Here is a 48,948-nt window from a genome sequence, read left to right as displayed (position 1 = left end):
TCGGTTCAATGCCAAACACAATGGTTGTCTTGGCATGAACCCGTTGCAATTCCTTCATCCACGCTACTAACTTGTCAATCCTTGGCGATGGTTTTGAAAGACACATTCTTTACCAAGTTCAATCCCTCTGAAATCGACTGCGCGAGCGACGTGTGTTTGCTTCGCGATGTCGGCCCCGACAACCAGAGTCGATTCGGTAATTTTTTGAATCCGTTGATTTTGCTTCTGTTTGTGCTTATACTTCATCTTGAGCGTCCTCCTTAATAAGGGCAGTGAATGTGATGCATTCGAGACCCAGCATACAGGAGGCGCTCTTTTTATTCAAACCTCAAATTAATTCATTACAGGAATGGCTCCCTTTATTTGAAGAAGCCATATTCGACTTCTCTTTTAATTTCCCTTTAATGACTTTTCCGCCAGGATTTCGGGGAAGTTCCGAAATAAATTCTATGGAAGCCGGTACCTTGTAATCTGCCAATCTTTCCCGAACAAATTGCTGCACCTCTTCTTCCGTGATCACCGCATCTTCTTTCGGAATTACAAAGGCTTTAACTGCTTCGCCAAATACGCCATCCGGAATACCGACAACGGCAGCTTCCAAAATTTTCGGATGGTTGTATAAAACGTTTTCTACCTCCACGGAATAGATTTTTTCTCCGCCGCGGTTAATCATGTCTTTCATACGATCCATGATATATACATAACCTTCTTCATCGATTTTCGCTAAATCCCCTGAACACCAGTAACCGTCGACAAAGGACTTCCTGTTCGCTTCCTCGTTGTTCCAATACCCTTCAATGACCATCGGTCCTTTTATCAGAAGCTGTCCGACTTCCCCCGATCTGCATGGGTTCCCTCCCTCATCAACCACTTTCACCTCGGCGACCGGAACCGCCCTTCCCACCGATTGGATTTTGCTTTCCGGACAATCCTGGGGCAAGATCGTCGTCGGTGAGGATGTTTCCGTAGCACCATAGGCATTATGCAGAGATGTTCCCGGAAACGCCTTTTGCAAGCAAGAAATCGTTTCTTCCGACATTGAAGAGCCGCCGTATACAATACAATTGACAGAATGGTAACTATGTTTAGTAAAATCCGGGTGAGACATCATCATGACATAAATGGTCGGGACATTAAACAGAAATGTAATGTTTTCCTCAGAAATTAGGCGGATGTAGTCACCCGTTTTGAATCTCCCCATAATCACTGATGTGCCGCCGACTCTCACCATATGAAGAAGCTGGCCAATCATGCCGGTGACGTGAAACAAGGGAACGGCAATAACTGTCCTGGTGCGACTGTTGGTCTTCAAAACGTGTTCATAATTCATTACGCTGTGAATCACACCCAAGTGGCAACCAATAGCACCTTTGGGTTTTCCTGTGGTACCCGAAGTATACATAATGAATAACGGATCATCTTCATCGACGTTGATATTCGGAGGGACCGTTTTTTGCAATAGAAGTTCAAACGGCAGATAATCTTTGCGGCCTGATTCCGCACGTCCGATCACGAAGAAATGTTGAATCTCGCCGAGAGAGCCTTGGTGTCTCATTTTTTCTACCTTGTCTATGAACTCGTGGTCTACGATCAACACCTTCGCCCCTGAATGGTTCAGCATGTAAGAAAGCTCCATTTCTTGCAGGCGCGTGTTCAAGGTAACGGCAATAGCTCCAATCCTTGCGCAGGCAAATACAAGAAGGGCAAATTCAATCTTATTTCCTACCAGAATCGCAACCCGGTCCCCCTTTTGGATTTCGTAGGAATAATGCAGATTTCCTGCCGTGAATTCGGCATTATCCCAGAGCTGCCGATAAGTCAGACGTTCGCTCGAGGCAACCAATGCTTCTTTTTCAGAAAAATCGTTTACCGTCTGCCTAAGCATTTCCGTAAGATTTTTCGGCCTGTCTTCGTATACCTTTACTGTCCGGTTAAAATGTTTTTCAGTGACAATCTTCATTCATTCCCACCCGACCTCTGTTGTTATCGCCCGGTCCAGCCGCCGTCAACGTATAGCACTTGTCCCGTAATATAAGCAGAAGAATCTGAAGCTAAGAAAACGATGGGACCCGCCAAATCGGACAACTCACCGACCCTTTTTTGCATGATGGAATTCACAATATTCCTGTATCGTTCCGGATCGCTCAGCCAGCCTTCCGTCATCGGAGTTTTGATATAACCGGGTGCGATCGCATTAACCGTAATGTTGTAAGGGGCTAGTTCCCCCGCCCAAACTTTGGTTAATTGATTAATGCCTCCTTTACTGGCTGCATAGGAAGTTTGAAATGGCATGCCAACGGAACCTAAAATGGATGAAATATTGATAATCCTGCCTCGTCCTTGCCGCATCATTTGGCGGGCAACGGCCTGACCGACAAGAAAAATTCCTTTGAGGTTTACATTTAGCACCTTATCCCAATCGCTTTCTTCCACTTCAACCAGCCGTTTTCGAATATTCATCCCGGCATTGTTCACCAGAATGTCAATGGATCCAAAATATTCGACAACCTTAGCTACCAATTCTTTCACTTCTGCTTTTTTCGTGACATCCGTGGGAATATAGCAAGCTTGAAAGCCGGCTGCTCTTAACCGTTCCTCGGCTAAACGTCCTTCTTCTGTTCCCCGGCTGGTGATCACCACCGTTGCCCCGTAATTAGCGAGCGCATTAGCCATACCAAAACCTATTCCCTTGCTGCCGCCGGTTACAAGGGCTATTTTGCCTGTTAAATCAAAGCTTGGAATCTTCATATCCAACATGCCTAACCGCTTCCTTCCCTTTCGAAGAACCAGGCGGATGTTTAAAACCAACATCCGCCGAAGTCCGTGAAGTCGAATTATTTGCCTGCTTTGTACTTAATGACATCGGATGCTGGAGCCATCTTGCCGTTTTGGTCTTTAATCATGACAACGGAAGTGGTTCCATAATGATTGTCCGGTCCATAGGAGACGTTGAAGGCGAGACCTTCGTTCCAATCTTTAAACGTTTCCAACTGCTTATTAAGGTTTTCCCAAGTCAAGTCGTTTCCGCAGCGGCGTATGGCCTCAACCAGCACCTCGGCTTCCGCCCATCCCCACTGTGCAGGCCCGCTTGGGTTCAAGTCCTTGCCATACTTCTTCAAAGCCTCTACATACTTGTTCACTTTCGGATCGCCGGAACCGACCATCGCTACCCAACTGGAGCTGTACACATTTTTCCAGGAATCTCCCGCCAAGTTGAACATGTTGTTGTCAGCGCCTGCTACACTCGTCACGATAAACGGTACATTGACACCTACCTTGCTTAATTCCTTCTTATATGCTGCGGTTGGTTTGGTAATGGAGAAGGAAAGAATGACATCGGGATTTGCTTCCTTCATTTTCAAAGCAGGCGAACTGAAATCGACGTCCGTCGAATTATAGGAAACTTCCGCAACCGGTTGCATTCCTTTTTTCTTTAATTCATCCACAGCAGCTTCATATCCGCTTTTTCCAAAGTCATCATTTTGATAGAAAATACCAATTCTTTTACCTTTTAATTCATCGACCGCATAATTCACGAAAATCCGGGCTTCGATGCCATAGTTGGTTAAAAGGCCGTAGATATTGGGAATTACCGGATTAACGAAAATGTCTGAACCGCTTGAAACCCCTACAACCGGAATGCCGGATTTCTTAAACTGAGGCAAGGCAGCCTTATTGCAGGATGTACAGTCATTTCCTACAATGGCAAATACCTTGTCCTCTTCAATTAATTTTTTCGCAATGGCGACGGCTCTGGACGGTTGGTATTCTTCGTCGTAAGTAACCAGCTTCAGCTTCCTGCCATTGACGCCCCCTTGATCGTTGACATATTGAAAGTAAGCGTCAATTCCCTTCGCAATCGCCCCGTATAAGGCGGCCGATCCCGACTGAGTGGCCCAGTTTCCGATTAAGATTTCCTTGTCGGTAACTCCCTGTGCCTGCTTGCCGGCTTTTTGTTGCGATGCCGGTGAGCTTGAATTTCCCCCTCCGCAACCGGAGAGGATTAGACTTGCGCTTAGAACGAGGCTCCCCATGAACAATAAGCCTTTTTTGTTCAACTTCAGCATACTTGTTACCCCCAAGTTTTTGATTTTTTATGTTCAGGATTTGACTCCTAAATACAACTCTCTGACACGTTCATCTTTCTTCAGGTCACTGGCCTTTCCGGACAAGGCTATCCGGCCGTTCTCAAGCACATACGCATGGTCCGCGATGGACAAAGCCAAATTGGCGTTTTGTTCGACCAGTAAAATCGAAGTCCCGATTTGATTGACATTTTTAATAATTTCAAAAATTTCTCTCACAATAATTGGCGCTAACCCCAACGAAGGCTCATCCAGGAGCAAAACTTTGGGTGATCCCATCAGCGCTCTGCCGATCGCCAGCATTTGCTGTTCTCCCCCACTTAAGGTCCCGGCGTATTGAGAGAGTCTTTCCTTCAGCCGGGGAAACAGCGCGAGCACTTGTTCCAGGTCCGTTTTCACTTGATTCCGATCCTTTCGCGCATACGAACCGATGCGCAAGTTCTCCAATACCGTCAATTGCGGGAACACCTGCCGATTCTCCGGACATTGAATGATCCGTCTTCTGACGATTTGGTCGGGAGTTTGTCCCGTTACATCCTCTCCTTTGTAATGAATGTTTCCGTTTGCCGGTTTGACGACTCCTGAAATGACTTTTAATACTGTAGATTTTCCGGCCCCATTCGATCCCAACAGAGTGACAATCGAGCCATCAGGGATTTGTAGATCAATATTCCGCAAAGCTTCGATGCTCCCATAGCGCGCGGAGATATTTGTCAATTTAAGCACTTTCATCCCTCTCTCCCAGGTACGCTTCGATGACTGCCGGATGCGTCTGAATTTCAGTAGGCAGCCCCTCCGCAATCTTCATGCCAAAATCCAATACCGCAATGCGGTCGGAAATTTCCATCACTAACGACATATCGTGTTCAATCATAAATACCGTAACGCCCCATTCATCACGAAGTTTGCGGAAAAATTCCCCCAACCGTTCCGTTTCTGCCGGATTCATTCCTGCGACCGGTTCATCCAACAGGAGCAGCTTGGGCTTTACCATAAGAGCTCTCGCGATATCCACCATTTTCTGCAGGCCAAAAGGAAGGTTTTTCACCACTTCCTGTGCAATATCCCTAATTTCAAGAACTTCCAGTATCTCCTCCGCTTTTTTTAAGACCTCCTTCTCTTCTTTCACAAAACCGGGCAGGCGTAAACTGCTGCTGAATACCCCGCTTTTAAGCAAGGGATGAAGCCCCGTCCGAAGATTATCCAGAACCGTCATATTCGCAAACAGTTCCACATTCTGAAAACTTCGGGCAATCCCTGCTCGTATTACCTGATGCGGCTTTAAAGCCAAGATGTTTTTTCCCTCGAAGACAATCTGTCCCCGTATCGGTTGATAAAAGCGGGAAATTGTATTTAAGACGGTGGTTTTACCGGCTCCGTTGGGTCCGATCAAGCTGAAAATCTGCTTATCCTCCACGGAAAGATCGAGATTATTGACGGCAGTCAATCCGCCAAACTGAACTGTAACCGCTTTCATTTCGAAAAACATCTTTTCACCCCCTACTTTTCTGAGCCTACTGCCTTCTTTTGGACAGTTCCATGAAAGTTTGAGTCAAGGCGCTCGTCCGAATAACCCCCTTTCTTCTCACGCCATTTGGAATGAATTGTTACTAAACCGTTCGGCAGGAAGAGGATGACAGCCACTAACGCCACCCCTGTTAAAACTAACGATAAACCCGGAATATGTTCAGTGAGCTGAGGAATCATTGTCAGCAAAATAGCGCCGATGTAAGACCCGGGGATGGAAGCGAATCCTCCCACTACAACCATGGCTAAGGCAATGAAAGAAATACTGATGTTAAAATCATGAGGGCTTATAAAACTCACAAAGTGAGCGTAAAGGCTCCCGGCTAATCCTGTGTAGAAGGCACTGAGGCTGAACATAAGCGCTTTGTACAGAGGGACATTGATTCCCATGGCTGTCGCTGCAATTTCGCTTTCCCTGATAGCGACGAAAGCGCGTCCGATTCTGCTGTGAATCAAATTCTTCATCAGCCAAGTGATGAGCAATACGGCCACCAACAGAAGGAAATACATCTTCATGTCCGTATCAAAGGCATACCCTAAAATCACCGGCTTCTCCGGGAACAGTCCGGAAAATCCCCCTGTGACGGAATCCCACTTCAACAGCAGTTCCGGAATGGCTACTCCAAATCCCAAAGTGGCAACAGCCAGAAAGTGGCCGCTTAATTTAACCGCGGGCAATCCAACGATAAATCCAACCAAAGCTGTGAACAATCCCGATAAAGGCAAAGCGAGTACAAAAGGCAATCCGAATGATAAGGTCAAAATCGCCGAGCTATAGGCGCCTATGGCGAGAAACGAAGCGTGGCCAATGGAAATTTGCCCGCCGTATCCGAGCAGAAGATTTAAGCTCATGGCGATAATGATGTAGATCAGGATTAAACTCCCTGAATACAGGAAGTAGTTCACCCCGCCCACGAAAAGAGGGTACAAAAACATTAGCAAAATAAAGAAATAACTTAATTTCAAGCGTTTGAGCAATCCCATGTGCCTTTACACCTTCTTTACTTGTTTGATACCGAGCAGTCCCGTTGGCTTGACATACAAGATGAAGATAATCAGGAAGAAAACAAAGGCTGTTTTCAATTCTGCAGAGACATATCCCGCCACCAGATTTTCAAACAGTCCAATAGACAAACCGCCGATGACTGCGCCCGGCAAACTGGCAAATCCGCCGAGAACTGCCGCCGCGAATGCCTTGATTGCAACCTCTCCCATCATGTTCGGATCAAGAAAGGTGGTGGGAGCGATTAAGATCCCTGCAATCCCCCCCAACACGGCGCTGATTGCCCAGGTCAGCGAAAAAATGGCCCCGACACGAATCCCCATCAGTTCGGCTGTACGCAGATTTTGAGCTGCTGCCCTCATGGCCAAGCCGGTCAAAGTAAACCTGAAAAGACAGAAAAACAGGAACATGAGTACCAAAGTCAAAGCAAAGATGAAAATTTGGTTGGGTGTAACCACTATGCTGCCAACCTCAATGGGTTCTCCTTCTACCGCCACCGGATAACTGGTCGGTTCATATCCCCAAATCATGCCGGCAATCCCACGAAACGCCATATAGAGTCCTAAAGTTAGAATGATTTGGCTAAGTACCGGCGCCTTTTGCACAGGCCGCATAAATATATTTTCCACCAGCATGCCAAACAGAGCGGCGAATACCAAAGCGGCAAGGAAAGAGATCCAGTATCCAAACCCCAAGGAATGCATAACAGTAAATCCAAAAAATGTGGAAATCATGGCCATCTCGCCTTGGGCAAAATTGACGAGATCCGACGTTTTATAAATCAGTACTAACCCTAATGCTGCCAAGGCGTACAAGCTTCCTGCCGCCAATCCGCTTACAATTTGTTGGGTCAGCATAAATTCACCCCTTTCACCTATCAATGTTTTTGTCACACACAACAATGCAATTCACGTGCCAACTGAAAATTCAAACAAAAACAAGAGAGGGATTACCAAACAGAGAACTTTCTTCTCCTTTGGTAACCCCTCAATCGATTCTTTTCGGAATCAACGATGAAGAATGGAATCGCTTTCATTTGATGCCTAATCTCTGCATCTTTTTCACTAAAGCCGACTGGCTGATTCCCAACACCCTTGCAGTTTTCCGGGTCGTTCTATGCTCAGCGAGCTTTTGTTCGATCGTTTTCCGCTCCACTTCTTCTATCAATTCCTTCAATGAACTTTCAGTCATCTGCGGGCCTTGACTTGTAAGGCTCAAGGGCAAGTCATGGATTTGAATCTCGTCTTGATCGACGGTAACGACAAGCCTTTCAATCAAATTTTCCATTTCTCTTATATTCCCAGGCCACTCATAATGCTCCATAAAGGAAATGACTTCCGGATGAAACTTTTTATTGAACCCGTATCTCTCATTGGTCTTATTTAAGAAGAAATAAGCCAAAGGTGCAATGTCCGCCTTTCGTTCACGAAGCGGAGGAATTTTGATCGGAACGATATTTAGGCGATAATAAAGGTCGTGCCGGAACTCACCTTTCTCAACCAGTTTGTCGAGTTGCTTGTGCGTAGCGGAAATAACCCGGACATCCACTTTAATGCTTTCTCTTCCGCCGACTCTTGTAATCTCAAACTCCTGCAGCACTCTCAACAATTTGACCTGTAAATCCAACGGCATATCCCCGATTTCATCCAAGAAAATCGTTCCTCCATTCCCCCGTTCAAACAATCCGGGCTTGCCGCGGCTATCCGCGCCCGTAAAAGCCCCCTTTTCATAACCAAAAAGCTCGGATTCCAGCAAAGGATGGGGAATCGCCGCACAATTTACTTTAATTAGAGGAAAGTTCCCACGGTCACTTGCCTTATGAATCATTTTGACGATTACTTCTTTACCTACTCCTGATTCTCCTAAAATCAACACCGAAGAATCTACTTTTGCAACTTTTTGAACCAGATGGAGAACATTAATGATTTCCTTACTGTGAGCGACAACCCCGTCCATCAGCAACTGCATGCTTTCTTTCAGTTTAAAATCCTGAATTTCATTCAAATATTTGCGTGTCAACGCTTTCGACTGCTGCAGTTCGAGCTTGAGCCGATTGAGTTCGGAAATATCCCGGACATTGGTTACCACGTATGTAATTTCTCCGTGCTCATCATAGATCGGGTTTCCTGTAACTAATACTTCCTTTTCCCGGACTTTTTGAACAATGGTTATCGGTCTTTTTTTCTCCAATACTTTAAAAGTGACGGATTCATTTATAATTCCTTCCTTAACGATGTCACGCAAATTTTTCCCTATGAGTTCTTCTGCCGTCACTCCGGTGATCCGTGTATAAGCTTCATTTACCATAATTCCGTTTGCTTGTGCATCAGCGACATATATCCCATCGTAACTGGATTGAAAGATCGATTGTAAGAGCAGATTCAATTGAAGGAGTTCTTGATAATCGGTCAATACTGCCACCGCCTTTTATAGTCACATAAGTATACTTTCTATTCTGTATATAATAATAATTCAAAATCGATAACTTTTTCAATCAAATGATTCCGTTTGGAATCACCGAGTATCTTTGATCCATATAGTACTGCTCTGCTCCGTTGGCATAAATCTTGCTCTAGTAAAGAGTTTTTGAATATGGTTTCTAAGAGGAGTGATATGGATGTTCGATTTTAGCCCGACACCGGAGCAGCAAGAAATGATAGAAAAGGCAACAGCTTTCATGGAAGAATATGTGTATCCCAACGAGAAGCATATGGTGCCCCACCGGGGATTGCCGGAAAAAATTCTCAAGCCTCTGCAGCATCGGGTCAAAGACTCAGGATTATGGGCCGGCCATATGCCAAAAGAAGTCGGCGGGATGGGAATGGGATTCGTTTCGCTCGGTTTGCTTTCCGAAATTATCGGCAGAAGCCCGATTGGCCCGTATATTTTTGGTTCGATGGCTCCCGACGCGGGAAATTCGGAAATTCTATGGCATGCCGGAACAGATGAACAAAAGAAGAAATATTTGCTCCCCTTAGTGAACGCAGATGTACGTTCCTGCTTTGCCATGACGGAACCGGAAGTCTCCGGCTCAGATCCTACCATGCTCCATGCGGGGGCAGAGTTAGACGGAGACGAATGGGTGATTAACGCTCATAAATGGTTTACAACAAGTGCAATCGGGGCCTCCTTTTCCATTGTCATGGCAATGACCGATCCGGAAGCTCCTCCCCACGAAAGGTTCAGCTTGTTCATTGTCGATGCGGACAATCCCGGATTTGAAATTGTCAGGGAAATTCCGGTTATGGGGGACCACTATGCCGGAGGACATTGCGAAGTTCGGTACACCAACTGCCGGATCCCCAAGGGGAACATATTGGGCAATCGCGGGGAAGGTTTTAAGCTGGCTCAACTGAGGTTGGGACCCGGACGGATTACGCATGCCATGCGGTGGATCGGTGTTGCAAAGCGCAGCTTTGATCTCATGGTAGACTACTCTACCGAACGGGTAACCCGCGGCAAACCATTGTCCGAGTTTCAAAGTATTCAAAACTTCATCGCCGATTCAGCTGCGGAGATTGAAGCGGCCCGCCTCTTGACACTTCATGCCGCATGGAAGATGGACCAAGGAGATGAAGCCCGCAAGGAAATCTCCATTATCAAGTTTTTTGGGGCAAGAGTTCTTCATGACGTCATCGACCGGGCCATACAGGTCCATGGAGCGCTGGGAATTACAGCTGATACTCCTTTGGAAGGGTTTTATCGCGAGGCGAGATCCGCACGAATCTATGACGGGGCGGATGAAGTCCACCGGATGGTTGTAGCCAAGCAGGTTCTTAAAGCATTCCACGCGGGGAGGTAATCAGCTTGAATCGCAGCAATCTTCTCCAACAATCCATGGAAATTAAGTGGGATTTAATTGATCTCCATATTCGATCCCGTATTTCTGGTCTCCCCCACGCTCCCATGGAGGTTGAACAGTTTTCCGCCGGATATTCGAATCTCACTTATTTGATCAAAATCGGAGACTGGAATGCCGTCTTCAGACGCCCTCCTTTCGGCCAGATTCCGCCTAAAGCTCATGATATGGAGCGCGAATTCAAGATTCTGCAAAAGATCCATCCGGTCTTTCCATTAGCGCCAAAGCCCTATCTTTATTGTGAAGACCCGTCGATTACAGATAAGCATTTTTATATTATGGAAAAAAAGAACGGCATTGTGTTGGATGATCAACTCCCTCCTGGATATCAAGAAAATGAGAAATATGCCCGTCTCGTGTCGGAGACCGTTGTAGATACATTAGCAACGCTGCACAGCATTGATTACAAGGAAGCAGGTTTAACGGACATCGGGAAACCTGACGGGTATCTGGAAAGACAGGTTGACGGCTGGATCAAGAGATACCATAACGCCCAGACGGATGATATCGCAGTGGTGAAGGAAATAGAGAAATGGTTGATCGATCATATTCCGAATTCCCCTGCCCCAACGATCGTCCATAACGATTTCAAACTCAATAATATGATGATTTCTCCTCATGATCCAAGACAGGCAGTTGCCGTGTTTGATTGGGAAATGTGTACGATCGGCGATCCTCTCACGGATTTGGGCAGCAGCTTGGCCTATTGGACTGAACCGGGTGAATGTGAAACAGGATTGACTTCTATCACCGTGAACCCCGGATTTATCACGCGCCGGGAATTTGCTCATCTTTATGCGGAAAAGAGCGGTCTGGATCTGTCGAATATCGATTACTATTTGACATTTGCCTTTTATAAAATTGGCGTAATTCTCCAGCAAATCTACTATCGTTGGAAAAAGGGAGAAGCCAAGGATGACCGTTTTTCGAAACTTGCTGAAGGAGTCAACAATCTGATGCACCAAGCTCTCCGGGCCCAAAACAAAGAATTGCTCTAGAAGAAAAACCCGAATCCCTTGTTGAGGATCCGGGTTATTTTATGGCCAATGTTCATTTTTCGATTTGCGACAATCGAACCAAAATCTGCCCCAGCACAGCACCAAACCAGATGCTTGCCCCTTTTTTATAAACCTACAACTGTCCATCCGCCATCGACAAAAATCGTTTCTCCGGTCATATAGCTGGACGCATTCGATACCAAGAAGACCGCTGCCCCCACCAGTTCATCCGATTGCCCCATCCGGCCCAGAGGAGTACGGGCAGCTACTTTCTCGCCAAACTCTTCACGGGTATCTTTAATGGCTTTTACTAGCGGCGTCTCGATATAAGCAGGAGCAATCGCGTTGACATGGGCTCCGTATTGGGCCCATTCCACAGCCAACACTTTCGTCAGCATGCTGACTCCTCCCTTGCTGGCACAGTAAGCTAGAGAAGCGGTCACCGCCAATACACCATACATAAAAGGCTTCGACAAAAAGGTTCTGTATCCTACCACCTATTCATTTGAGTCTGATTCCCTTGATCGAAAATAAACAGAAAAAATCCCGCACAATTATTTGCGGGACAACAAAAATAACTTGCTGTTTGATTCCTTACTGTCTCGTAATCTTGAAAATCATTCAAGTCGTTCTCTGCCAATGACTGATTCCTGGTAGGTCGTGTCAGCGGAGGGCCGCCAGGTCTACTCTCGGTACAAGTCCTTCTTGTGCCGCTCGGCTGAGTAAGGCTGTTACCGCCGCATACCCTTCCTCGCCCAAATTCGCAGTGAACTCGTTCACGTAAAGGTCGATGTGTGCTTGAGCCACTTCAGGGTCCAACTCTTGAGCGTGGCGCAGCACGTACTCCCGCGACATCTCCGGGTTTGCCCACGCGTATTCGACCGACGCGCGAATCCAGCCGGCGATAGCTTCCAGATCCAGTGACCGATGGGCGATAATTGCCCCCAACGGAATTGGCAGGTTCGTGTCGGCTTCCCACCAACTGCCTAAGTCAGTCAGGAGACGCAGCCCATACGAGGGGTATGTGAAGCGTGCTTCATGGATCACCAGCCCGGCATCGACCATGCCATCACGCACTGCCGGCATGATTTCGTGAAATGGCATAATAATAATCTCACCCACTCCCCCTGGCACGTTCTGGGCTGCCCACAGCCGAAAGAGCAGGTAGGCGGTTGATCGCTCACTAGGTACCGCGACCCGTCGGCCTGCAAGTGCCGCTGGATCATTGGGCACGACCTCACTGTTTTTCGTTAGTATCAGTGGCCCACAGCCTCTGCCCAATGCTCCTCCGCATGGAAGCAGCGCGTACTCGGACAGCACCCACGGTAGAGCCGCATACGAAATCTTGAGTACTTCCGGCCCATTGGGGCTGGCTGCCAAACTATTGGTGATGTCGATGTCCGCATACGTCACGTCAAGTTTAGGCGTGCCAGGCAGCAGGTCGTGCACCCAGGCATGGAAAACAAAAGTGTCGTTGGGGCATGGAGAGAATCCAATCCTCATAGTAACACCTCCGGAAATATTGAGCTCGCTGCTTCCAGCACGTTTAAAGCCTCTTTAATACGCCATGAGGCGCGGTCACGTGGACCGACCGGATTCGAGATAGCTCGGATTTCCAGAATTGGAACGCCGTGATGACGAGCTGCAGTAGCTACGCCATAACCCTCCATCGCCTCTGCGGTCGCCCCTGGCACTCGTGAGGTCAGTTCTAGTGCGGTGGTTGCGGTACCCGTCACCGTTGATACACTGAGCACCGGTCCAGCAGTTACTGGGAGTCCGGCTGCTTGCAGCCCTCCCGTAACTCGGGTCACCAGACGAGGATCAACTGGAACACGGGTTGAGCCGAACCCCAGCTCGTCCAGGCTACAGAAACCATCCGGCGTCTGGGCTCCCAGGTCGGCGGCGACGATCTCGTTTGCTACCACTAGAGAGCCTACTTCAGCTCGACCCGGAAAACCGCCGCCGATTCCAGCACTCACTACCAATCCGTACTTTGCAGTTGCCAACGCCGTCGCTGTGCTGGCTGCGGCCGCTGCTGGTCCGACCCCAGCCACCAACACCTCAAATCTGCTGGAACCATGAAGCCCACGCAATACTGCATCCCTCTCGGCAGACACAGAGGTCACCACAAGTACTCGCATTCCCGGTTCTTGCTGAGTGGAGTTTGAATCACCAGACGGTTCCGCGTTCAAATCGAAGCTCACTTTAAAAAACCCCTTTATTGTTTATCCATCATAGACTTTTTACACCCTTACTCAAAGTTATCTTGATCTTACCTCCGTGTAAAGAGGGTTGCTTAATGCCCAAGGGAAGGATGCATCCTATTTAGCAGGAACGTACATCTCTTAGATCCCGTGTATCAATGCTGTATAATCATTAAAAAATACAAAGTTAAGGATGAAGTATCGAGATGGCATTTGGAATCACGAGGGAAGAATTAACTCAATGGAAAAATGCGGTCAAAAAAGGAGAGATCGCTTTTTTAACACACTTTTGGTTAGATCCGCGTTTCCCGGGAGTTAATACCGTAACTAAAGTAGGATGCGCGGACATCAAACGCTTGTCAAAATGGTGTGTGGAGAATGGATTAAACCCAAGATACATTCATAACCGATCCCCGTTCCCGCACTATGACCTAATCGGTTCGAAGCAAAAGGAGATCCTGCAAAAGGAACGATTATGGCACCACTTGGAACGATTTCGACTTCTTTAGCTTTAATCTGTACTATTGCTGAATCGACGTACAGAGCTGTTCTTCACTTCGCTTCCATTTGAGAGTTCGCTTACAGAAATAAGTGGTGATGTTGAGTATCCTTGATTTGATCCCAAACTCGAGGAGGAAATCGATCAATGGAACAAACTGCAACCACATTGCCGCTGCTTAACGAACCAGCGCCGGAATTTTCGGCACTTACTACACAGGGTTACATCAAGTTGAGTGACTACCGTGGAAAATATGTTGTACTCTTTTCGCATCCGGCTGACTTTACACCGGTTTGCACAACTGAATTCGGCAGTTTCGCTGAAAACTACGATGAATTTGTAAAGCGGAATGTTCAGCCATCCGGGAGCATCTTCAACAGCCGCTGTACGATCAGTTTTCATTATTGACACAGAAGGTGTGTTACGTGCGATGATTTACTATCCGATGAGTGCAGGACGAAACATATTGGAAATTCTCCGGGTCATTGATTCACTCCAAACAACCGATGTTTCAAAAGATGTCGACTCCAGCGAATTGGCAGCCAGGCGACCCTCTTGTCGTTCCCACTCCTGCTTCTCAGGATTTGATCGAATCAGAGGAAGAAGCGAAAGCAAAAGGATACGAATACAAAACTTGGTATTTACGCTACAAGAAACAATAAATAGCTGAACTAACAAGGCTCGCCAAACGGAAGCCTGCTTTTGTTCCAACAATAAAGCCACTCCCAACTGGAGTGGCTTATCTTCGATTTTTGAATTCGTTATGCTTCCGCAGCGACCTTAGCTACCTTAGACTTAAATTCTATACGACGGCGGTGCAAAATTGGCTCGGTGTAACCGCTTGGTTGCTCATATCCCTTGAAAACGAGTTCACAAGCAGCCTGGAATGCCACAGAGTTATCAAAGTCCTCAGCCATAGGACGGTAGGCTGGGTCTCCAGCGTTTTGCTCATCTACCACTTTGGCCATGCGTTTCATAGTCTCTAGTACCTGTTCCTTTGTACAAATTCCATGGTGCAGCCAGTTTGCCACGTGTTGACTGGAAATACGCAGGGTAGCACGGTCTTCCATAAGTCCTACGTTGTTAATATCTGGAACTTTGGAACAACCGATTCCTTGCTCCACCCAGCGAACCACATAGCCTAGAATACCTTGCGCATTGTTATCCAGTTCCTGCTGAATTTCCTCAGGGGTCCATTGCGGGTTGGCAGCGACCGGAATGGTTAAAATGTCATCTCGTAAGTCACTAATGGATTCTTTTAATTTGTTTTGAACTTCCTTTACATCAATCTGATGATAATGAAGGGCGTGCAATGTAGCCGCAGTTGGTGAAGGCACCCATGCTGTGTTGCCACCTGCTTGTAGATGGGCAACTTTTTGCTTCAACATTTCTCTCATGAGGTCCGGCATTGCCCACATACCTTTACCAATCTGAGCGCGACCTTGCAAACCGCAAACCAGTCCAATGTTTACATTCGACTTTTCATAGCTTTGTAACCATTTTGATGACTTCATGTCATTTTTACGAATCATCGGCCCTGCTTCCATAGACGTATGGATTTCGTCCCCCGTTCGATCCAAGAAACCAGTATTAATGAACACAATTCGATCCTTGACTTGACGAATACAATTTTTTAAGTTCAAGGAAGTACGACGTTCTTCATCCATCACACCGATTTTCAGTGTATGGCGTTCTAGACCGAGCATGTCTTCAACTCGATCAAATAATTCATTGGCAAAAGCCACTTCTTCGGATCCATGCATTTTCGGCTTCACAATATAAATTGATCCCTTAGATGAATTTTGATATTGGCTATTTCTTAAAAGATCATGCTTAGCAATCAGGCTAGTAATGGCCCCATCCATAATCCCTTCCGGTATCTCTTGACCGTCCTTATCTAGAATTGCATTTATCGTCATCAAGTGACCCACGTTACGGACAAACATCAGGGAACGCCCACGTAAGCTGAATTCTTCTCCAGTTGGTGAGTTGTACGTACGATCAGGATTCATGGTCCGAGTTAAGGATTTACTGCCTTTGGCGAAAGTAGCAGACAAATTCCCCTTCATCAGACCTAACCAGTTTCTGTACACCTGGACCTTATCTTCAGCATCGACAGCAGCAACAGAGTCCTCACAATCCATGATGGTCGTTAGCGCTGCTTCCATAAGGATATCTTTCACACCTGCTCCATCCGTTTTGCCGACCGGATGATCGCAATCTATCTGGATTTCAAAGTGTAACCCATTATTTTTGAGTAAGATAGCAGAAGGGTTTTCTGGTTGTCCTTGATATCCCGCAAGCTTGGAACCATCCTGCAAGCCAGTCGTTTCTCCATTGCCAAGGGAAACGGACAATTGACCGTTTATGATCGAATACTGTACAGCTTCTCGGTGGGAGGATTCTGCCAATGGTGCCGCTTGATCCAGAAAGTCTTTCGCAAATGCAATTACTTTGTCACCACGAACCGGATTGTAAGCACCTTTACGCTCAGCTCCTCCTTCCTCACTGATCGCATCTGTTCCGTACAGAGCGTCATAAAGGCTTCCCCAGCGGGCATTAACAGCATTAAGAGCATAACGGGCATTATTGACTGGAACCACTAGCTGGGGTCCCGCTTGCAGTGCAATTTCATCATCTACCCCTTGAGTAGTAATCTGAAAATCTTCTGCTTCCGGTTCGAGATAACCAATCTCTTGCAGGAACGCTTTATACTTTTCAAATTCGAAATTTTCTCTGTTTTCTTCATGCCAATCATTTATTTTCCTTTGAATTTCATCTCGCTTGGCTAATAATGCTTTGTTCTTTGGTGCCAAATCGTGTACCAAGGTATCAAAATCAGACCAGAACTGCTCACTGGTCAATCCGCTTCCAGGAATGACTTCTGAATTTATAAACTGATAAAGAACTGGAGCAACTTGCAGATTACCTACTTTTACATAGTCTTTCATTGTATCTCTCCTCCCTAAATTATACCGACAACCAGGCACAAGTCATGATCGAAACGTGACGAGCAACTTCTTCTATTATAATACATGAATTGATATCGGCAGTCTATTATATATCAATTTTCCGGGTTTCAAGAAATGTTTCATAATACCATTGCTGTTATAATCATTCATAATCGCTCCCCGTTCCCCCACTATGACCTGATCGGTTCGAAGCAGAAGGAGATCCTGCGAAAAGAACGTTTATGGAAGCACATGGAAGAAGTACAAGCGGGCGATGGAATATATCCTGTCAAAGAGCGAGGCGCAGATCAAAGACATCCTTCACAAAACAAGTAAAAAGTATGCGGATTGGTGTGAAGAACAGCAAGTTAAATACGTGCTGGTAGGCAATGTAGAAGGCGTACAACGCAATACTTCAGCCAAAAAGAAAAAGAATCGGAGGAAACTTCCGCGCCAGGCAACGCAAAAATTATCGCAATGGCAGTTTGGAAAGCTGCAGGAGTATTTGACGTACAAGTTGCAGGCAAGAGGAATCCAGGTACAACAAGTGGACGAATCGTACACAACGCAAACATGTCCTGTTTGCAGCAGACGGAAAAAGTGTCTGGAAGAGTGTACAAGTGCAAATGCGGCTATCAACAGCATCGGGATATTCACGGGGCAAGCAATATTCTGGCGAAGTCGTTGTATGGGAACATACAACTAATTGTGGACAAGGTTCAGATGAAGTATCTACGAGTAGTGTAAACGAAAGTAGTAGAAGGTCTGGCACGACCCATGCCGAAAGGCATGTTGCTGATTTTGCGATCCTGTGTACTTATACTCGAAAGAGTAAGACTGTCCTAACGGACGGTCGCTAAGGCACGGTAAAGCGTAGATCAGAAACCCCAGCCTCTAAACGAAGTGAAGGCGGGGGAGTGTTCATACTCAGCAGATGCGGAGTCACAGAGCGAAATCTCCCTCACCGCCAAAGAAAAACTCCGCGTTCTCTATTTGCAGGTGAACCTGTAAATGAACCTGTTATAGCGTATGGACCGTTTGTAATGAATACGCAAGAAGAAATCCGGCAAGCGATTGCGGATTATCAAGCCGGGAAGTTCGATGAGTAGTAATAAAGTGAAATCCAACAAAATGGATTTGACTTTATTACTTGGCATTTTTTTTATGGACCCATTGACCTAGTTGTGCCAAGCTGATTTTTGATAGCAAGGCTCTTTATTGCATTGGCAACTTTCTTTGCAATTTCATCGTATTCCTCCCCGTTAAAATCAATGGGTGCTCCAAAACGCACAGTTACTTTCGAGAACCACCCTCCAGTCACTCCTTGTATGAGTACGGGCACAACCGGTGATTTGCTCTTGGCGACAAGAAATCCAATTCCTTTCTTTGGATCCAGCATTTCTTCAGACTTGGAGCGTGTACCCTCAATGAAGATCGAGAAAATATTTCCTTCGTCAATTAATTTCAGAGAATGTTTTAACGATTTGATGTCCGCACTGTTCCTCTTTACAGGAAATGCCCCCATCTGTCTAATGACCCAGGAGACAATCTTATTATTAAAGAGTTCTTCCTTGGCCATTATGAACATTTTTCTTGGAGTGTGTACGCCGACCAACAAGGAATCGTAATAGCTGCGATGGTTCATCGCAAGTATGCAGCCATCATTCGGTATAAGATTAAGACCTTCTACTTTGATCCTAAAGCGTAAAGATAGCCAAATTTTTACAACAATTCGAATAATACGATATACCACTTCATCTTCTCCTTTTTTGAAGTTATCATTTATTCATCCGCCTGCTAACCTGTTTGGGCTCTGCTCCATAATACCGCATTTTTGAATCAAGTTCACTGCTGCTGCACGAAAAAAAGGACGTACCAATAATAGTCGGTCCATCCCATAACTCGCTCTTCCCCATACCAGAGTCTATATCATCTTTAAGAATGGCCCTTAAATTGTTCCCTCAGGGCACACTTCAGGAACTTGCCCACTGATGTCAGCCCCCATGCACGGAATGCCAAAATAGGCCTCCAAGTGACGGTGATGGTTCCAAGCGAATGTGGCGACCCGATCACCGCGCCGGACCCCTAGCGACTGCAAAGCACTGGACAAACGGCGTGTCCGACGTGCAAAGTCGGAATAGGTATACCGAAAGACACCTGAAACAGTGCATGACACAATCTCCTTCTTTGGGAACAATTTCATATGATTCCTCTCCGTTCCCATTCTTCGACTTGTTCCGGTGAGGCGTTCAAAACTTCCTGAAAGACCTCCCGATTGTGCTGACTCAGAACGGGAGGTGGAGCGGTGTCGACCGACTTCAGTTGCCACACACCAAATCCACCGGCAGAAGTTGCCGTCTGGAACATAGTTCCCCACTCATTACTCTGGATGTTTGACACAAGCTCCTTCTCACAAACATGCGGATGTTGGATCATCTCTCCAGTGTCCAACACGGGAGCCATGCAGCAATCCACCTCCAGCGAAAACTGGGACCACTCGGCAAATGTTCGGGTTTTAAATAATGCTTTTATATCCAAAAAAGTCTGATTGTTTTCTGCAGCAGGACTGAAGTGATCAGCAATCCAATCTTCCCGCCCCACCGCCCGGCAGAAGTTCTCCCAAAACTTTTTCTCTAGTGCCCCCAGACTCACAAATCTGTTGTCTTTCGTTTCATAGATGAAGTAGGAAATGATGCTGCCACCCAATTGAGGGACGCCGCTTCCTTTTCCAGTAACCTGCTGAATCATCACATGACCGGTCATCATACCGATCATCGCGTCAGTAATCGAAATGTCAAGATAAGAACCTTCCCCTGTCATCTGCTTTTTGACAAGAGATGCCAAAATTGCCTCGCAAGCGGCAATTCCTCCAATCAAGTCGGCAAACTGAATCCCAGGCTGAACAGGTCTTCCCTCCTGATCTCTCAATTGGGAAAGAACTCCGCTAAGCGCCATGTAATTCAAATCATGTCCGCCGAGATTACGCAATGGACCTGTTTGTCCATATCCTGTTAAAGAACAGTAAACCAGGTTGGGTCGAATCTGTTTTAAGCTTTTATACCCAATCCCCAATGCATCGGCAACTCCAGGACGAAACCCTTCAATCACCACATCTGCCTTGCTGGCCAGTTGAAAGGCGATCTCCCGACCTGCAGGTTCCTTCAAATTGATGGAAACGCTTTTCTTGTTGCGGTTATTTGCAAGATAGACCAACCCCGTCCCATTCAAATGGTCTCCAACCGAGCGGGCAGGATCACCGGTTTTGGGCGGTTCTACCTTTATGACTTCGGCCCCCATGTCGGCAAGACGCTGAGTCGCATATGGACCGGGAAGATAACGTGAAAAGTCGACTACGCGGATTCCGTTCAGCATCAGGTAAACCATCCCCCATTTGGACATGTACGCTTCCTTTTGCTACAGTCCCATGTTTTTGGCGATAATCACTTTCATGATTTCGTTGCTGCCCGCATAAATGGCCGATACAGGAATATCCCGATAGCGCCTGGCGATTTTATATTCCTCCATATACCCGTATCCGCCATGAAGCTGCAGACACTGTGCGGCAACCCGTTTGGCCATCTCTGTCGTCCACCATTTGGCCATCGAAACCTTGGTTACAATATCTTTGCCCCCGATATGGTCCGCGATCAGCTGATCAAGGAACGCACGACCGACTTCAATTTCGGTTGCCATTTCCACAATTTTGAACTGGGTGTTTTGAAACTTGCTGATCGGCTGCCCAAATGCTTCCCGGCTTTTTACATAATCAATCGTCATGTTCAGCATTTCTTCCGCCGCGACTTGGGCGGCAATTGCTACCACAAGGCGCTCCTGCTGCAGTTTCTCCATCAGATGGAGGAACCCTTTCCCTTCCTGTCCGAGCAGATTGTCGACCGGAACCAGGCAGTCTTCAAATATCAACTCGGCCGTATCCTGACTGTGCAGCCCGATTTTATCCAGCTTGCGGCCACGGGAGAAACCGGGGGTGTCCCGCTCCACCAGAATCAAACTGATCCCTTTGTGAGCAGGAACAGCTTTCGGATCGGTTTTGCACGCCACCAGCACAAGATCGGATTGAATCCCGTTTGTGATGAACGTTTTTTGACCGTTCAACACATAGTGATCCCCGTTACGGATGGCGGTGGTTCTGATATTTGCAAGATCGGATCCCGCACCTGGTTCGGTCATCGCAATTGCGGTAATGATATCACCGCTCGCACAGCCCGGAAGCCACCGCTGCTTTTGCTCCTCTGTTCCGTATGTCGTTATATAGGGAACCACAATGTCGTTGTGCAATCCGATTCCGACCAAACCGGAGCCTACACGCTCCAATTCCTCGTTAATCACTACCGAGTAAGCCCAATCCGCTCCCGCTCCGCCGTACTTTTCCTCAATATCCGGACACAGATAGCCCTGATCCCCCATTTTCCTCCAAAAGGAACGCGGGATCAAACGGTCTTGTTCCCACTGGTCATAATAAGGAACCGCTTCTTTTTCGAGAAATTTGCGTAGTGTGTTGCGGAACATCCGATGCTCGTCACGCAGATATAAATGGCTCACAGTTCTTCCCCCTTCTCCCCTTTATTTGGGCTGCATGCGAATGGCTCCGTCCAGACGAATGGTGTCTCCGTTGAGCATTGGATTTTCGATAATGCTTTGCACGAGCATCGCGTATTCATCAGGCTGTCCCAAACGGGGCGGGAACGGAACCATGGCACCAAGAGCGGTCCTTGCCTCTTCAGGAAGAGAAGCAAACAGCGGTGTTTCAAACAAACCGGGTGCAATCGTCACGTTGCGAATGCCATATCTTGCAAGTTCCCTTGCAATGGGTAGTGTCATCCCGACAATTCCTCCCTTGGAGGCACTGTAAGCCACCTGCCCGATTTGCCCTTCAAATGCCGCAACAGAGGCCGTACTGATAATGACACCCCGTTCACCGTTTTCATTGGGAGCGTTTCCGATCATTTTCTCTGCCGCCAATCGTATGACATTGAATGTTCCAACAAGGTTGACTTGAATGACCTTAGTAAAAGTCGATAAATCATGAGGTTTGTCTTTATTCAATAATTTTTGGGCAATTCCAATACCGGCACAATTGACAGCCGCATGAATCTGTCCAAACCTTCCCAGGGTCTGCTCTAAAGCCCGTTGCACGTCAGACTCACTTGTAACATCCGTTTTGACAAACAGGACATGTTCATTCCCCAATTTCTCTACGAGGGCCAATCCCTTTTCTTCAGACAAATCGAGAATCGCGGCTTTTCCTCCGTTCTCTACAATCCTTGTTACCGTCGCTTCCCCCAGTCCGGAGCTGCCTCCTGTAACAACCGCTGCACAATCTTTTACTCTCATCTTCTTTCCTCCCCGGATGTTAGAGATCTTTTAATCCAAACGTTCAATGATAGTCGCATTCGCCATACCATGACCTTCACAGATCGCTTGCAGCCCGTAACGTCCACCCGTCCGCTCCAATTCATGAAGCAGCGTAACCATGACACGTGCTCCGCTCGCACCAAGCGGATGCCCGAGAGCAATTGCGCCACCGTTGGGGTTGAGTTTGGCGGGATAGGCCCCTGTTTCCGCCAACCACGCAAGCGGTACGGGCGCAAACGCTTCATTCACTTCGTAAAGATCCATATCATGAATTGTCAAGCCGGCTTTTTGCAGCACTTTATGGGTTGCCGCAATAGGACCGGTAAGCATCAATGCGGGATCCGACCCGATCACCGAACGGGCAACCACTCGAAAACGCGGTTTTATTCCCAATTCTTCAGCTTTCTCCCGAGACATTAAAAGAACAGCCGCGGCGCCATCGCTAATTTGGCTGGCATTTCCGGCATGAATTTTGCCATTATCAAGAAACGACGGCTTGAGCGCTGCCAGCTTTTCGATCGTGGTCTCCTTTCTTGGTCCTTCATCCTGTTTCACGATGCTTTTTGTCCCATCTGCCAGCGTCACCGCGACGGGCATAATTTCCCGGTCAAATCTTCCTTCTTCCTGTGCTTTGAGCGCTTTATGATGACTCTCCAATGAAAATTCATCCAATTGGCTCCGGCTCAACCCCCACTTATCCGCCATTCGCTCAGCCGATATACCCTGGTTGAACACCCCGTAACGGGCGGTTAATTTTTCATTCCATTGTGCACCCTGCAAATTCGAGAACATCGGGACACGAGACATACTCTCAACACCGGCGGCTACAACAACGTCCATATCTCCGCTCAGAATCGCCTGGGCCGCAAAATGTACCGCTTGTTGACTGGACCCGCATTGACGGTCAATGGTCACGCCCGGCACTTTAATGGGATAGTCGGCAAGCAAAGCAGCAATTCTTGCAATGTCAGCCGCTTGTTCCCCTACTTGTGATACACACCCCATAATTACGTCTTCAACAATTTCTGGAGTAATACCAGCTCTTGTTACAAGTTCCTTTAATACTTCCGCAGCCAAGTCATCAGGCCGAACTCCGCTTAACGCTCCGCCACGACGCCCGATGGCCGTCCGCACTGCTTCAACAATCACAACTTCCCGCATCATGATCCTCTCCCTTTTCCTTCAATTGACGGTATCCTTATTCCCGGTATGGTCTTTGAAATCTGACCGAAGCTTATATTTCAGTACTTTTCCTGACGCATTGCGCGGCAGTTGATCGACGATCAGGATTACGCGAGGGATCTTATATCCGGCCAGCGACTGGCGGCAGAACGACTGCAGTTGTTCCCGGTCGATCGTTTGCCCCGGTTTAGGGACAATCACCGCCGCCACCATCTCTCCCCACACTTCGTGCGGGATTCCGATCACAGCCGCTTCCAACACTTGCGGATAAGCGTATAAAATCTGCTCCACCTCAACCGAGTAGACGTTCTCTCCCCCGGAAATAATCAGGTCTTTTTTCCGGTCAACCAACGATATCCTTTCATGAGGGTCTCCCCGCGCAGAACCAACTCTCCTACTTTCCCCGGCGGCACGTCTTCGTCCACATCATCAACAACCCTCGCCTCCGTATGGAACATCGTCAAACCGCTCGCTCCCAGCTTCGTCTTATGGTCCTCCGGAGTCAAACAAATCCCGCCCGGACCGGCTTCCGTCAAACCACACAGATTGTAAAACTGATCGGTCCCGAACATCTCCATGCTCTGCTTAACGATCTCCGGTGCCATCGGTGCCGCCCCATATGCGCAGCGGGATACGGTGGACAGATCAAACTGCTCACGGTTGGGCACCTGCAGCAGGTAGGTGTACATGGCGGGTACTCCAAAGAAAAACGTGATCTTATGTTCCTGTATCGCCTTCATCGTCTCAAGCGGATGAAAATCCCGTTGAATTACATGACCGGTTCCCAAAAAGAACCCGGGGAGCAAAAGCAGGTTGAGTTGGGCAGAATGGAACAGCGGCGCCAAATGTAACAAACGGTCGTTTGTTACAAGACCTAAAACGGCCATCATTTTAATGCCGACCTGCATAATGCGGCGATGATCGAACAAAGCCCCCTTGGGACGCCCGGTTGTACCGGATGTATAAAGGATCTCCAAGTCATCATGTTCGTGCACCACTACGTCAGGTTCCTCTTCACTGTCTGATAAAATCCGTTCGTAAGCCAGGTGCCTTTGTACCGTTGGGGTTCCCACAACAATTACCTGTTCGACAGCCGGCAGATCGCTGCGCGCCTCTTCGATTAATTCTCCGTAATCCGCATCACAGACAACCAGACCGGTATCCGAATGATCGAAGGTAAACCGGGCGGAATTGACATGCTTTACCTGTTCCTTATAGTACGCAACTTGGTTTTCCAACACGTCCAACCTTCGCAGCACATCGCGTACCTCGTGCAGCTGCCGGAATAAAACCTTGCCGATTGCCCCGATAATGCGACCATCCTGAATCACGGGAATGCTCTGTACCAGATAACGAATTCCGTTCGATTCCAAAACGTCACTCAGTTCGGCGACGCCTGTCTCCAAAGCCCGGATCAGTTCCAATTGAGGCAGTACTTCTTTCAACGGTTTGCCGATACAGACTTCCTTATCCAAACCGAACAACTCCGCCATCGGTCGATTCAGGAAGATAATCTCCCCTTTTTCATTCACCATCACAAGTCCGTCATAGGCGTGTTCAATCGTGGTATCCAACAGCTTTTGCCACTTTTTCACCATTTCGAGTTCTTCTGCCATCTCTTCCAGGTCGGAGACATCCTGAAAAAGACCGATTAGACCTGAGTGACCATTAATTGTCGTGTAGCGAGAGAGGCGCATCACCGTACGGATCTGGCCAATCTGGACACGACCGCTTTTTTTCACCAGATCCGGAGAGAACTTGATGTTTGGGAGAACAGTCCGCAAAGGAAGTCCGATCAAGTTTTCAGGCTCTTTTCCCAACATCTTGCAGAGAACTTCATTGACGAACAAGATGTTCTCTTCCTCATCCGTTACAAATGCTCCCAAATGTGTGAAGTGAAGTACCGCCTCCAACTGTTCTTTCAGAGACTGGGACATCCGAAAAAGGGACATGATCATGTCCGTTTTTGTAAACAGCCCCATTACACGCCGATCATGGTCAAGTACGATTCCTGTACCCACCTTACTGTCTTTGACGATCTCCCCAATGTCTTCATAAGGAGTGTCAAAGGGCAGGGCCACGGCATCCCGTTTCATACAGGAACGGATTGGAGTCTCCAGGGAAAGACCATCAAGTAAAATCTGGTAGAGAATCGGACGGGTGAAGACTCCTATCAATCGCTGTGATTCATCTGTGACAGGAATGATCTCGAATTTGCTTTCCTTCATGTATCGGATCGCCGTTCGCAAACTGTCTGACGGCAGCAGACACGAGCGAATCGGGGACATTATGTCTTTTAGAATCATCAGGATCCCCCCCTGAATCTATTCTACTATACCCCAGGAGCAACGGTAGGAACCAATTCAATTTCGTCCTCCGGTTTAAATAAAAACACCCTCCTGTTTATCGAGGGTGCAATCAGAACGTTAACTTATAAGCTTATTTTCTACTCTGCGAATTTCCCGAATGCATCGAATGCCTAAAATTCCGCTCCCTTTCTCCATCTCCAGATTTGCAATCAACTCCAACTCACGATAAGACGATGCTTCTAATTCGATTTGATTAAGGCCGGTTAAAGTAAAGTATTCAACAATAAACTTCATCCATTATCACCTCATAGGAGTTGAATGATGCACTGCCATTAACTTTATAACCATTTTAAAATCGGGTTGGAGTCCTGTAAACAAATGTTTTCCGTGTTTTTCTGTCAAGTTTCGACAAACAAAAGAGCCTAACCCGACGATTCCGTAGCAGGTTAAGCCCTTGAGAAAAATATGTAATGAACCATTACATATGAATTATATTTTAGAATCCGACAAATTTCAACAAAAATGTACTCCGTTTGAAGGTTGAATGTAAGATTCACTCTACCGTCAAGCTTTTCGCGAGATTACGCGGACGATCTACGTCGTGCCCTCGAACCGTTCCGGAATAATAAGCCAGAAGCTGGAGAGGAATAGCAGCCAAGATGGGCATTAACAACGGGTGGGTCGAAGGGATAAACAGCACCTGATCCACCACTTCTCCTATCAGATCGTCACCGATTGTAGAAATTCCTACGACAAAGGCCCCTCTTGCCTTGACTTCTTTTATATTGCTGATCAATTTATCCAAAACCGATTCCTGTGTGGCCAATGCTATTACGGGTACTCCCGGGGTGATCAGGGCCATCGTCCCATGTTTCATTTCGCCGGCAGCATAAGCATCGGCATGAATATAGGCTACTTCTTGGAGTTTCAAGGCACCCTCCAGAGCCAGAACGTAATCCAACCCGCGTCCGATAAGGAAAAGATGATCCTGATCATAGGTGATTTGGGCGAACTGATCGATTGCTTCTTGTGTCATGATCAATGTGGATTCCACATCCCCGGGTAGGCACTCCAGCGAATCCACGAGACTGCGGATATGACTTGTTCCTGGTCCGTCTCCCTTTTTTGCAAGCCAGATGGATAATAGAATCAGAGCCACAATCTGGGAGGTGTAGGCTTTGGTAGATGCCACAGCCAATTCAGGACCCGCCTTGGTATAAATGGTGCTGTCTGCTTTACGGGCGATGGAACTCCCCGCTGTATTTGTAATGGCAATAACCGGGCAACCGGATTGTTTGGCTTGTCTAAGGGCGGAAAGAGTATCCGCCGTTTCACCGGATTGACTCAAAACGATCACCAGGCTGGGTTCGTTTGAAGGTTGATGATTGTATGTAAACTCTGAGGAAAAAGTGGCTTCTACCGGAATACCAAGAAATTGTTCGATTACTTTTTTACCCAGCAGTCCGGAATGATACGAGGTGCCGCTTGCCACGATGTATATTTTTCTTAACCTCTTAACCGATTCTTCGTCCCAAATCGATTCCAGCTCCGGAAGGTTCACTCCGTGGGGAGTCAATCGTCCGAGGAGCGTTTCTTCTATCGCCTTGGGTTGTTCGAATATTTCCTTCATCATGTAATGCTGATACTCATTCAGTATTACATCCTGTACGTTCCATTCAACCACAATTCTCTCAGGTTCCAGGACATCTCCATTGAAATTTTTCACTACAACTTTTTCCGGAGATAGAATCACGATTTCTCCATTTTTGATCGGATGAATCTCCCGAGTATACGATAGAATTGCAGGAATGTCTGAGGCGAGAAAAGCCTCTTCTTTCCCAAATCCCAGAACAAGGGGGTTATCCTGCGAAACGCCAATGATCGTGTTAGGCTGTTCACGACTTACTATGGCCAAGGCAAACGATCCCTTTAACATAGGGAGAACCTTCAGCACTGTTGTTTCAAAATTACCAGTGTCGTATTCCTCAAGTAAATGGGGTATTACTTCGGTGTCGGTATCCGTTATAAAGGAATGTCCCTTTTGACTCAAACTTCTCCTCAATTGTGCGTAGTTTTCAATGATTCCGTTGTGAACCACGAAAAACCGGTCACTGCATCCGGACAAAGGATGGGAATTCGTAACAGAGGGAATTCCGTGAGTGGCCCAACGGGTGTGTCCAATCCCAAGGGTACCTTGGAGGATGGGGTCATCTCCCAATAAGGATCGTAAATTCTTAACTCGGCCTACTGTTTTCTTAACCTCAATGTCGTAAAAGTTGGAAATCGCAACTCCTGCGGAGTCATAACCTCGATAATCCAGTTTCTCCAAACAATCCAGAAGAATGGGAAGTGCGTTCCGTTTTCCCAAAAAACCGACGATACCGCTCATCGCCTTCCCCCCGTTCAACTGTTCTCTTGCACCGTTTTATTATAACGAATTCACTGTAAATCAGCCAGTTAATTGCAACATAACATTGTTGCGTTTTTAAACCGAAAAAAAGGACAAGTAAAGGAAAAACAATTTCCCTTTCCCCTGCCCCGTTTCAAGATTCATGGAGATGGATTCTGCCCGGACAATTATTGACCGGCAGACTCTTCTTTCGGACGTGTAAAGAAGAAAATGAAAACAGCAAGAAAAGCGGCGATATAAAAAACAGTGCCTTTCGGCGGTCTGATGGAAGGGGTGTCTGGCAAAGCCATATTGCACACGTTCCTTATCATTTCAGTTTATGAATCCCACACTTGCGAAACACTTCCTTGCGAAAGTCAGTTATAAACCTCCGTGTGGTTGGGATATACGCTTCTGTCTTCTCGCGTCCAAAAATAGGACCGCTGACCACGATGGTAAACCCGCCGGATGTAAGTAAGGTTCCAACAACGTTGATCTCCCCGATGATTAAAAGCAGCGCGGTTAGAACATCCACGAAGTCAAGGACAAGGTTGGCGCTTGGAGCTTCTTCAACCGCTTCAGAACGTTTTCCACCTGTAACAGGGCCGGCCAGTGAAAGAGAAAAGCTCGCTCCGGTAGTGAAAAAAACTCCTCGAATGGTGATTTGGCCGGTTAACAGTAATGCCGCTGTGATCAGATCGAGCATCAGATAAACGGACTCAACGATCTTTTGAGGCTGGCTCTTTCCCCCTTCATTCATGGTATCACCTCAATCGTAAAAGGAACCTAACGATACTACATTAAATGTTTACCTTAAAGGAATTGGAACGGCTAACCATGAAAAAATGGGCTCGTGCCCGCCTGCCAGGTCATGAACCGTTAAGACGATAGCCTAGAACCGACTTTACAGCCTCTTTTATTTCTTTGTAGCCCGTGCATCTGCAGATATTGGACTGCAGCCATTCTTCGATGACATCATCGCTTGCATCCGGATGGATGTTGATCAGCGCAAAGCTGTTCATTATAAATCCGGGCGTACAATACCCGCATTGAAAAGCATTTTTTTCAATAAATGCTTTTTGAATGGGTGTATTGTTAAGACCTTCAATTGTCGTTATCTGATTTCCCGGTGCCTCAACGGCCAGCATAATACAAGATTTAACGGGCCAACCGTTTACCAGTACAGTGCACGCACCGCAATCGCCATTCAAACACCCTGGTTTCGCACCGGTGAGTCCAAGCTGTTCCCGCAGAACATATAGCAGAGTATCTGCCGTTCTGGCGGTCACATTTCTGGTTTCGCCGTTAACCTCAAGAACGATTGCAAATTTTGTTGTCACTCCCTCACCCCTTCCAGCGTTTCTAAAATCTCGAACAATGTATTTTTCAGAACAAACTCCCTGTATTCGGATGAACCTCGTATATCGTCTATTATGGGAGCGGGCAAATGGCTGATTGCCCGATCGATCCGGATCTCTAAAGGAAGATTCTCATTATTCAAATCGTCTTCCATCTCGAGTGATCGAAACGGGAAAGCACACACTCCACTGAATGCCGCCCGGATCCGATTCTCTTTTTTCAGAGCAGCAATCGTAACCAGGGGATAATCGATTTTCTCCAACTTCCTCTTCTTCACACTGACATAAGGCAACTCGGCATAACTTCGATCTGTTCGTACCTGAACAAAAAATTCCCCTTTTTCCAATTGCAATTCCCGAATGAAGACGGAATTGATCGGCATCACTTTGATACCTTTGGTACCTGCTAGAACAACTTCGCTGTCAGACAATAAAAACGGCAGTACCGCTTCTCTGTAAATAATGGAGCCGCAGATGTTTCCCCCCAGTGTAATCTTGTTGCGTGCCGTATGATCTGCCGCCCTTCCGGCGGTTTCCGTAAGCAGAGGAAACACATTCGCTTCCGAAAGATGAGTCAGTGTTAATGCAGTTCCGATGGTAAGCTGATTCTTTCGAATCTGAAGTGCGTTGCATTCGGGAATCCCTTTTATATCAATGACCGCTTTAGTAAACAGGAGGTTTAATCGAGCCATTGTAATGATCTCTGTGCCGCCGGAATAATAGATGGGCTTTTTTCCTTGCAGGCTTAACTGTTGAAATAATCTTACCGCCTCTAGTATGGAAGAGGGTTTGTAATATTCAAAATCAAATGAGATCATGGTTATCTCCCTTTTTCTTTCTCCAAATATACTCAGGGATTAACGGCAATTGATTCAGATCCGCTTGAGCTGCTATCGACAGGCTGTTTGCCAGTGCCGCCGGCATCCCGATCACCCCATGTTCTCCAATTCCTCGTGCGCCATAGGGAGCATCCACGTGGGGAGTTTCCACAAAATCGACTAAGTATTCGGGATTTTGTCCGTAGTGGATCACTTTATAGCTGCGAAACTGAGTATTTTGGACTCTGCCCAGATCATCGAACAAAAAAGATTCTCTGCTTGCAAAACTCAACCCCATGCTCATTCCGCCCATGATCTGTCCTTCCGCAAGTTTCGGATTCAGAACCTTTCCCGCGTCAATGACAGAGACCGCCTTTAAAATCTTGTAGGTATATTCTTTCGTATCCAACTCCACTTCCACTGCCTGGGCTCCCACGGTCCATTCGGGGCCCGGTACCCCTTTCCCCGTATCCGGGTCAAGAAAAGTTGTATGTCTGATTATATAACTCCCCCGTCCGATGACTTCCCTCCCGATTGTAATCCCGTCGGGATATTTGTAACCATGGGCGATGTCTTTGATCGCGATTCCAATGTTGGGATTGGCCCTTACAAATACCCTTCCACCTGCAACTTCCAAATCTTCGGGTGAGCATCTTAATACAGCGGCAGCTATATTACGCAGCTGGACAATAGCATCTTCAGCGGCATGCAGCACAGCCCTCCCCGCCATGAAAGTGCCCCGGCTGGCCACAGTTTTCCAATGTTCGGGAGAAACTTCCGTATCCACTTCCATCTTCACATGGATTTGGTTCACATCCACTTTCATTCTTTCAGATAATATTTGTGCCAGTACCGTTCTGGTGCCCGTACCAATCTCGACCACTCCGCAATTTAAGTTCATGCTGCCGTCACGGTTAAAGGTAAGAACGGCTCCCGATCCGGCATCCGTATCGATGGTGGACGTTTTCCAGAAACAGCTGACTCCTTTTGCCCTTACTTTGTGGGGGCCGATTTCAATTCTTTCCCCTTCATCCCATTGGATTAATTCTTTTAATCTCTCGATGCATTCGGGCAGATTTCCTACATTGCTGGCATCAAGAAGCGCTTGAGTCGGTGTGGTATCACCCGGAGCTATTGCATTCTTCAATCTCAATTCCAAACGATCCATACCGAGTTTATGTGCCAAAATATCCAGGGTTCTTTCCACGGCAAAGGTAAGCTCCGGATGGCCAAATCCCCTGAAGGGCGTTGCATATGGATGGTTGGTATACATGCATAACGAATCGCACCACACATTTTCGATACTGTAAGGACCTGTGCAGTCCACAGCCCCGGCTCTGCTTACATCGATCGCTTTATCTCCATATGCGCCGCCGTCAAACAAAAAGAGGATCTCGGCAGCTTTTAGCCTTCCTGCTGCGGTACATCCAAGCCTGACTTTTGCATCCAATCCGATGTGAACCGGGGAAGTGATAAAATCCTCTTCCCTTGAGTTCACAAGTTTGACGGACCGGCCACCGACGGCTTTTGAAGCCAAATAAACGAGCAGTTCGAGTTGTACGGGAGCCTTGCCGCCATATGCACCTCCGACTAACGGAGCTGTTACATTGATTTTTTTCTGCTCAACCTGGAAGAATTCACTGATCAATCTTTTTACCATAAAAGGGGATTGCGTGGAGGACTCAATTCTGATCTGTCCATCGGGTAAAATTTCCGCAATCGCGCACCTGGTTTCCATTGCAGCGTGATCGGAAGGAGGAAAAGAAAAAAAGGCTTCCACAATTACCCCGCTTTCCATCCATCCTTTCGCCATATCGCCTTTTCGTATTTTTGTACGGTGTGCTATGTTGGTGCCGGGTTCCGGATACACTTCTCTGGTCCGTTCGTAGCTCGCCAGATTTTCATGGATTATAGGTGCATCGCTCCTGATGGCAACGCTTGGAGAGTTGACAACCGGCAGCGGTTCATACTCCACTCTTATCACATCGGCGCCTGCCTTGGCTTGATATTCACTGTCGGCAACTACGACCGCCACCGTTTCACCGTGATACCTGACTTTATCTACTGCAATAGGGTATCTGTCCCTGATTTCTTCTCCGGTAAGAACCGGGCAATCCTGTCCTGTAATTACGGCTCGCACGCCGGGTACTTTCCAAGCCTCGTCGGTAGAAATGGATTTGATTCTTGCATGGGCATAGGGGCTTGTCGCCATCTTTGCATGTAACATTCCGGCTGTTATTCGATCATAGGTATATTTAGCCGCTCCCGTAACTTTATCCAAAGCTTCCTTTCTTGGAACACTTCGGCCTATTCCTATGAAACTCTTCATTCCCCCTGATCACTCCTTTATTTGACTATTCGTTGAGTGCCATAAATGAAATCTCCATACTACCCACATGAACAGAATATAGCCGAACAAGGAATATGCATATCTCCAGTCATTGCCGTGAACAAACCACCCTAGCTTTTCCGCAATCCGTTCCACAAGCGGCATTAAAATTCCAATTGAAAGGACAACCATCGCACGCTGTGTTGTCTTTAATTTCTTTGCGTAATAAACAAAGAAAGCTGTCATAATGGGCAGCAGGAACAATGTAAACGCAATATTGATTTTAAAAGTATCCGGAAAAGGTCTGACAGGAAAAGAATAGATCTTTTTTTCTACCAGAATGAGGTCCGCATACGTTCCCAACCAGGATGAAAATATCATCGTTGGCACATAGGATCGGATGGCATTCCCCGCATTAAATTTTGGGATGAAAGATCTTTTCTTGGGCCAAAATGGCAAGTTCGATTTTTTCCAATGTTTTGCAATATGCATTGACAATCTCACCATCCACTTCTTCCTTTAGGGGAATCAAATAATACAGGATTCTCCAATCTTCAAACCAATCGCCCCTGTCGGCTTCCTCATGCGGAACATCCTTCCAGGCATGAACCAAAGCAGGACTGTATAATCGTCTTGCCCCGGGCCTTAGTTTGCAATTTTCCGTACGCTGCTTGTAAGAGATTCCTGGCAATGTCTCGTTTACAGTGTTAAACAAATGCGGCCAATAATCCTTTCGAGAGCCTGTATGTGGATGCTTTGCTGCCCACTTCAAAACGCTTTGTAAAACAGCAGGGCGATTAAACAACAGTGCATACAACCGTTTTCCCAATAAAATCCGTTCATGAAGAGAAGCGAAATGATGAATCGTTGTACCGATAAGATCCGGTGGTTCCTCCCTGCCGTTTCCATCTTGTTGATACCGAGGGAATATGATTTGGTTAAGGCTCAAAACATCCTGGAGTTGAAACTCCACCGTTTTCAAAACTGTTTTTTGATAGAAAGGGTTTTGAATCACCCTCTGTTCCAAATAGCTTTGTTCATTTATTACAAGTGCAATTGCTAATCGATAACAGTCTTGATAGTTCCAAAAATGGTTCCATATCGTCAGCATAAAGACCGAGACATGAAAATAGGGCAACAGATAAAACAGATTTGCTTTTCTTTTAAGGCTCTCCTCATACAATAAAAGCTGCGGATACACATCCTGAAAGATCAACCAATTTCCACGTTCCAAAAAATTGAAATACTCCTGTTGTTCCTTTTTCGAAAGCAATCTGGTAAGCAGCTCTCCCTTTAAATCGGTCATGTTCCAACCGCCGTTCCTGGAGACCATATGCCCTAAAAATGCCCAGTGGATCTCGGGGTGACGACAGTAAAAATCATAATACGCCATCGTTCGGGTAACGTTGTTTCTATTTTTTTGGCGAGTTCGTTCTATGATTTGTTTAATTAATTTCCCATCTGCCGAAGGCAACTCTGTAATGTCAGCAATCAGTTCCTTCGAACCCTTACTGTTCTTTACTAATTCTTTCTTGATCGGGAGAAGGGGTTGAATCTGACTCTGTTTAAATTCCTCCCATTTCTTTTTGATGGTTGTGATTCTCATGCTATCTTTCCTCCGGCAGGACACTAGTGGAGAACAGGAGTGATGGGTAAGAGATTTTGCTCTTTTTGTTTTTAAGTGTATGTGTTTGATTTCGGTTTATGGCTTCAGACATAATTCCCTGCCAAAACACAAAGAAACTGGACGACAATATCGTCCAGCTTCTAACAACCATCCTTGTTCTACCGGTTTACTTTTTTGATATAGAGCCGCATCCCTTGGACTAGTGTATGGTCATAACGAACCTAATGACCAGTGGGATCGACTGCATAGATCTCATTTCTTTCCAAGAACTTGATCAGATCCGGGTCACGCTGCAACAAATAGGCTCGGACGGCATGCTCGACCTGTGTATGTAACGGCAGATTGACAGCCATTTCATCTACGAATACAGTTACCTGACTCATAGTCGTGATTCCCCCTTCTAATCGGAAAGATGAGTGACCGCTACTCCCCATTATGGACCTTTCGGTGTGTCTTGCTTGGAACAAAATATCAGGTTCGTCCTCGTTTTTGTTATTCCAGCTTCCCTAATTTCATTTATATGTATTTTACACCTATATGTTTTTTGTCTATCCGCAGAACTTGCAGAGCGGCGCGCTGGCCGGATTGCACAGCTCCTTCCATGTACAGTCGCCACTCAGTGGCCGTCTCTGTTCCTGCCCAATGAATCGGCCCGGCAGATTGAGTAAGGGCTGCCCCGAATTGAGCGATGATCCCAGGCGAAAAACGTGCAGCAAAACCATCTCCAATAAATGGATCTTTCAACCAATTTTTCCATAAATCGCAAGATGGGTTCTCGCTTGTGGGCTAAACAATTCCACGAGGTCATTGATAACTTTATTGCGACGGGCTACAAGGTCCATTGCAGACAGTTTCCGGCCAAATTTTCCACCTGAAAATGCCGTTAATATACCAATTTTTGTATCTGGAGGCGTACTGTCAATCGTGTATCGAATCAAGCCCTGGTCGTAGTAGGAAATTCCGTTTAGACCTTCTGCCCGCCAAAAGGGCTTTTCATAAATTACATTAAATTTAATCACTATAGATTGCGGGAGCCTTTGTGTCAATTGAGCACGCGATGCAAGAAGCGGCGGATCGTATCCGATGCGATCCGCTAGTATGAGAGGAACCGCAACAATGACATGTTTTGTTTTCCAAACCCCTGTATTATCTGCTCCGTCAGTATTGACAACAATTCGTTTCACAGGTGTGTTCAATTTCACTTTTTCTCCCAACCTCTCAGCCATGCGGCGAGGGATGGAGTGGGCGCCATCGATAAACCATTCTTCTTCTCCATGCAGGACATTCTCCAACGAACCGGCTGTCTTGATGCACCATAGCATATCCAACAGAGAAATCTCATCCAAGTCGACACAAGCCATGGCTTCCGCCCACAAACGATAGAAATTTCGCGCTGATTGGGTAAGCAAGGCTTCTTCAGTCCATCTATCGATCGTGAACTGGTCCAAATTGTGGGCCAGAGCGGAGTTCCAAGGCTCCTCTTGCGGCAGCCGCCCCACCCACTGATCAATCTTATTTTTCGCCTGAATGAGATCGACAACAGCTTTAAATGAGAGGGGAGGAATTTCTTTTAACGTGATTTTTGGCTTTCCATTCAAATGATAGATCGTTCTGCCAGATCGATACGTCGGGGCAGTCTTGAGTCCGAATTGTTTTGCATAGGCATGCATTCTTTGATGATGGGAACAAATCCACTGCGCACCCAAATCAACAGTAACTCCCAGTTCGGTCGTAACACTTTGAATCCGGCCACCTACCTGATCACGGGCTTCCAAAACAACGAAATTGTGATTGTGTCTATTAATTTCCCACGCTGCGGTTAATCCCGCAATCCCTGCTCCAACGACAACTACATCAACTTTGTCTTTTCCAACCATGGTTTATTCCTCCCAGAGATAGATCGGAAAACACTCGGACCGATTATTTGGTGTTTTTGACAAGATATTCTCGCAACTGCTGTTCAATCACTCGGTACTCCACGTATGGAGCGTCTGTTTTGCTATATAAAAGCATGAAACATTGGTCTTCTGAATAATCGGGGTGGACCTCCCGAATCATTCGAAATAACCTTTGCCTTCCCTCTTCACTTAAAAGCACATGCTTTTTTGCCATTCAAATTCCCCGCCTTGCCACATTGAGAATCCATCCGGGCTTCTGGTAGGATTCCCATCAGTTGAACTAAAAGAAGCCCCAAACGGAAGGGCTTCTTCTTCATACAATATATTCTGAATAAGGTGAAAAAATCCTTCCGGTCCGGCACCCCGTCAAAGAGATCCCCGATCTTAGCTTGCGGTCATTAGACATTCGCTTCGTACACATATGTGTCCGGATGCTGTCCGGTGATGAACGGGCTCGGTTCCCCGAACGCGTAGATATGCAAGAGGTGCATCGCCCTGGTACACGCGGTGTAGAACAGCTTTCGTTCGTTCTCATGGACGTATTGCTCCTTGGAGACGTTGTAGATTATGACGGCGTCGAATTCCACACCTTTTGCAAGATCCGCGGGGATGACGAGAGTCCCTTTCTCGAACGCTGACGTGTGCTTCGTGATCAATCGCACCGGCTGTTTTACGTTTAGCGCTTCATAGGCCTCAGCGCTTTCACTAGCCGTTTTGCAGATGACCGCAATCGATTCATAGCCGTCCGCTCGAAGCTCTTCGATGTCGGCGGCGATCCTCTCGTTTAAATCGTCGCGATCCGCCACAACAGTTACCTTTGGCTTCTCGCCTCTCCGATTAAACGGCTCGATTGCTCCCCCCCGGAACCATTCCGCGTGTAAACTCTACGATTTCGCGGATTGAGCGGTAGCTCCGTGTTAAGCGAATCAGTTCAGTCTGTTTCGGTCCGTACAGTTCACCGATCGGTTCCAATTCGTTTAAAACTGAAGCATGAGCGAAGATCGACTGGTTCAGGTCACCGAGTGCCGTCATTCTACAGCGCGGGAAAAGCCGCTTTAGAAACTCCAGTTGGAACGGCGAATAGTCCTGCGCTTCGTCCACAATGACGTGGCGGACTGAATTATTGGTTTCAAACCCCTGCACCAGTTCCCGCAGGTACAAAAAGGGCGTCGCATCTTCATAGGAAATCTCCGACCGTTCCAGCTTCTCAATTGTCTGTCGGCAGATCTCCGGCCAATACTCGGGAATACCCGCCTCCCCTGCAATGCGGGCAAACAGTTGTTGATCCGAAAACAACTGCTTGTATAATGCCGTCACATCAACGAAACGGAGCCGTTTGATTCGTTTACGCAACGGCTTCAGCCGTTCGGCCACGACCATCCGGTCAAGGATTTCCTGCTCTTTTTCGAAGTCATCGAATGTAACGCCCTTGCCCTTTTGCATACTGCGCAACCGCGTGTAGGCACGCTGGTAGTCTTCCGGATCGAGCAGATTGACCTCCTCCTCGACCCATGCCTCATGCCGTTCTGTTTCCTCGAAAGCTGCAAGCTCCTCCAATAACCAATCCCGTAATAGAACGATGCGATTAAGCAAACGGATTGCCGGATCGAATGCATAGAATCGTTCTTTGATCCTGCTCGATGGGATAATCTCACGTCCTCGGAACTTGACCGACTTAAAGATCATTCCCTCTTGCTCGAGCACGTCCTTATAGGTATGAATCGCCTTTAGATAATCGGCTGACGACTTGTAGCGGATTCCGCTGAGTCTTGCCGCATAGCCAGGGGCATTTGCGGACGTCAGAACGTATTCGATCTGGGTGAACGGATCCTCCAGCTCAAATTCCCTCCCAAGCCGGTGCTCCAAATATTCCTGGAAAGTTGTCTGCTGCATGTTCTCTTCGCCAAGCTCGGGGAGAACCGTTGAGACATAGCTGTTGAAAAGCGGATTTGGCGAGAACAGCACCATCTGGTCAGCCTGGAGTGTTTCCCGATATTTGTACAGCAGATAGGCAACCCTCTGCAGTGCGGCCGAAGTTTTGCCGCTTCCCGCTGCACCCTGGACGATCAGCATACGGCTGCGGTCGTTGCGGATGATCTGGTTCTGTTCCTTCTAGATTGTCGCCACGATGCTCCTCATCTGTGCGTCGGAACTGCGGCTCAGCACCTGCTGAAGCAGCTCGTCACCGATCGTGACGCCGGTATCAAACATCAGACGAATCCTCCCATCGCGGATCACATACTGCCGCTTTAATGACAGCGTACCCGAAATTCTTCCGCCGGGTGTCTCATACTCAGCCGGTCCAGGCGGGTAGTCGTAGTATAGACTGGATACCGGGGCCCGCCAGTCGTATACCAGAAAAGTATCGTTGTCCTCGTCCAGAAAAGAGGCAATACCCAGGTAGATTCGCTCAGCTTCTCGTGCACCGTCTTCCGTAAAATCGATTCGGCCGAAATAGGGTGTCTGAATCAATCGAGTCAGTTTGTTGAGCTCTTCAACGGAGTGGCGGTGTCTGCGTTCTCTCTCGGAGAGCACTTCTGCCTGCTGTTTCATGCTGAAATACGTCTCCGTGACATCGTCCGGGTTGCTCAAATTCACGGTCACATCGTCCCAGAAATGTTTTCGGATGGCTACGACGTCCATTTTAACCTTTCCGATTTCCCCCTCCAGCCGTTCGATCCGTTTTCCGATTTTCCCGGTGACCATATTCACGCGTTGCTGCTCTACACGCCAATCATTTTCCGTAATGCTCACAAAATTGCCCCCCTGTCCTGTATATAACGATGGAATAAACTCATAAAATAAGTACATGTTTGACACACAAAATAAATTTGTGATATAATATAATAGGGATATTGTTTGTGTAACTGAATGCTGTTGATGCCGCACCATTAGTCATTGTACCAACCGCAACTCCTGAAATCAAGAAGGACGTCGAAAGACGTTTTTTTTATCGTAATGGAAAGTATATCTTTTTTTGGCCTAAAAGTTCGATTTCATTGGACGTTGCTGCTGCCTCCCCGTTTGAAGAATAACGGATTTTCGATCCGGTATTTCACTATCCGACGGCTGGATTTTGAAAATAAAGGATTCGCAGGTACTTATTCGACACTTTTTATACCTCTTTGGCGCTCAAGCGGCGGAATAAGAGCTTAAAAACTGTTATTTCAAAAATCACTACCAAAAATGTCATAATAAATACCTGAAAGTCCGCTATTTCCCGCGGACGAGTCATTTTCCCAAACAACCGACCGAGACTCCGGAACTGGGTCCGACCCAGTAACAGGTCCAATAGAATGCCGCCTTCGGCAGCTTTTTTAATGAATAAAAAATCCTCCAATTAGCGGAGGATTGCTGCTGCTTGAACAAGCCCATTTAACCACTGAATGACATCCCGGTAAACTTCTTCTTTGTTAATTTCGTTTAACATTTCGTGCCTACCGTCTTTGTAAAACCTCTACGTAATATTCTTGATGCCTGCTTTTTCGAAGTTGCGGTACGTTTTCAGGAGGCAATCACGAGACCTCCCCTTCTTCCAAATTCATGTTTACTTTCTCCTTCCCCTCATTCGGGATGCGAATTTGGTTCCCCCTTTTGCTTCATCATGTGAATGCCCGCAAGAAAGGTATCGATCAGCAAACGAAAGCTCACATCAAGGTTGAGCGGAAGTCCGAATCCCCCTATCTGCTCGAGCGAAGCGAAGCCATGCAATATGCTGCGCAGTCCGCGCGTGGCATGAAGTGCCGCTTCGTTTTCCAGGCCGTAAGCATTCAGCACGCGGACTGCCAGATCGACGATTTTGCTTCCCGCTCGTTGAATGTCGGGATCCCGCGGATCAGGGGCTCTAAGGGTTGCTTCGTACAGTCCGGGATGGGCTCGTACAAATGCCACATATTCTTCACCCAGGGCTCGCACCGCATCATCACCGGATCGCCCGATGGCCGCTCGTGTCAAGACGTTGTGAAGCTGTTCGAGACCGTGGATGGCCAGCTTTTTTCGTAATCCCTGCAATCCGTCGACATGGTTGTACAGCGAAGGGGAACGAATCTTGAGTTTTTTGGCCAATGAGGCCAATGTCACTTCATCGATACCATGTGTATCGGCAATTTCCGTGGCGGCTTTTAAAATGGTATTCATCTCAAGCCCCATTCTCGGAGACATGTTAGCTCCTCCCTTGCTGTTGGGTGTGTTCAAGATTCTGTTCCGCTTCCGCAATGACCCTATCAATAGCATCTCCCGGTTGTTTCAGCATTCGTCCATGCCCCGTTGCAAGTAATGATGGATGGTACCCTTGCAGCTTGCGGGCACTCTCCAGCGCCACCTGCTTATTCCATGTCGCCATTGCGGGGAATGGAAACCACGGCCGAATTTGTCCCGCTACCGCAATACCGCCCCTTGTTTGAACCGCGTCACCGGCAATTAAAGCTTTGTTGCGGGTGTCGAGAAATGCAAACGAGCCTGGCGTATGTCCCGGTGCAGCCACAGCCAGCAGCGAACCGATCTGATCTCCCTCTTGAAGCAGCACGTCCGGCCGCGTCTTAAGTTTTTTGGGGACTCCGCCACGTATTGGGGTATTCGGTTCGTTCGAGTCCAGCGTGCGGTCTCCGGCCATTAACCGGGCATCCCTGCTGGAAATATGGACAGGGACATCAGGCAGAACTTGTTTAAGGGCATCGAGTGCCCCTACATGATCGCCATGGGCATGGGTTAGAATGATTCGGGTAATCGGTTTTCCGATTCTGCTTGCCGCCTGGAGAATTCCCTTCGAGCTGTAGGGCAGCGCAGCATCTACGAGAGTCAAACCTTCGTCTTCCTCCACCAAATAACAATTGACGGGAAAAAAACGCGGCAGAAACGCCAATTGGTAAACGGTCTTTTCGCGAATGAGTTGCAATGGGAAAATCCCCTCCCCCCAAAACTAATCATGTTAGTTTTATTATAACTAACGTTATTAGTTTTTCAAGCCTGATTTTTCCTTTCCGCCTATTAGTCGTAATTTTCTGCCTCCATTAACAAAAGGTTCGATTTTTCTCCGAGAAATCAGGTGCTCGTTACTTGTTTTGTAACAATTTAGCCTAGATACTGTAACAATTTTGTGGGTAGAGGTGTGTTATGATTTCATACAGAATCAAACAGTTCTCTGCCGCCGATTAACACTTTACTTATGAATTTGGCAGCAGATCACATACCAAATGAAATTGAAATTGTGAATTTTTTCACAAAATTAATTATCTATTTAAAGGGGTAGAGAGGATGAAAAAGTGGTTGATTTCCCTTTTGGCAATGTCATCCGCATTGCTAAGTGGATGCCAAACGAACATGGTAGTCTTTGAACCACAAGGGCCTGTAGCAAGAAGTATTATGGAACTGATTAACTGGTCATTATTATGGATGTTATTGGTGGTTGTAGTTGTATTGACTCTCTTTGGCTATATCGTCTGGAAATACAGAGAAAAGAAAGAAAACATGAACTATGAGCCCCCGGAGGAGCATGGCAGCACAACATTGGAAATCATTTGGACAGCGATCCCAATCTTAATTGTAACTGCATTGACGGTGCCAACTGTGAAAACTCTTTACGCTTTGGAAAATGTACCGGCTGGGTATGAGAGTAAAAAGCCGATCACAATTCATGTGACTTCAGCTGATTGGAAGTGGATTTTCAGTTATCCGGAACAAGGGATTGAAACTGTCAACTACGTGAATATTCCTGAGGATACACCAATTGATTTTAAGCTTACATCCGCGGGTACAATGCAATCCTTCTGGATACCCGCATTGGGCGGACAAAAGTATGCGATGAATAAGATGGAAACACAGTTGTACCTGGTTGCAGATAATCCTGGTTCCTATTTTGGAAGAAACACAAACTTCAATGGTAAAGGCTATGCTGAAATGGAGTTTGAAGTTCAGGTTAAAACAGAGAAAGACTTTGATGAATGGGTAAGTGAGGCAAAAAGTTCAGCTCCGAAACTGACTGAGCAGCAATATGAAGAATTGTTGAAGCCGACTCACTTAGGTCGTTTAACCTACTCTAACACACACTTGGCGTGGGTTGATCACTCTAAACCGGATTCTAAGTCATATACGAACCCTGAGCTGTACAGAGGTCACGGATACCCAGGTAAAATCTTCGAAGAAGAAGATAACTATAGAAGTCCAGATGCACAGAAAGATGCAGTACAGAATTTAGAGAACAAAGACGCACATCGGGGTGACACGCATGGGCATTAATTTGAAAGAGATGTTTTATTTTAATGATCCGTTGATTATTGGTTCTCAAATTGCAATCGTTTTAACGACAATTGGTATTGTCGCCGGAATCACCTATTTAAAAAAATGGAAGTGGCTCTGGACTGAGTGGCTGACCACTGTTGACCATAAAAAAATCGGTGTGATGTATATCATCTCGGGTGTTCTGATGTTCTTCCGCGGTGGTATGGACGGCCTTTTAATGAAAGCACAGACAGCCCGACCTGAGATGGGATTCTTGGATGCCCAGCACTATAATGAGATCTTTACAACCCACGGGGTTATCATGATCTTGTTTATGGCAATGCCGATGTTAATCGGTTTAATGAACGTAGCTGTCCCTCTCCAAATCGGTGCAAGAGACGTTGCGTTTCCACAATTGAATGCGTTAAGTTTTTGGTTGTTCTTTGCCGGGGCGATGCTCTTTAACATCTCGTTTGTAGTTGGTGGTTCTCCGGATGCGGGTTGGACGTATTATTTTCCGCTGGCCGGTAAAGAGTTTACACCGGGAATCGGTAATAACTATTACGCAGTTGCTTTACAGATTGCCGGTATCGGTACTCTCATGACAGGTATCAACTTTATCGTAACGATCTTGAAGATGAGAACAAAAGGCATGACTCTTATGCGTATGCCAATGTTCACGTGGACTACTTTTGTAACTTGTGTCATTATTGTCGCAGCATTTCCAATTTTAACCGTGGCTTTAGCAATGGCAACGTTTGACCGTCTCTATGGCACCCATTTCTTTACAGTTTCCAGCGGTGGTATGGATATGCTTTGGGCCAACCTCTTCTGGTTATGGGGGCATCCTGAAGTATATATCGTTGCTCTTCCTGCCTTTGGTATATTCTCAGAAGTTATTGCAACGTTCTCCCGAAAGACGTTATACGGCTATAAGTCAATGGTTTACTCGATTGTCGGTATCGCAGTTTTAAGTATGGTGGTCTGGGTTCACCATTTCTATACAATGGGAGCAGGTCCAGCAGTAAACTCGATTTTCTCAATCACCACGATGATGATTGCCGTACCAACCGGTGTTAAGATGTTTAACTGGTTGTTCACGATGAGAAAAGGCCGTATCAAGATGACTTCAGCAATGCTTTGGGCATTGGCATTCGTGCCTTGCTTCTTAATCGGTGGAGTGACTGGTGTAATGCTAGCGATGGGTGCAGCCGACTTCCAATACCACAATACTCTGTTCCTGGTCGCACACTTCCACTATGTACTCATTCCTGGCGTAGTGTTTGCGGTGTTTGCAGGTCTCTACTACTGGTGGCCAAAGATGTTCGGGCATATGCTTAATGAAAGACTTGGCAAATGGCACTTCTGGTTGTTTGTAATCGGGTTTAACTTGACATTTTTCCCAATGTTCTTCCTTGGTTTAAAAGGTGCAATCAGACGTTCCTATACGTTCTCTGCCGCATCAGGTTTTTCAGAACTGTTCTTGCTTTCAGCTGTCGGCGCGCTGATTCTTGCAGCAGGCTTTGCGGTATTCTGCTACAACATCTACTGGAGCGTTCGATATGCAGACAGAAACATCTCCAGCGACCCATGGGATGCAAGAACACTTGAATGGGCAACTGCTTCACCGGTTCAATATTATAACTTTGCTTACCTTCCAGAAGTGAAAACGTTAGATGCCTTCTGGTATATGAAGAAAAACAACATTGGAATCAAGCTCGATGAAAACCAAATTGAAGAAATTCACATGCCAAGCAACTCAGGGCTTCCATTTGTAATGTGTGCAGTATTTGGTATCGTTGGCTTCTTCCTCGTATTTGAATGGCATTTGGCTGCCGCGATCGCATCAATTGGTATTTTTGCAGGATTGATTGCACGGTCCTTTGACTATGATCATGGCTACCATATTCACAAAGAAGAAATTCTTGCTACAGAACGTGCTTGGAGGCAAGCAGAGGGAGAGGTGAATACTCGTGTCGGCTAAAGTGAACACGTCTTTACCTTTGGAATATCAAACAGAACAAAACCGCTTAAACATACTTGGTTTTTGGATATTTTTAGGTGCTGAAATCGTACTGTTCTCTACACTGTTCAGCGGTTATGGTGTTCTCGGTGAACGATATGCGGGCGGGCCTGTCCTTAAAGACATCATGGTGTTTAAAGATGTCATGATCCAAACGCTTCTTCTCTTGGTAAGCAGCTTCACTTGTGGCATTGCAATTTTTGAAATGCGCCGCAACAATCTTAAAGGGTTGTTAGCTTGGTTAGTTATCACGTTCATCCTTGGTGCAGGTTTCCTTTACATGGAGATTAATGAATTTATGCATTATGTCCATGCAGGAGCCACTATGCAAACAAGTGCTGCATTCTCAAGCTTCTTCCTTCTTCTGGGAACGCATGGTTTACACGTTACAATGGGTATTGGCTGGGGGACTATGATCATCATCCAGCTTTTAAAGAAAGGTTTAATTCCGGAAACTGCTCGTAAAACGTTCATTATCGGACTCTATTGGCACTTTCTGGACGTAGTATGGATCTTCATTTATACCTATGTGTATCTGAAAGCGATGGTGTCCTAAGATGGAAAAGAAAGCAAATGGATTTCCAATGGGTCATGTCTACGGTCTCGTATTGTCACTGCTGCTTACATTTCTGGCAGCAGGAGTAGTGTTAAAAACGGCTCTGTCATTTCCAGCAGTAATGGCGATTATTGGAACGTTAGCGATTCTTCAAGCCGCTCTTCAACTCTTCATGTTTATGCATGTTACTGAGGGGGAAGACGGAAAAACGAATCTTATCAATATTGTGTATGGAGTAGTTTGTGCGGTCATCATTGTAGCAGGTTCGGTGTGGGTACTCACATCCGGACACGCACATTAACGAAAAGGAATAGAAACGACAAATATCAATCCGGCACTTTATTGCCGGATTCTTTTACTTATAGCTTACCTCCTTTTATTACAAAGAGCTTATTGCTCATTTGGAACTTGTTGTTTAGCTTATTGCCATTGGTTTGGGATCTGGAATTTTTTGCAGGTTTTATCGGTTTACGCGTATTGACCTCACCCATAAGTGAAACGAACATGCCAAATCCGAAAATCAGCATTGAAGAAACAATGAGGCCAAGCCCAATATGTAATAAATACGCGTGGATAGGATCGGTTATAAAAAAACTGCTTCCAAAGATGCTTCCTCCTACAATCAATCCAGCGATCGTAACCCTTTTTATATGTAAAAGTAATTTTATGTGTCTCTTGCTCACTGCAATCTCCCCCCGAAAAATAAAGTTATCATCGTTTCTGCACGTTCCAAAACAAATCCAGAACACAAACAAGTTTGCATCGAGTACTACCATGAATGAGAAAATTCGCATGATAACGCTATCAGGAAAGTGACTTTTGAGAATCAAAGCGTTAAGGGTTCCCAGGAACTCTGTTACGTATCACCTCGTTTCCATTATACGTTCACAAAATGTTCACAAATAAATTATAGCAACAATTCTGAATTATTTCCAGATGGTAAGGACTAGAAAACGAAACATGGTCAACATTGCATCAAGTTGCTTTTGCGGTGGGGTAAGTTGTTGGGCACCCTTAAGGTGCCCTTCTTTCGCTTTCCTTTAATAGTTTTTCAATTTCAGCTGATCCAAACTCTTAAATTCATATCCCTTTTGCCTCGCATCATCAATGATCTTCCCCAAAGCTTCTGCATTGTCCTTGGAAACCGAATGAAGCAAAATCACTGCACCGGGATGAAGTTGACCCATTACCTTCTCGTACGCATAAGTCCATCCCTTTTGGCGCCTGATATCCCAGTCTTTATAGGCGATCGACCAAAAAACATTGGTATATCCAAGTTCCTTACTCAAAGCAAGTGTCCGCTCACTAAAAATTCCTCTTGGTGTACGAAGAAAATGCATCTCTTTTTGCCCGGTGAGCTTCGCGACTTCCTGCTTGACTCTGTCCAATTCTTCTTTCAGTTTCTCGTTGGATATTCGGGTCACATCCGGGTGATTCCACGAGTGGTTGCCGATCAGATGACCTTCATCCACCATTCGTTTCAATAACTCAGGCTGATCTTTGATATATTGTCCCGTTACAAAGAAGATCGCTGGTACCTTTTTTTCCTTCAATATGTCCAGAATCTTTACGGTGTACCCGTTCTCATATCCATTGTCAAAGGTCAGATAAAGCTCTTTTTTCGAAGTATCCCCCAAAAAGATGGCACCATGCTTCTGCAAAGTCTCCTTAAATCCTTCTTGGTCAATTGAAGGAAGCTGTCCGTTCTTGCTTTTTTTAAAACCAAAATGATGAGCGGCATTCGAATCGGCTGCCATCGAATTTGCCGGCAGAGCAAAGCACAATAATGCGAAAATAAATATTGGAATGGCAAAACGTTTCACTCTTCTACTCGCTCCTTGGTGTTTTTGGTCTCCTTTGCCTTATGGCCACCAAGGGTAATATCCCACGAAGATCGAAAAGTTATTTTTGTTGCACAAAAAACGGCGCCAAGTGGCGCCGTTTTTCATGAGTCTCTACCTTGTTGCGGATAAGGCCTCCATTTGAACCCTCGGAGAGTTCAACATGTTTGTCCGACCACCAGATATTCCCTGCTCCAGAATGTTCTCGTTCCTAATTAGCGCTTTTATGTGGTATCCTCCTTACATAGAATAGTAGCTCGGAATTAGAGGCATGATTCTGAATAGAGTGAATGGAGGGAACGCTATGCCTATTAAAATACCCGATCATTTACCAGCGAGAGAAGTTCTGGAACGGGAAAATATTTTTGTGATGCAGGAAGACCGGGCGATTCACCAGGATATCCGCCCATTAAAAATATTGATTTTGAATCTGATGCCAAATAAGGAAGTCACTGAGGTTCAGCTGCTTCGGCTTCTCGGAAATACTCCGCTGCAGCTCGATATCAGCTTATTACGGATGCTGTCCCATGAATCAAAAAACACTTCAGAATCACATTTAACAAGCTTTTACAAAACGTTTGACGAGATCAAGCATCTCAATTATGACGGAATGATTATCACGGGTGCACCGGTGGAGCATTTGGAGTTTGAAGAGGTAACCTATTGGGAAGAACTGAAGGAGATTATGGAATGGACAAGAACCCATGTGACCTCTACGCTGCACATCTGTTGGGCGGCTCAAGCGGGTCTGTTTTATCATTATGGTGTCCCGAAATACCCGGTTGAGAAAAAAGTGTTCGGCATCTTCTCACATCGTGTGAATTGCAGCATCCCGCTTGTCCGGGGATTTGATGACCTTTTCTGGGCACCACACAGCCGACATACCGAAGTTAAACCGGAGGATATTCGAAAGGTGGAAGAACTTGAAATTATTTCCGAGTCGGATGAAGCTGGAGTCTACATTGTGGTTTCAAAAGACGGAAGGCAGATTTTTGTGACCGGTCATTCTGAATACGATCGTTATACTCTTCAAGAGGAGTACCAGCGGGATTTGGGGCGAGGGCTGGAAATCGAACTTCCCAAACACTATTTTCCGTCTGATGATCCTGACACGCCTCCTGTCTATAACTGGCGATCCCACGCCCATCTGCTCTTCTCCAACTTTTTAAATTACTACGTTTATCAAGTTACACCTTACGAATGGTAAAGAACACCCGGATTCGGGTGTTCTTTTTTTATTTTTGCATATCCCCCCAACTCTGTCCATATATTTTTATCGGTGAAATAGGAGTGGTGAAGATGGCTGGAGATCGAATTCTTGTGATCCTTATTATTGTCGGAATCATCGGGGAGGCAAAAATAGTTGCCATAGCCGCCAGTGTTTTGTTAATCATCAAACTGATGAAATTCCAGCGGTTTTTACCTACTTTGGAAAGACGCGGATTGGAACTTGGTTTGTTATTTTTGATGATTGCCATTTTAGTGCCGTTAGTGGACGGACAAGTTCAATCATTGGATCTTTTGGGGGCTTTGTCAACTGTTACGGGGATAGCTGCTTTATTGGGCGGAATCTTGGCTACATCTCTGAATGGCCCAGGTCTGACCATGCTCCGGATGGAACCCCAATTAATGGTTGGAATTATGTTAGGATCCATCATCGGAATTGTATTTTTAGACGGAATTCCGGTCGGGCCCTTGACAGCATCTGCAATTGTATTTGTGTTAATGAGGAGCTATCTTTGGATAAAAAGATAGTTTCCCTGAAATATTCATGGAATGACTCTGAATAGCTCATGAATCCAATAACATCAAAGGAGAATGGGCATATACGAAGTTCACTTAAAAAGTGAGTAAATCCATATGGAAAAAGAGCCTTATCTTTGGTAGTGTTAATGGCGACGAA

General features: G+C 46.5%; 47 protein-coding genes and 4 pseudogenes. 14 read left to right on the top strand and 37 right to left on the bottom strand.

The annotated features are described in order from the left end of the window. From ACFO8Q_RS10715 to ACFO8Q_RS10675, 9 genes and pseudogenes are all read right to left on the bottom strand, one after another. A pseudogene (locus ACFO8Q_RS10715) lies at positions 1-246 on the bottom strand (IS110 family transposase); the annotation flags it as partial. 82 nt (positions 247-328) lie between these two features. Continuing rightward, positions 329-1,960 (bottom strand): class I adenylate-forming enzyme family protein, encoded by a 1,632-nt coding sequence (locus ACFO8Q_RS10710; protein WP_380025762.1) that lies wholly within the window; start codon positions 1,958-1,960, stop codon positions 329-331. Between the two features lie 23 nt (positions 1,961-1,983). After that, positions 1,984-2,748, bottom strand: coding sequence for an SDR family NAD(P)-dependent oxidoreductase (locus ACFO8Q_RS10705; RefSeq protein ID WP_380025767.1), 765 nt, complete (start codon positions 2,746-2,748; stop codon positions 1,984-1,986). Positions 2,749-2,834: 86 nt separating this feature from the next. Continuing rightward, positions 2,835-4,067 carry an ABC transporter substrate-binding protein gene (locus ACFO8Q_RS10700; RefSeq protein WP_380025761.1) on the bottom strand — a complete coding sequence of 411 codons (1,233 nt, stop codon included), beginning with the start codon at positions 4,065-4,067 and terminating at the stop codon, positions 2,835-2,837. Positions 4,068-4,100: 33 nt separating this feature from the next. Next, positions 4,101-4,817, bottom strand: a complete 717-nt coding sequence (locus ACFO8Q_RS10695; RefSeq protein WP_380025760.1) for an ABC transporter ATP-binding protein — start codon at positions 4,815-4,817, stop codon at positions 4,101-4,103. Then, positions 4,804-5,574 carry an ABC transporter ATP-binding protein gene (locus ACFO8Q_RS10690; protein ID WP_380025759.1) on the bottom strand — a complete coding sequence of 257 codons (771 nt, stop codon included), beginning with the start codon at positions 5,572-5,574 and terminating at the stop codon, positions 4,804-4,806. Before ACFO8Q_RS10690 ends, ACFO8Q_RS10695 begins: the two co-directional genes overlap by 14 nt. 11 nt (positions 5,575-5,585) lie before the next feature. Next, on the bottom strand, positions 5,586-6,596 hold the full coding sequence (locus tag ACFO8Q_RS10685) for a branched-chain amino acid ABC transporter permease (protein WP_380025758.1): 1,011 nt from the start codon (positions 6,594-6,596) through the stop codon (positions 5,586-5,588). Positions 6,597-6,602: 6 nt separating this feature from the next. Further along, on the bottom strand, positions 6,603-7,472 hold the full coding sequence (locus tag ACFO8Q_RS10680) for a branched-chain amino acid ABC transporter permease (RefSeq protein WP_380025757.1): 870 nt from the start codon (positions 7,470-7,472) through the stop codon (positions 6,603-6,605). 175 nt (positions 7,473-7,647) lie between these two features. Continuing rightward, positions 7,648-9,027 (bottom strand): sigma-54 interaction domain-containing protein, encoded by a 1,380-nt coding sequence (locus ACFO8Q_RS10675; protein ID WP_380025756.1) that lies wholly within the window; start codon positions 9,025-9,027, stop codon positions 7,648-7,650. 205 nt (positions 9,028-9,232) lie between these two features. On the opposite strand from ACFO8Q_RS10675, the gene ACFO8Q_RS10670 reads away from it, so the two are divergent. Beyond that, on the top strand, positions 9,233-10,417 hold the full coding sequence (locus ACFO8Q_RS10670) for an acyl-CoA dehydrogenase family protein (protein ID WP_380025755.1): 1,185 nt from the start codon (positions 9,233-9,235) through the stop codon (positions 10,415-10,417). A 5-nt stretch (positions 10,418-10,422) separates the two neighbouring features. After that, positions 10,423-11,472 carry a phosphotransferase family protein gene (locus tag ACFO8Q_RS10665; protein WP_380025754.1) on the top strand — a complete coding sequence of 350 codons (1,050 nt, stop codon included), beginning with the start codon at positions 10,423-10,425 and terminating at the stop codon, positions 11,470-11,472. A 125-nt stretch (positions 11,473-11,597) separates the two neighbouring features. Here the strand turns inward: ACFO8Q_RS10665 and ACFO8Q_RS10660 are convergent, their stop codons facing one another. The 3 genes from ACFO8Q_RS10660 to ACFO8Q_RS10650 form a co-directional block, all read right to left on the bottom strand. Further along, on the bottom strand, positions 11,598-11,933 hold the full coding sequence (locus ACFO8Q_RS10660; RefSeq protein WP_380025766.1) for an SDR family oxidoreductase: 336 nt from the start codon (positions 11,931-11,933) through the stop codon (positions 11,598-11,600). 202 nt (positions 11,934-12,135) lie between these two features. After that, positions 12,136-12,975, bottom strand: a complete 840-nt coding sequence (locus ACFO8Q_RS10655) for a 1,4-dihydroxy-6-naphthoate synthase (RefSeq protein ID WP_380025753.1) — start codon at positions 12,973-12,975, stop codon at positions 12,136-12,138. Then, on the bottom strand, positions 12,972-13,613 hold the full coding sequence (locus ACFO8Q_RS10650; protein WP_380025765.1) for a futalosine hydrolase: 642 nt from the start codon (positions 13,611-13,613) through the stop codon (positions 12,972-12,974). Before ACFO8Q_RS10650 ends, ACFO8Q_RS10655 begins: the two co-directional genes overlap by 4 nt. Before the next feature lie 269 nt (positions 13,614-13,882). Here ACFO8Q_RS10650 and ACFO8Q_RS10645 point away from each other — a divergent pair, with 269 nt between their 5' ends. The 3 genes from ACFO8Q_RS10645 to ACFO8Q_RS23940 all read left to right on the top strand — a co-directional run bounded on the left by ACFO8Q_RS10645 (position 13,883) and on the right by ACFO8Q_RS23940 (position 14,837). Continuing rightward, a complete protein-coding gene (locus tag ACFO8Q_RS10645; protein ID WP_380025752.1) occupies positions 13,883-14,185 on the top strand; it encodes a hypothetical protein in 303 nt (100 codons plus the stop codon). A 137-nt stretch (positions 14,186-14,322) separates the two neighbouring features. Beyond that, positions 14,323-14,583 (top strand): redoxin domain-containing protein, encoded by a 261-nt coding sequence (locus ACFO8Q_RS23945; protein WP_465251885.1) that lies wholly within the window; start codon positions 14,323-14,325, stop codon positions 14,581-14,583. Positions 14,584-14,681: 98 nt separating this feature from the next. Further along, positions 14,682-14,837: a hypothetical protein gene (locus tag ACFO8Q_RS23940; RefSeq protein ID WP_465251887.1), complete on the top strand. Its 156-nt coding sequence runs from the start codon at positions 14,682-14,684 to the stop codon at positions 14,835-14,837. 99 nt (positions 14,838-14,936) lie between these two features. Here ACFO8Q_RS23940 and ACFO8Q_RS10635 read toward each other — a convergent pair whose 3' ends face one another. Beyond that, on the bottom strand, positions 14,937-17,126 hold the full coding sequence (locus ACFO8Q_RS10635; protein ID WP_380025751.1) for a malate synthase G: 2,190 nt from the start codon (positions 17,124-17,126) through the stop codon (positions 14,937-14,939). A gap of 274 nt (positions 17,127-17,400) precedes the next feature. Between ACFO8Q_RS10635 and ACFO8Q_RS23935 the strand changes: the two are divergent. The 3 genes and pseudogenes from ACFO8Q_RS23935 to ACFO8Q_RS10625 form a co-directional block, all read left to right on the top strand. Continuing rightward, positions 17,401-17,688: pseudogene (locus tag ACFO8Q_RS23935) on the top strand (IS200/IS605 family accessory protein TnpB-related protein); the annotation flags it as partial. Continuing rightward, a complete protein-coding gene (locus ACFO8Q_RS23930) occupies positions 17,604-17,873 on the top strand; it encodes a zinc ribbon domain-containing protein (RefSeq protein WP_465251886.1) in 270 nt (89 codons plus the stop codon). The pseudogene ACFO8Q_RS23935 and the gene ACFO8Q_RS23930, both read left to right, overlap by 85 nt. A gap of 170 nt (positions 17,874-18,043) precedes the next feature. Further along, positions 18,044-18,235, top strand: coding sequence for a pirin-like C-terminal cupin domain-containing protein (locus tag ACFO8Q_RS10625; RefSeq protein ID WP_465251884.1), 192 nt, complete (start codon positions 18,044-18,046; stop codon positions 18,233-18,235). Positions 18,236-18,288: 53 nt separating this feature from the next. Here the strand turns inward: ACFO8Q_RS10625 and ACFO8Q_RS10620 are convergent, their stop codons facing one another. The 22 genes and pseudogenes from ACFO8Q_RS10620 to ACFO8Q_RS10515 form a co-directional block, all read right to left on the bottom strand. Continuing rightward, positions 18,289-18,879 (bottom strand): lysophospholipid acyltransferase family protein, encoded by a 591-nt coding sequence (locus tag ACFO8Q_RS10620; protein ID WP_380025750.1) that lies wholly within the window; start codon positions 18,877-18,879, stop codon positions 18,289-18,291. Between the two features lie 243 nt (positions 18,880-19,122). Then, positions 19,123-19,350: pseudogene (locus tag ACFO8Q_RS10615) on the bottom strand (AMP-binding protein); the annotation flags it as partial. Beyond that, positions 19,326-20,525: a CaiB/BaiF CoA transferase family protein gene (locus tag ACFO8Q_RS10610; RefSeq protein ID WP_380025749.1), complete on the bottom strand. Its 1,200-nt coding sequence runs from the start codon at positions 20,523-20,525 to the stop codon at positions 19,326-19,328. The gene ACFO8Q_RS10610 and the pseudogene ACFO8Q_RS10615, both read right to left, overlap by 25 nt. A gap of 15 nt (positions 20,526-20,540) precedes the next feature. Beyond that, positions 20,541-21,686: an acyl-CoA dehydrogenase family protein gene (locus ACFO8Q_RS10605; RefSeq protein WP_380025748.1), complete on the bottom strand. Its 1,146-nt coding sequence runs from the start codon at positions 21,684-21,686 to the stop codon at positions 20,541-20,543. Positions 21,687-21,707: 21 nt separating this feature from the next. Further along, positions 21,708-22,478 (bottom strand): 3-hydroxyacyl-CoA dehydrogenase, encoded by a 771-nt coding sequence (locus ACFO8Q_RS10600; protein ID WP_380025747.1) that lies wholly within the window; start codon positions 22,476-22,478, stop codon positions 21,708-21,710. 30 nt (positions 22,479-22,508) lie between these two features. Beyond that, positions 22,509-23,660, bottom strand: coding sequence for a thiolase family protein (locus ACFO8Q_RS10595; RefSeq protein ID WP_380025746.1), 1,152 nt, complete (start codon positions 23,658-23,660; stop codon positions 22,509-22,511). Between the two features lie 21 nt (positions 23,661-23,681). After that, positions 23,682-24,032 carry a class I adenylate-forming enzyme family protein gene (locus tag ACFO8Q_RS10590; protein ID WP_380025745.1) on the bottom strand — a complete coding sequence of 117 codons (351 nt, stop codon included), beginning with the start codon at positions 24,030-24,032 and terminating at the stop codon, positions 23,682-23,684. Continuing rightward, positions 24,008-25,987 (bottom strand): AMP-binding protein, encoded by a 1,980-nt coding sequence (locus ACFO8Q_RS10585; protein WP_380025744.1) that lies wholly within the window; start codon positions 25,985-25,987, stop codon positions 24,008-24,010. The genes ACFO8Q_RS10590 and ACFO8Q_RS10585 overlap by 25 nt, the downstream gene beginning before the upstream one ends. A gap of 120 nt (positions 25,988-26,107) precedes the next feature. Next, complete coding sequence (locus tag ACFO8Q_RS10580) at positions 26,108-26,284, bottom strand: hypothetical protein (RefSeq protein ID WP_380025743.1); 177 nt, start codon at positions 26,282-26,284, stop codon at positions 26,108-26,110. Between the two features lie 259 nt (positions 26,285-26,543). Next, positions 26,544-28,379 (bottom strand): glutamine--fructose-6-phosphate transaminase (isomerizing), encoded by a 1,836-nt coding sequence (glmS, locus tag ACFO8Q_RS10575; RefSeq protein ID WP_380025742.1) that lies wholly within the window; start codon positions 28,377-28,379, stop codon positions 26,544-26,546. A 328-nt stretch (positions 28,380-28,707) separates the two neighbouring features. After that, on the bottom strand, positions 28,708-29,139 hold the full coding sequence (locus ACFO8Q_RS10570) for a hypothetical protein (RefSeq protein ID WP_380025741.1): 432 nt from the start codon (positions 29,137-29,139) through the stop codon (positions 28,708-28,710). Between the two features lie 109 nt (positions 29,140-29,248). After that, entirely contained in the window at positions 29,249-29,719 is a 471-nt protein-coding gene (locus ACFO8Q_RS10565; protein WP_380025740.1) for a (2Fe-2S)-binding protein, read from the bottom strand. Then, on the bottom strand, positions 29,716-30,555 hold the full coding sequence (locus ACFO8Q_RS10560; RefSeq protein WP_380025739.1) for an FAD binding domain-containing protein: 840 nt from the start codon (positions 30,553-30,555) through the stop codon (positions 29,716-29,718). The genes ACFO8Q_RS10565 and ACFO8Q_RS10560 overlap by 4 nt, the downstream gene beginning before the upstream one ends. Then, positions 30,542-32,872, bottom strand: coding sequence for a xanthine dehydrogenase family protein molybdopterin-binding subunit (locus ACFO8Q_RS10555; RefSeq protein WP_380025764.1), 2,331 nt, complete (start codon positions 32,870-32,872; stop codon positions 30,542-30,544). Before ACFO8Q_RS10555 ends, ACFO8Q_RS10560 begins: the two co-directional genes overlap by 14 nt. Positions 32,873-32,893: 21 nt before the next feature. Continuing rightward, a complete protein-coding gene (locus ACFO8Q_RS10550) occupies positions 32,894-33,376 on the bottom strand; it encodes a CBO0543 family protein (RefSeq protein WP_380025738.1) in 483 nt (160 codons plus the stop codon). Next, the gene (locus ACFO8Q_RS10545; protein WP_380025737.1) at positions 33,300-34,490 is read right to left on the bottom strand and encodes a DUF2515 domain-containing protein; all 1,191 of its coding nucleotides are present in this window, start codon (positions 34,488-34,490) and stop codon (positions 33,300-33,302) included. The genes ACFO8Q_RS10550 and ACFO8Q_RS10545 overlap by 77 nt, the downstream gene beginning before the upstream one ends. Before the next feature lie 242 nt (positions 34,491-34,732). Beyond that, entirely contained in the window at positions 34,733-34,894 is a 162-nt protein-coding gene (locus tag ACFO8Q_RS10540; RefSeq protein WP_380025736.1) for a hypothetical protein, read from the bottom strand. A 133-nt stretch (positions 34,895-35,027) separates the two neighbouring features. Next, a complete protein-coding gene (locus tag ACFO8Q_RS10535) occupies positions 35,028-35,255 on the bottom strand; it encodes an FAD-dependent oxidoreductase (protein WP_380025735.1) in 228 nt (75 codons plus the stop codon). Beyond that, positions 35,252-36,388, bottom strand: a complete 1,137-nt coding sequence (locus ACFO8Q_RS10530) for a flavin monoamine oxidase family protein (protein WP_380025734.1) — start codon at positions 36,386-36,388, stop codon at positions 35,252-35,254. Before ACFO8Q_RS10530 ends, ACFO8Q_RS10535 begins: the two co-directional genes overlap by 4 nt. Before the next feature lie 419 nt (positions 36,389-36,807). Further along, a pseudogene (helD, locus tag ACFO8Q_RS10525) lies at positions 36,808-39,115 on the bottom strand (RNA polymerase recycling motor HelD). Positions 39,116-39,973: 858 nt separating this feature from the next. Continuing rightward, positions 39,974-40,570, bottom strand: a complete 597-nt coding sequence (locus tag ACFO8Q_RS10520; RefSeq protein ID WP_380025733.1) for a TetR/AcrR family transcriptional regulator — start codon at positions 40,568-40,570, stop codon at positions 39,974-39,976. A gap of 1 nt (position 40,571) precedes the next feature. Beyond that, a complete protein-coding gene (locus ACFO8Q_RS10515; protein ID WP_380025732.1) occupies positions 40,572-41,303 on the bottom strand; it encodes an MBL fold metallo-hydrolase in 732 nt (243 codons plus the stop codon). A 359-nt stretch (positions 41,304-41,662) separates the two neighbouring features. Between ACFO8Q_RS10515 and qoxA the strand changes: the two genes are divergently transcribed. The 4 genes from qoxA to qoxD are packed head-to-tail and all read left to right on the top strand — an operon-like array spanning position 41,663 to position 45,505. After that, entirely contained in the window at positions 41,663-42,643 is a 981-nt protein-coding gene (gene qoxA / locus ACFO8Q_RS10510) for a cytochrome aa3 quinol oxidase subunit II (RefSeq protein WP_380025731.1), read from the top strand. Then, complete coding sequence (gene qoxB, locus ACFO8Q_RS10505) at positions 42,633-44,609, top strand: cytochrome aa3 quinol oxidase subunit I (protein WP_380025730.1); 1,977 nt, start codon at positions 42,633-42,635, stop codon at positions 44,607-44,609. The genes qoxA and qoxB overlap by 11 nt, the downstream gene beginning before the upstream one ends. Next, complete coding sequence (qoxC, locus tag ACFO8Q_RS10500; RefSeq protein ID WP_380025729.1) at positions 44,599-45,204, top strand: cytochrome aa3 quinol oxidase subunit III; 606 nt, start codon at positions 44,599-44,601, stop codon at positions 45,202-45,204. The genes qoxB and qoxC overlap by 11 nt, the downstream gene beginning before the upstream one ends. Position 45,205: 1 nt before the next feature. Continuing rightward, a complete protein-coding gene (gene qoxD / locus ACFO8Q_RS10495; RefSeq protein WP_380025728.1) occupies positions 45,206-45,505 on the top strand; it encodes a cytochrome aa3 quinol oxidase subunit IV in 300 nt (99 codons plus the stop codon). 58 nt (positions 45,506-45,563) lie between these two features. On the opposite strand, the gene ACFO8Q_RS10490 is transcribed toward qoxD, so the two are convergent. Then, positions 45,564-45,887: a hypothetical protein gene (locus ACFO8Q_RS10490; RefSeq protein WP_380025727.1), complete on the bottom strand. Its 324-nt coding sequence runs from the start codon at positions 45,885-45,887 to the stop codon at positions 45,564-45,566. A gap of 357 nt (positions 45,888-46,244) precedes the next feature. Next, positions 46,245-46,961 (bottom strand): delta-lactam-biosynthetic de-N-acetylase, encoded by a 717-nt coding sequence (gene pdaA / locus ACFO8Q_RS10485; RefSeq protein WP_380025763.1) that lies wholly within the window; start codon positions 46,959-46,961, stop codon positions 46,245-46,247. Positions 46,962-47,349: 388 nt separating this feature from the next. On the opposite strand from pdaA, the gene metA reads away from it, so the two are divergent. Continuing rightward, complete coding sequence (metA, locus tag ACFO8Q_RS10480) at positions 47,350-48,252, top strand: homoserine O-acetyltransferase MetA (RefSeq protein ID WP_380025726.1); 903 nt, start codon at positions 47,350-47,352, stop codon at positions 48,250-48,252. Positions 48,253-48,344: 92 nt separating this feature from the next. Then, positions 48,345-48,800 carry a DUF441 domain-containing protein gene (locus ACFO8Q_RS10475; protein WP_380025725.1) on the top strand — a complete coding sequence of 152 codons (456 nt, stop codon included), beginning with the start codon at positions 48,345-48,347 and terminating at the stop codon, positions 48,798-48,800. The last annotated feature ends 148 nt before the right edge of the window (positions 48,801-48,948 follow it).

It is taken from the genome of Effusibacillus consociatus (genome assembly GCF_042652925.1).
GTDB classification, from domain to species: Bacteria; Bacillota; Bacilli; order Tumebacillales; family Effusibacillaceae; genus Effusibacillus; species Effusibacillus consociatus.
The sequence above is the reverse complement of the archived record's forward strand: the minus strand, read 5'-3'. Positions and strand labels throughout refer to the sequence as shown.

Excerpts from the sequence above, each read along its gene's own strand:
- ACFO8Q_RS10710 (WP_380025762.1), bottom strand. The coding sequence starts at position 1,960 with ATGAAGATTGTCACTGAAAAACATTTTAACCGGACAGTAAAGGTATAC.
- ACFO8Q_RS10705 (WP_380025767.1), bottom strand. The coding sequence starts at position 2,748 with ATGAAGATTCCAAGCTTTGATTTAACAGGCAAAATAGCCCTTGTAACC.
- ACFO8Q_RS10700 (WP_380025761.1), bottom strand. The coding sequence starts at position 4,067 with ATGCTGAAGTTGAACAAAAAAGGCTTATTGTTCATGGGGAGCCTCGTT.
- ACFO8Q_RS10695 (WP_380025760.1), bottom strand. The coding sequence starts at position 4,817 with ATGAAAGTGCTTAAATTGACAAATATCTCCGCGCGCTATGGGAGCATC.
- ACFO8Q_RS10690 (WP_380025759.1), bottom strand. The coding sequence starts at position 5,574 with ATGTTTTTCGAAATGAAAGCGGTTACAGTTCAGTTTGGCGGATTGACT.
- ACFO8Q_RS10685 (WP_380025758.1), bottom strand. The coding sequence starts at position 6,596 with ATGGGATTGCTCAAACGCTTGAAATTAAGTTATTTCTTTATTTTGCTA.
- ACFO8Q_RS10680 (WP_380025757.1), bottom strand. The coding sequence starts at position 7,472 with ATGCTGACCCAACAAATTGTAAGCGGATTGGCGGCAGGAAGCTTGTAC.
- ACFO8Q_RS10670 (WP_380025755.1), top strand. The coding sequence starts at position 9,233 with ATGTTCGATTTTAGCCCGACACCGGAGCAGCAAGAAATGATAGAAAAG.
- ACFO8Q_RS10660 (WP_380025766.1), bottom strand. The coding sequence starts at position 11,933 with ATGTATGGTGTATTGGCGGTGACCGCTTCTCTAGCTTACTGTGCCAGC.
- ACFO8Q_RS10655 (WP_380025753.1), bottom strand. The coding sequence starts at position 12,975 with ATGAGGATTGGATTCTCTCCATGCCCCAACGACACTTTTGTTTTCCAT.
- ACFO8Q_RS10650 (WP_380025765.1), bottom strand. The coding sequence starts at position 13,613 with ATGCGAGTACTTGTGGTGACCTCTGTGTCTGCCGAGAGGGATGCAGTA.
- ACFO8Q_RS10645 (WP_380025752.1), top strand. The coding sequence starts at position 13,883 with ATGGCATTTGGAATCACGAGGGAAGAATTAACTCAATGGAAAAATGCG.
- ACFO8Q_RS23945 (WP_465251885.1), top strand. The coding sequence starts at position 14,323 with ATGGAACAAACTGCAACCACATTGCCGCTGCTTAACGAACCAGCGCCG.
- ACFO8Q_RS23940 (WP_465251887.1), top strand. The coding sequence starts at position 14,682 with ATGTTTCAAAAGATGTCGACTCCAGCGAATTGGCAGCCAGGCGACCCT.
- ACFO8Q_RS10635 (WP_380025751.1), bottom strand. The coding sequence starts at position 17,126 with ATGAAAGACTATGTAAAAGTAGGTAATCTGCAAGTTGCTCCAGTTCTT.
- ACFO8Q_RS23930 (WP_465251886.1), top strand. The coding sequence starts at position 17,604 with ATGGCAGTTTGGAAAGCTGCAGGAGTATTTGACGTACAAGTTGCAGGC.
- ACFO8Q_RS10610 (WP_380025749.1), bottom strand. The coding sequence starts at position 20,525 with ATGTCCAAATGGGGGATGGTTTACCTGATGCTGAACGGAATCCGCGTA.
- ACFO8Q_RS10600 (WP_380025747.1), bottom strand. The coding sequence starts at position 22,478 with ATGAGAGTAAAAGATTGTGCAGCGGTTGTTACAGGAGGCAGCTCCGGA.
- ACFO8Q_RS10595 (WP_380025746.1), bottom strand. The coding sequence starts at position 23,660 with ATGCGGGAAGTTGTGATTGTTGAAGCAGTGCGGACGGCCATCGGGCGT.
- ACFO8Q_RS10585 (WP_380025744.1), bottom strand. The coding sequence starts at position 25,987 with ATGATTCTAAAAGACATAATGTCCCCGATTCGCTCGTGTCTGCTGCCG.
- ACFO8Q_RS10580 (WP_380025743.1), bottom strand. The coding sequence starts at position 26,284 with ATGAAGTTTATTGTTGAATACTTTACTTTAACCGGCCTTAATCAAATC.
- glmS (WP_380025742.1), bottom strand. The coding sequence starts at position 28,379 with ATGAGCGGTATCGTCGGTTTTTTGGGAAAACGGAACGCACTTCCCATT.
- ACFO8Q_RS10570 (WP_380025741.1), bottom strand. The coding sequence starts at position 29,139 with ATGAATGAAGGGGGAAAGAGCCAGCCTCAAAAGATCGTTGAGTCCGTT.
- ACFO8Q_RS10560 (WP_380025739.1), bottom strand. The coding sequence starts at position 30,555 with ATGATCTCATTTGATTTTGAATATTACAAACCCTCTTCCATACTAGAG.
- ACFO8Q_RS10550 (WP_380025738.1), bottom strand. The coding sequence starts at position 33,376 with ATGCATATTGCAAAACATTGGAAAAAATCGAACTTGCCATTTTGGCCC.
- ACFO8Q_RS10545 (WP_380025737.1), bottom strand. The coding sequence starts at position 34,490 with ATGAGAATCACAACCATCAAAAAGAAATGGGAGGAATTTAAACAGAGT.
- ACFO8Q_RS10540 (WP_380025736.1), bottom strand. The coding sequence starts at position 34,894 with ATGAGTCAGGTAACTGTATTCGTAGATGAAATGGCTGTCAATCTGCCG.
- ACFO8Q_RS10530 (WP_380025734.1), bottom strand. The coding sequence starts at position 36,388 with ATGGTTGGAAAAGACAAAGTTGATGTAGTTGTCGTTGGAGCAGGGATT.
- ACFO8Q_RS10520 (WP_380025733.1), bottom strand. The coding sequence starts at position 40,570 with ATGTCTCCGAGAATGGGGCTTGAGATGAATACCATTTTAAAAGCCGCC.
- qoxA (WP_380025731.1), top strand. The coding sequence starts at position 41,663 with ATGAAAAAGTGGTTGATTTCCCTTTTGGCAATGTCATCCGCATTGCTA.
- qoxB (WP_380025730.1), top strand. The coding sequence starts at position 42,633 with ATGGGCATTAATTTGAAAGAGATGTTTTATTTTAATGATCCGTTGATT.
- qoxD (WP_380025728.1), top strand. The coding sequence starts at position 45,206 with ATGGAAAAGAAAGCAAATGGATTTCCAATGGGTCATGTCTACGGTCTC.
- pdaA (WP_380025763.1), bottom strand. The coding sequence starts at position 46,961 with ATGGCAGCCGATTCGAATGCCGCTCATCATTTTGGTTTTAAAAAAAGC.
- metA (WP_380025726.1), top strand. The coding sequence starts at position 47,350 with ATGCCTATTAAAATACCCGATCATTTACCAGCGAGAGAAGTTCTGGAA.
- ACFO8Q_RS10475 (WP_380025725.1), top strand. The coding sequence starts at position 48,345 with ATGGCTGGAGATCGAATTCTTGTGATCCTTATTATTGTCGGAATCATC.